Source organism: Pseudarthrobacter sp. AB1 (assembly GCF_014926485.1).
Taxonomy (GTDB): domain Bacteria; phylum Actinomycetota; class Actinomycetes; order Actinomycetales; family Micrococcaceae; genus Arthrobacter.
The window spans coordinates 56,206-112,380 of the sequence record NZ_PZKO01000005.1; the positions used below are offsets into that span (position 1 = coordinate 56,206).

General features: G+C 65.2%; 45 protein-coding genes and 6 pseudogenes (1 of these 51 only partly in view). 32 read left to right on the plus strand and 19 right to left on the minus strand.

From position 1 onward, the window contains the following. Both DAD99_RS00655 and DAD99_RS00660 read left to right on the plus strand, forming a co-directional pair. Positions 1-1,728 carry the 3' portion of a DNA topoisomerase (ATP-hydrolyzing) subunit A gene (locus DAD99_RS00655; protein ID WP_193339963.1) on the plus strand. Its footprint begins 783 nt before the window's first position, so only the last 1,728 of its 2,511 coding nucleotides appear in the window; its start codon lies beyond the left edge, outside the window; it ends in the stop codon at positions 1,726-1,728. 9 nt (positions 1,729-1,737) lie between these two features. Further along, the gene (locus tag DAD99_RS00660) at positions 1,738-2,256 is read left to right on the plus strand and encodes a DinB family protein (RefSeq protein WP_193339919.1); all 519 of its coding nucleotides are present in this window, start codon (positions 1,738-1,740) and stop codon (positions 2,254-2,256) included. Between the two features lie 6 nt (positions 2,257-2,262). On the opposite strand, the gene cydD is transcribed toward DAD99_RS00660, so the two are convergent. From cydD to DAD99_RS00675, 3 genes are read right to left on the minus strand one after another with little or no spacing between them, the layout of a single operon-like run. Continuing rightward, positions 2,263-5,796, minus strand: a complete 3,534-nt coding sequence (gene cydD, locus DAD99_RS00665; RefSeq protein WP_193339920.1) for a thiol reductant ABC exporter subunit CydD — start codon at positions 5,794-5,796, stop codon at positions 2,263-2,265. Positions 5,797-5,802: 6 nt separating this feature from the next. Further along, a complete protein-coding gene (gene cydB / locus DAD99_RS00670; RefSeq protein ID WP_193339921.1) occupies positions 5,803-6,852 on the minus strand; it encodes a cytochrome d ubiquinol oxidase subunit II in 1,050 nt (349 codons plus the stop codon). 22 nt (positions 6,853-6,874) lie between these two features. Beyond that, positions 6,875-8,467 carry a cytochrome ubiquinol oxidase subunit I gene (locus DAD99_RS00675; protein WP_193339922.1) on the minus strand — a complete coding sequence of 531 codons (1,593 nt, stop codon included), beginning with the start codon at positions 8,465-8,467 and terminating at the stop codon, positions 6,875-6,877. A gap of 263 nt (positions 8,468-8,730) precedes the next feature. Here DAD99_RS00675 and DAD99_RS00680 point away from each other — a divergent pair, with 263 nt between their 5' ends. After that, a complete protein-coding gene (locus tag DAD99_RS00680; protein WP_193339923.1) occupies positions 8,731-9,117 on the plus strand; it encodes a BlaI/MecI/CopY family transcriptional regulator in 387 nt (128 codons plus the stop codon). A gap of 6 nt (positions 9,118-9,123) precedes the next feature. After that, positions 9,124-10,137 carry a M56 family metallopeptidase gene (locus DAD99_RS00685; protein ID WP_193339924.1) on the plus strand — a complete coding sequence of 338 codons (1,014 nt, stop codon included), beginning with the start codon at positions 9,124-9,126 and terminating at the stop codon, positions 10,135-10,137. 265 nt (positions 10,138-10,402) lie between these two features. On the opposite strand, the gene DAD99_RS00690 is transcribed toward DAD99_RS00685, so the two are convergent. Both DAD99_RS00690 and DAD99_RS00695 read right to left on the minus strand, forming a co-directional pair. After that, complete coding sequence (locus tag DAD99_RS00690; protein WP_193339925.1) at positions 10,403-12,961, minus strand: glycoside hydrolase family 65 protein; 2,559 nt, start codon at positions 12,959-12,961, stop codon at positions 10,403-10,405. After that, on the minus strand, positions 12,958-15,588 hold the full coding sequence (locus DAD99_RS00695) for an HAD-IC family P-type ATPase (protein ID WP_255527410.1): 2,631 nt from the start codon (positions 15,586-15,588) through the stop codon (positions 12,958-12,960). The genes DAD99_RS00690 and DAD99_RS00695 overlap by 4 nt, the downstream gene beginning before the upstream one ends. Before the next feature lie 345 nt (positions 15,589-15,933). Between DAD99_RS00695 and DAD99_RS00700 the strand changes: the two genes are divergently transcribed. Next, positions 15,934-16,221, plus strand: coding sequence for a DUF3040 domain-containing protein (locus DAD99_RS00700; RefSeq protein ID WP_193339927.1), 288 nt, complete (start codon positions 15,934-15,936; stop codon positions 16,219-16,221). 50 nt (positions 16,222-16,271) lie between these two features. Here DAD99_RS00700 and DAD99_RS00705 read toward each other — a convergent pair whose 3' ends face one another. The 4 genes from DAD99_RS00705 to DAD99_RS00720 all read right to left on the minus strand — a co-directional run bounded on the left by DAD99_RS00705 (position 16,272) and on the right by DAD99_RS00720 (position 20,103). After that, complete coding sequence (locus tag DAD99_RS00705) at positions 16,272-17,789, minus strand: L-lactate permease (RefSeq protein WP_193339928.1); 1,518 nt, start codon at positions 17,787-17,789, stop codon at positions 16,272-16,274. Positions 17,790-17,800: 11 nt separating this feature from the next. After that, the gene (locus DAD99_RS00710) at positions 17,801-18,805 is read right to left on the minus strand and encodes a 2-hydroxyacid dehydrogenase (RefSeq protein WP_193339929.1); all 1,005 of its coding nucleotides are present in this window, start codon (positions 18,803-18,805) and stop codon (positions 17,801-17,803) included. A gap of 112 nt (positions 18,806-18,917) precedes the next feature. Continuing rightward, positions 18,918-19,973, minus strand: a complete 1,056-nt coding sequence (locus tag DAD99_RS00715) for a 1-phosphofructokinase family hexose kinase (protein ID WP_309233165.1) — start codon at positions 19,971-19,973, stop codon at positions 18,918-18,920. Next, positions 19,963-20,103 (minus strand): hypothetical protein, encoded by a 141-nt coding sequence (locus DAD99_RS00720; protein WP_193339930.1) that lies wholly within the window; start codon positions 20,101-20,103, stop codon positions 19,963-19,965. The genes DAD99_RS00715 and DAD99_RS00720 overlap by 11 nt, the downstream gene beginning before the upstream one ends. Positions 20,104-20,390: 287 nt before the next feature. Between DAD99_RS00720 and DAD99_RS00725 the strand changes: the two genes are divergently transcribed. The 9 genes and pseudogenes from DAD99_RS00725 (at position 20,391) to DAD99_RS00760 (ending at position 25,836) form a co-directional block, all read left to right on the plus strand. Continuing rightward, on the plus strand, positions 20,391-20,861 hold the full coding sequence (locus DAD99_RS00725; RefSeq protein ID WP_193339931.1) for a pyridoxamine 5'-phosphate oxidase family protein: 471 nt from the start codon (positions 20,391-20,393) through the stop codon (positions 20,859-20,861). A gap of 524 nt (positions 20,862-21,385) precedes the next feature. Next, positions 21,386-21,646 (plus strand): SHOCT domain-containing protein, encoded by a 261-nt coding sequence (locus DAD99_RS00730; RefSeq protein ID WP_193339932.1) that lies wholly within the window; start codon positions 21,386-21,388, stop codon positions 21,644-21,646. Beyond that, positions 21,643-22,209: a sulfocyanin-like copper-binding protein gene (locus tag DAD99_RS00735; protein ID WP_193339933.1), complete on the plus strand. Its 567-nt coding sequence runs from the start codon at positions 21,643-21,645 to the stop codon at positions 22,207-22,209. Before DAD99_RS00730 ends, DAD99_RS00735 begins: the two co-directional genes overlap by 4 nt. Positions 22,210-22,449: 240 nt before the next feature. After that, positions 22,450-22,608: a hypothetical protein gene (locus DAD99_RS00740; protein WP_193339934.1), complete on the plus strand. Its 159-nt coding sequence runs from the start codon at positions 22,450-22,452 to the stop codon at positions 22,606-22,608. 192 nt (positions 22,609-22,800) lie between these two features. Beyond that, positions 22,801-23,215 (plus strand): annotated as a pseudogene (locus tag DAD99_RS21440) (DUF5129 domain-containing protein); the annotation flags it as partial. A 57-nt stretch (positions 23,216-23,272) separates the two neighbouring features. Then, positions 23,273-23,920: a DUF5129 domain-containing protein gene (locus DAD99_RS21445; protein WP_309233166.1), complete on the plus strand. Its 648-nt coding sequence runs from the start codon at positions 23,273-23,275 to the stop codon at positions 23,918-23,920. A gap of 79 nt (positions 23,921-23,999) precedes the next feature. Next, positions 24,000-24,473 (plus strand): universal stress protein, encoded by a 474-nt coding sequence (locus DAD99_RS00750; RefSeq protein ID WP_193339935.1) that lies wholly within the window; start codon positions 24,000-24,002, stop codon positions 24,471-24,473. Continuing rightward, entirely contained in the window at positions 24,460-25,326 is an 867-nt protein-coding gene (locus DAD99_RS00755) for a universal stress protein (protein WP_193339936.1), read from the plus strand. The genes DAD99_RS00750 and DAD99_RS00755 overlap by 14 nt, the downstream gene beginning before the upstream one ends. A gap of 12 nt (positions 25,327-25,338) precedes the next feature. Next, positions 25,339-25,836 carry a pyridoxamine 5'-phosphate oxidase family protein gene (locus tag DAD99_RS00760; RefSeq protein ID WP_193339937.1) on the plus strand — a complete coding sequence of 166 codons (498 nt, stop codon included), beginning with the start codon at positions 25,339-25,341 and terminating at the stop codon, positions 25,834-25,836. Here DAD99_RS00760 and DAD99_RS00765 read toward each other — a convergent pair. Continuing rightward, positions 25,748-26,128: pseudogene (locus DAD99_RS00765) on the minus strand (heavy metal translocating P-type ATPase); the annotation flags it as partial. The gene DAD99_RS00760 and the pseudogene DAD99_RS00765 overlap by 89 nt on opposite strands. A gap of 286 nt (positions 26,129-26,414) precedes the next feature. On the opposite strand from DAD99_RS00765, the gene DAD99_RS00770 reads away from it, so the two are divergent. Continuing rightward, positions 26,415-27,098 (plus strand): response regulator transcription factor, encoded by a 684-nt coding sequence (locus tag DAD99_RS00770; protein WP_193339938.1) that lies wholly within the window; start codon positions 26,415-26,417, stop codon positions 27,096-27,098. Between the two features lie 3 nt (positions 27,099-27,101). Here the strand turns inward: DAD99_RS00770 and DAD99_RS00775 are convergent, their stop codons facing one another. Further along, positions 27,102-28,763: a GAF domain-containing sensor histidine kinase gene (locus DAD99_RS00775; RefSeq protein ID WP_193339939.1), complete on the minus strand. Its 1,662-nt coding sequence runs from the start codon at positions 28,761-28,763 to the stop codon at positions 27,102-27,104. Positions 28,764-29,080: 317 nt separating this feature from the next. On the opposite strand from DAD99_RS00775, the gene DAD99_RS00780 reads away from it, so the two are divergent. The 7 genes and pseudogenes from DAD99_RS00780 to DAD99_RS21450 form a co-directional block, all read left to right on the plus strand. Continuing rightward, on the plus strand, positions 29,081-29,449 hold the full coding sequence (locus tag DAD99_RS00780) for a pyridoxamine 5'-phosphate oxidase family protein (RefSeq protein WP_309233167.1): 369 nt from the start codon (positions 29,081-29,083) through the stop codon (positions 29,447-29,449). Positions 29,450-29,498: 49 nt separating this feature from the next. Then, on the plus strand, positions 29,499-29,966 hold the full coding sequence (locus DAD99_RS00785) for a universal stress protein (RefSeq protein ID WP_193339941.1): 468 nt from the start codon (positions 29,499-29,501) through the stop codon (positions 29,964-29,966). A 59-nt stretch (positions 29,967-30,025) separates the two neighbouring features. Next, positions 30,026-30,889 carry a universal stress protein gene (locus DAD99_RS00790; protein WP_193339942.1) on the plus strand — a complete coding sequence of 288 codons (864 nt, stop codon included), beginning with the start codon at positions 30,026-30,028 and terminating at the stop codon, positions 30,887-30,889. 138 nt (positions 30,890-31,027) lie between these two features. Continuing rightward, a complete protein-coding gene (locus DAD99_RS00795) occupies positions 31,028-32,083 on the plus strand; it encodes a zinc-dependent alcohol dehydrogenase family protein (protein WP_193339943.1) in 1,056 nt (351 codons plus the stop codon). A gap of 112 nt (positions 32,084-32,195) precedes the next feature. Next, positions 32,196-32,729, plus strand: a complete 534-nt coding sequence (locus tag DAD99_RS00800) for a flavodoxin domain-containing protein (RefSeq protein WP_193339944.1) — start codon at positions 32,196-32,198, stop codon at positions 32,727-32,729. A 279-nt stretch (positions 32,730-33,008) separates the two neighbouring features. Next, positions 33,009-33,560 (plus strand): annotated as a pseudogene (locus DAD99_RS00805) (cation-translocating P-type ATPase); the annotation flags it as partial. A 289-nt stretch (positions 33,561-33,849) separates the two neighbouring features. Beyond that, positions 33,850-33,930, plus strand: a pseudogene (locus DAD99_RS21450) (recombinase family protein); the annotation flags it as partial. A gap of 153 nt (positions 33,931-34,083) precedes the next feature. On the opposite strand, the gene DAD99_RS00810 reads toward DAD99_RS21450, so the two are convergent. After that, entirely contained in the window at positions 34,084-36,192 is a 2,109-nt protein-coding gene (locus DAD99_RS00810; RefSeq protein WP_193339945.1) for a type IIA DNA topoisomerase subunit B, read from the minus strand. 256 nt (positions 36,193-36,448) lie between these two features. On the opposite strand from DAD99_RS00810, the gene DAD99_RS00815 reads away from it, so the two are divergent. Further along, positions 36,449-36,670 carry a hypothetical protein gene (locus DAD99_RS00815; RefSeq protein ID WP_160670061.1) on the plus strand — a complete coding sequence of 74 codons (222 nt, stop codon included), beginning with the start codon at positions 36,449-36,451 and terminating at the stop codon, positions 36,668-36,670. Positions 36,671-36,868: 198 nt separating this feature from the next. Here the strand turns inward: DAD99_RS00815 and DAD99_RS00820 are convergent, their stop codons facing one another. The 5 genes and pseudogenes from DAD99_RS00820 to DAD99_RS00835 form a co-directional block, all read right to left on the minus strand. Further along, complete coding sequence (locus DAD99_RS00820; protein WP_193339946.1) at positions 36,869-38,170, minus strand: RNA polymerase sigma factor; 1,302 nt, start codon at positions 38,168-38,170, stop codon at positions 36,869-36,871. Between the two features lie 270 nt (positions 38,171-38,440). Next, the gene (locus DAD99_RS21455; protein ID WP_309233168.1) at positions 38,441-39,109 is read right to left on the minus strand and encodes a DUF4192 family protein; all 669 of its coding nucleotides are present in this window, start codon (positions 39,107-39,109) and stop codon (positions 38,441-38,443) included. Continuing rightward, positions 39,055-39,675 (minus strand): DUF4192 domain-containing protein, encoded by a 621-nt coding sequence (locus tag DAD99_RS21460; RefSeq protein ID WP_227007457.1) that lies wholly within the window; start codon positions 39,673-39,675, stop codon positions 39,055-39,057. The genes DAD99_RS21455 and DAD99_RS21460 overlap by 55 nt, the downstream gene beginning before the upstream one ends. Before the next feature lie 84 nt (positions 39,676-39,759). After that, positions 39,760-41,109, minus strand: a pseudogene (locus DAD99_RS00830) (nitrate/nitrite transporter). 69 nt (positions 41,110-41,178) lie between these two features. Further along, on the minus strand, positions 41,179-42,117 hold the full coding sequence (locus DAD99_RS00835; RefSeq protein ID WP_193339947.1) for a proteasome assembly chaperone family protein: 939 nt from the start codon (positions 42,115-42,117) through the stop codon (positions 41,179-41,181). A 24-nt stretch (positions 42,118-42,141) separates the two neighbouring features. On the opposite strand from DAD99_RS00835, the gene DAD99_RS00840 reads away from it, so the two are divergent. The 6 genes from DAD99_RS00840 (at position 42,142) to DAD99_RS00865 (ending at position 48,551) form a co-directional block, all read left to right on the plus strand. Next, a complete protein-coding gene (locus DAD99_RS00840; protein WP_193339948.1) occupies positions 42,142-42,366 on the plus strand; it encodes a hypothetical protein in 225 nt (74 codons plus the stop codon). 11 nt (positions 42,367-42,377) lie between these two features. Then, positions 42,378-43,904 carry a leucyl aminopeptidase gene (locus DAD99_RS00845; RefSeq protein WP_193339949.1) on the plus strand — a complete coding sequence of 509 codons (1,527 nt, stop codon included), beginning with the start codon at positions 42,378-42,380 and terminating at the stop codon, positions 43,902-43,904. 249 nt (positions 43,905-44,153) lie between these two features. Next, entirely contained in the window at positions 44,154-45,539 is a 1,386-nt protein-coding gene (gene lpdA / locus DAD99_RS00850) for a dihydrolipoyl dehydrogenase (protein WP_185263258.1), read from the plus strand. Positions 45,540-45,665: 126 nt separating this feature from the next. Then, on the plus strand, positions 45,666-47,384 hold the full coding sequence (gene sucB, locus DAD99_RS00855) for a 2-oxoglutarate dehydrogenase, E2 component, dihydrolipoamide succinyltransferase (RefSeq protein WP_193339950.1): 1,719 nt from the start codon (positions 45,666-45,668) through the stop codon (positions 47,382-47,384). A gap of 148 nt (positions 47,385-47,532) precedes the next feature. After that, entirely contained in the window at positions 47,533-47,889 is a 357-nt protein-coding gene (locus tag DAD99_RS00860) for a hypothetical protein (protein ID WP_193339951.1), read from the plus strand. Between the two features lie 233 nt (positions 47,890-48,122). Beyond that, positions 48,123-48,551 (plus strand): OsmC family protein, encoded by a 429-nt coding sequence (locus DAD99_RS00865; protein WP_193339952.1) that lies wholly within the window; start codon positions 48,123-48,125, stop codon positions 48,549-48,551. Between the two features lie 123 nt (positions 48,552-48,674). On the opposite strand, the gene DAD99_RS00870 is transcribed toward DAD99_RS00865, so the two are convergent. Next, positions 48,675-52,184, minus strand: coding sequence for a S41 family peptidase (locus DAD99_RS00870; protein ID WP_193339953.1), 3,510 nt, complete (start codon positions 52,182-52,184; stop codon positions 48,675-48,677). Positions 52,185-52,258: 74 nt separating this feature from the next. Here DAD99_RS00870 and DAD99_RS00875 point away from each other — a divergent pair, with 74 nt between their 5' ends. Continuing rightward, a complete protein-coding gene (locus DAD99_RS00875) occupies positions 52,259-53,152 on the plus strand; it encodes a TIGR01777 family oxidoreductase (protein WP_193339954.1) in 894 nt (297 codons plus the stop codon). Between the two features lie 40 nt (positions 53,153-53,192). Here DAD99_RS00875 and DAD99_RS00880 read toward each other — a convergent pair whose 3' ends face one another. Continuing rightward, on the minus strand, positions 53,193-55,073 hold the full coding sequence (locus DAD99_RS00880; protein WP_193339955.1) for a protein kinase: 1,881 nt from the start codon (positions 55,071-55,073) through the stop codon (positions 53,193-53,195). Positions 55,074-55,210: 137 nt separating this feature from the next. Here DAD99_RS00880 and lipB point away from each other — a divergent pair, with 137 nt between their 5' ends. After that, complete coding sequence (gene lipB, locus DAD99_RS00885) at positions 55,211-55,879, plus strand: lipoyl(octanoyl) transferase LipB (RefSeq protein ID WP_193339956.1); 669 nt, start codon at positions 55,211-55,213, stop codon at positions 55,877-55,879. Next, positions 55,876-56,175, plus strand: a pseudogene (locus tag DAD99_RS00890) (lipoyl synthase); the annotation flags it as partial. The gene lipB and the pseudogene DAD99_RS00890, both read left to right, overlap by 4 nt.

Below are 56,175 nucleotides of genomic sequence, written 5' to 3' on the forward strand. Positions count from 1 at the left end.
CAGCTCTCGGCCCGGCGCACCGGCCTGGTGGTCACCGAGCTGCCGTACATGGTAGGCCCCGAAAAGGTGATCGAGAAGATCAAGGACGCGGTCAACAGCAAAAAGCTGACCGGGATAAGTGACATCGTCGACCTGACGGACCGCCAGCATGGCCTGCGCCTGGTCATCGAGCTGAAGAACGGGTTCAACCCGAACGCCGTCCTCCAACAGCTCTACCGCTACTCGCCGATGGAGGATTCCTTCGGCATCAACAACGTGACCCTGGTGGATGGCCAGCCGCAGACCCTCGGCCTGGTGAAGCTGCTCTCCGTCTACGTGGAGCACCGGATCGATGTGGTGCGCCGGCGGACGGCCTTCCGGCTGGGCAAGAAGAAGGACCGCCTCCACCTGGTGGAGGGCCTGCTGATCGCCATCGTGGACATCGACGAGGTCATCCAGATCATCCGTTCTTCGGATGAGGTGGCGGCCGCCAGGGTCCGCCTGATGTCCATCTACGATCTTTCCGAAATCCAGGCCAACTACATCCTGGAACTGCGGCTGCGGCAGCTGACCAAGTACTCCCGGATCGAGCTTGAAAAGGAACAGGAGGAGCTGCGCCGCGAGATCGCGGAGCTCGAAGCCATCCTCGGCTCCGAGGAGCGGTTGCGCGGACTTGTGTCCTCCGAGCTCGGCGAAATCGCCGAAAAATACGGTACGCCGCGGCGCACCGTCCTGCTCGAATCCGAGGCCGTCCCGCCCACCGTGGCCGCAGCCCTGGCGGCCACCCCCAACGCCAAGGGCAAGGCCGCGCCGCTGGCCCTGGAGATCTCGGACGATCCCTGCTGGGCCATCCTGACGGCGTCGGGACAGATCGCGCGGACGTCCAACCAGGAGCCCCTCGCCGAGTCCGGACCGCGTGCCAGGCACGACGTTTTCCGTTCCGTGGTCAAGACCTCGGCCCGTGGGGAAATAGCCGCGGTCACCTCACAAGGCAGGATGCTTCGGCTTCAGATCATGGACATGCCGGTACTGCCACCCATGTCCGGGCTGCCCAACCTCGCCGGCGGTGTCCCGGCCAAGGACTTCATCACACTGCTGAAGGGTGAAACGCTGGTGGCGTTCGCCCCGCTGGATGAAGTGCTGGCCATCGGCACGGCCCAAGGCGTGGTCAAGCGGGTCCAGCCCGATTACCCCCTGAACCGCGAGGACTGGGAAGTCATTGCGCTCAAGGACAAGGATGAAGTGGTGGGTGTGGCGCCGGCCGGGTCTGAGGAGACCGATCTGGTGTTCCTGACCCGTGAGGCGCAATTGCTCCGTTTCAGCGCCGCCAACGTCCGGGCCCAGGGCAGGACGGCCGGCGGCATGGTGGGCATCAAGCTGGCCGCCGGGGACCAGGTCTTGTTCTTCGGGGCTGTCACCGCCGCCGACGACGCCGCCGTGGTGGTCACCATTGCCGGCACCAACGGCGCCCTGCCGGGCACCGCACCGGGGGCGGCGAAGGTCACGTCCTTCGCCGAATACCCTGCCAAGGGCCGTGCCACAGCAGGCGTCCGCGCGCACAGATTCCTCAAAGGCGAAGACACGCTGCTGCTGGCGTGGGCCGGGCACGGACCTGCGAAGGCCTCATCGCTGGCCGGCATAGCCAGGTCGCTGCCGCAGGAGCACGGCCGCCGTGACGGTTCCGGGATTCCGCTGTCCCAGGCAGTGGACGCAGTGGGTCCGGCCATGGCGTGGAGCGATCCGTCCTAGACTGCTGCCATGCCTATCATTCCTGATGAAAAGGACTGGACCTGGGTCCTGTCCCGGCCATGCCCCGAGTGCTCCTTCGACGCTTCCACCGTCACGCCGGCCACGGTGCCGGGCAGCGTGGAGAACATGCTGCCACGCTGGCGGGCTGTCCTCCGCAGGCCTGAGGTGGCCGAACGCCCGGATGACAGGACGTGGTCGGCCCTCGAATACGCCTGCCACGTCCGTGACGTCTTTTCGCTGTTCGACCAGCGGCTGAACCTCATGCTTGACGCCGACGGCGCCCAATTTGAGAACTGGGACCAGGACCTCACCGCCGTCGAAGCGGACTACGCCAACGCCGATCCCGCCGTGGTCAGTGCAGAACTGACGGCGGAGGGTGAACAGATCGCGGAGTCCTTCGCCGGCGTCCGGGAGGCGGAGTGGGGGCGGCGCGGCCTGCGCAGCAACGGTTCCGAATTTACCGTCCTGACGCTGGCCCAGTATTTCCTGCACGACGCCGTCCATCACCTCCACGATGTGGACGGCTGAGGGGACTCAACCCACCAGCGAAGCAGCCATGCCCGCCCGGGACGCTGCCGGGAGCTCCAGCCGGGCGTCAGCCGGCTGGACGTCGGCCGGATTATGGGTGACCATGACCACCGTGCGGTCCTTCAGGCCGACGCGGAGATCTGCCAGCATTTCCTGTCCCGCCTGCGCGTCCAGATGAGCCGTGGGCTCGTCGAGCAGGATGACCTCTGCCCCCGTCAGCAGGGTCCGCGCCACAGCCAGGCGTTGCCGCTCGCCGCCGCTGAGGAAGGAGCCGCCCGGCCCGATCCGGGTGTCAAGCCCGGCCGGCAGCCGCGAGATCATTGCGCTGAGGCCGACGGCGCTCAGTGCCGCCTCCAGCTTGGCGTCACCGGCCGCAGGCGCACCATCGGTAGGCGTACCATCGCCGTGAGCAGCGGAAGCGCCCGTCACTGCGTCCGCGGCTGGGACGCCCAGCATGAGGTTGCCCCGCAGCGTCGAATCGAACAGATGTGCCTCCTGCGGGCACCAGGCCGCCGTCCCGGTCACCGCTGCGCGGCCGGTAGCGGCCGGCAGGAATCCCAGCAGGACAGCGAGCAACGTGGATTTCCCCGCGCCGGACGGTCCGGTGACCGCCAGCCAGGTGCCGGGTCCGGCCGTTGCGGAAACCCTGGAGAACACCAGATCTCCGCCGGGCCACGCTGCCCCGACGTTTTCCAGTTCAACGCCGGCGGCGGCGCCGGAACGGGCGGGGACAGGATGCAGCCCGTCGCCGGCCCCGGTTTCGGTGGCGCCGCCGTCCAGTACGCCGGACTCACCGATCCGGCGCATCACGCTGCGGAGCGCCGGGTACTGGCGCACTGCCGTCGTCACCGCTGCGTACGGTTCAACCAGCGCCAGCTGCAGCAGCACAACAACCGCGGCAGTGGCTGGCTCCAAGGTACCGGCCAGCACCTGGGGTGCGGCCAGCACGGCAGCGGCCAAGGCGGCGCTTCCGCAGGCAGCGACGGTGATGGCCTGGCCGAGGCCTTCGGCCCACGCGGAACGCTGCGATGCCCGGGTGGCCTGGCGGTCCTCGCAGCGCAGCGCGTCCAGGACGGTGCCCGCGATGCCGTTCGCGTGCAGCTCGGCCCGGGCATCCAGCGCAGCCGACGTGCGCCGCAGGACGCGTGTCCGTAGGCTCTGCTCCGCTGTGGCTGAGCGGCGGTCCCCCCACAGGGCCGCGGCCGGCGCCAGGAACAGGCTGAGCGCCGCCGCCAAGGCAACGGCCGGCAGCGCGGCCGGCGCCACCAGGGCGGTTGCCACCAGCGCCGAACCGGCCACGGCAAGCGCCGTCACGGGCGGCAGGACAACCCGCGGCAGCAGGTCCCGGACGGTGTCGACGTCGTCAATCACCGTACCCAGGACGTTGCCGCCCTGCAGGAGCCGCCGGAGCGAGAGAGCCTTCCGGCTCAGTGATTCCCAGAGCCGGCCGCGCAGCCGGGTGAGGGCGCCGAAGACGGCGTCGTGGAGCAGGAGCCGTTCCCAGTAGCGGAGGACTGCGCGTCCGATACCGAAGAACCGCACGCCGACGATGGCGGTGAGCAGGTACAGGATGGGTGGCTGTTCGCTCGCCCTGATGATGAGCCAGCCGGACAGGCCGGACAGGGCAACCGCGAAAATGGCGGCAAAGGTGCCCACCACGGCGGCACCGGCGAACCGGCCGGACACCGGGGACAGCAGGCCGGACAGGAGGCGGGCAGTCCGGCTTGGCCGGAGATCACCGGCCGCAGGCGTCTGCGCCTCCGTAGGACGACTCCCGGCAATTTCCGTGGCGTGCTCATCCTCCACGGTGGCCACGGTTCCGCCACCGCGCCCAGCTCTGGACTTCGCTGTTCCCTCGGACGGCAATGTCCCTTCTAAAAGCACAGCTCCGTCGGAGGGAGCTGTGATGCCGTGGGCCGATACGGGCACCAGGTGATCGGCCAGCTCGCGGGTCTGCTGGTCGTGGGCCACCAGGATGACGGTGACCTCCCCCCGGAGCGCACGGATCGAGTCCTGCACCAGCGCCGCCGATACCGCGTCAAGGTGTGCGGTGGGCTCGTCGAGAAGCAGAACGGTGGCACCGGACCTGATACGGGCCAGGCCGCGCGCCAACGCAACGCGCCGCAGCTCGCCCGGGCTCAGTTCGGCCGGATGGTGGCCGGCGAGGTGCCCGGCAGCCGCAGCGACCAGGCAATCCTTTGCCGCCGCCTCCGCTGCCGGAGTGCCTGAGCCCATTCCGCCGCTGAGGTACAGCATGACCTCGTCGAGCACGGAGTCCGCCACCATGACCGGGTGCTGCGGAACCCAGGCGACGGCGTCGCGCTCCAGCCCGGAGAGGCGGCCGGACACCGTGGTTCCGCCGCCGTCCCCGACGGTCCCTGCCAGCACGCCAAGGACAGTGCTTTTGCCGGCGCCGCTGGGGCCGTCCAGGGCGGTGATCAGCCCGTGCGGGGCAGTGAATGTTAAGGGCCCGACGGCGGGAGCGGACCGTCCGGAGTACGTGACGCTGAGGTCGGTGACGATCACTCCCCCGGACCCGGGCACGGAACCCCGGCTACCGCCGTCGTACGCGGAAGCTTCGCTTCCCTGTGCGGGCAGCAGCCGCGGCTCGGGTGCTTCAGTGACCTTCCTGGTCTCGGCCAGGGCCGCCCGGCCGTCATCACTGGCATGGTGGGCGGTGCCCAGCTCCCGCAGCGGCAGGTAGCAGTCCGGCGCGAGGATCAGCGCCAGGAGGCCGGCTTCGAGTGGCATGTCGCCGTGCACCAGGCGGACGCCGATGAACACGGCAACCACCGCCACGGAAATCGTGGCGATCAGTTCCAGCGCCAGTGCGGACAGGAACGCGGTGCGCAGTGTCCCCATGGTCCTGGCGCGGTAATCCTCCGAGATCTCCTCCAGGGCCTTCCGCTGCGCCGTGGCACGGCCCAGCCCCACCAGGACTGGCAGGCCCTTGGCCAGCTCCAGCATGTGCGCCGAAAGCCGGGCCAGGGTTTCCTGGGCCTCGCGGACATGGTCCTCGGTATACCGGCCAATCAGCACCATAAATAAGGGGACCAGCGGAACTGTCAGGACAATCACCACCGCGCTGACCCAGTCGGCGAACAGGATGCGCGCCCCGAGCAGCAGTGGAATCGCCGCACAGTTCACCAGCGCGGGCAGGAACTGCGTGTAGTAGCTGTCCAGCGCATCCAGCCCGCGCGTAGCCAGCACGGCTAGCCCGCCGTCGGCCGGGCCGGTGCTGCGCGCACCGTTCCGCAGGGCCCGGGCCAGCAGTTCGGAGCGGAGTTCCTCTTTGATGCCCAGCGCGGCGCGGCGCGCGGCGATGCCCTGGGCCCACACCGCGGCGGACCTCAGGACAACGCCCGCCAGGCCCCAGGGCAACTGCTCGGGCCAGGACCCGTTTCCGGTGGCCAGCCCGGCCAGCATGGCAGCCACGGCCTGGCCCATCAGAACCAGTGACAGCGCCTTCAGCGCTGCCAGCAGGCCAAGCCAGTAGATGGCGGAACGGGTGGCCGGTCCGGCCGGAAAATCTGGGCGCACTGCCGGTCAGCCCTTCGTGGTGAATGCCCTGACGGCAATGGCCGGCAGGAAGCTGTGGGCCGTGGGAATCTGGGACGCGCTGACACGCCGCCGGAACACCCAGTACGTCCACGCCTGGTAGGTGATCACGAGGGGCAGCCCAACGGCTGCCACGACGCTCATGAGCCCGAGCGTGTAATCGGACGACGACGCGTTGGCAATAGTGAGGTCAAACGCAGGGTCCAGGGTGGAGGGCAGCACCACCGGGAACACCGCACCGAAAATGGACGCGCTGCCGAGGAGGAGGAAGACCCCCATGGCCATAAACGCCCTGCCTTCGGATCCACGCCGTGCGAGGAACCACGCGGCTACCGCGGCCACCACGGCCACGATCACGGCCGCCCAGGTCCACGGCTTGCCCTCCAGGAATTGGAGGATCAGTGCCCAGCCGGCCAGGGGCAGCAGCAGGACCGGAAGCAGCCGGACGAACCACCGGCGCGCGCGGTGGCGCACGTCGCCGTCGGTCTTCAACGCGAGGAACGCCAGCGCGTGCAGCAGGGAGAAGCCCACCACGGCCAGCCCGCCCAGCACGGCGTAACCGCTGAACCACGCGAACGCACCGCCTTCGCGGTCACCGTTCGCGTTCAGCGGCAGGCCCGTGGTGGTCAAAGCCAGGGCAGCGCCGACGCCGAAGGCGGCAAAGAAGGAACCCAGGGTGATGGCCCAGTCCCAGCGCGCGCGCCATTTGTCGGTGTCACCCTTGCCGCGGTATTCGAACGCCACGGCACGGAAGATGAGGGCAACCAGCACCACCAGGAGCGGGAGGTAGAGGGCGGAAAACAGCGAGGCGTACCACAACGGGAACGCCGCAAACGTTGCGGCACCGGCCGTGATGAGCCAGACCTCGTTGCCGTCCCATACCGGGCCGACGGTGTTCAGCAGTACCCGGCGCTCGGTGTTGTTCCGCGCGAACAGCTTCATCAGCATTCCCACGCCGAGGTCAAAGCCTTCAAGGAAGAGGTAGCCGGTCCAAAGCACCGCGATGACGATGAACCAGATGGTGGGCAGCAGTTCCATGCTCGAGTATCCTCTGCTCTTCTTAGTAGGCGAATGCCAGGACGTCGTCGGCGGGTTTGCCAGTGCCCGGACCCTTGTTGGCGTCCCCGTTTTCGTCGGCCGGGGTGTGTGCAAGTTCCGGCATCGCGGACACCACACCGCCCCGGATGAACTTGACCAGGAGTTTGACCTCAACCACAAGCAGCGCCGCATAGACCGCGGTCAGAACGATCAGTGACGTCAGCAGTTCACCGGCCGACACTCCGGGCGAGACGGCCGCCGCGGTGAACATAAACACCTGGTCGATGCCGTTCAGGTCCGGGTTGGGGGCCACCACAAACGGCTGCCGGCCCATCTCGGTGAAGATCCACCCGGCCGCGTTGGCGCCGAACGGGGCCAGGATGCCGAACACCGCGAGGCGCATCAACCAGCGCGATGCCGGGACCGTGCCCTTTCTTGTCACCCAGAGCGCCAGGAGCGCGGCAAACGCCGCAATACCGCCGAAGCCAATCATCATCCGGAAGCCCCAGTAGGTGACTTCCATGACCGGGACGTACTGGATCTCCTGGCCTGCCCGCTCTCCGTAGATCGGGTTGTTGGGCAGGTGGGTTCCGTAGTCGGCCTTGTACTGGTCCAGGAGGCTGTTGACACCCTTGACCTCGGTGGTGAAGTCGCCCTTGGCGAGGAAGGACAGGATGCCGGGTACTTCGATCACGGCCTTGATGTCATCGCAGTTCTTGGAGCCCAGGTTCCCGATGCTCAGCACGGAGAAGCCCGTACCGTCGTGGCAGGCGGCCTCGGCCGCGGCCATCTTCATGGGTTGCTGCTCAAACATCAGCTTTCCCTGGAGGTCTCCGGTCAGTGCGGTGCCCGCGAACGAGATCATGGCGACGACGGCGCCGATCCGCAGGGAGCGGATCCAGACTTTGTAATCGGTCCGGTCACGGCCGGGGATGGCTGCTTCGCCGGGAATCACCTTCCCGTCGGCGCCGACGGTGTCGATCCCGTCGGTGCGCCTGCGCCAGAGGTGGTACCAGGCAATGCCGAGGAGGAAGCCGCCGGCAACGGCCAGTGCGCCCATCAGGGTGTGCGGGAAGGCCACGAGTGCGGTGTTGTTGGTGAAGACTGCCCAGGCGTCCGTCATGACCGGCCGGCCGTCGATAATCTTCGAGCCCACGGGATGCTGCATCCAGCTGTTGGCTACGATGATGAAGTACGCGGAGAACACCGATCCCACCACGGCCACCCAGAGGCAGGCCAGGTGGATGGCCGGCTTCAGCTGCTTCCAGCCGAAGATCCACAGGCCCAGGAACGTGGACTCGACGAAGAAGGCCAGCAGCGACTCCAGCGCCAGCGGCGCCCCGAAGACGTCTCCAACGAAGCGGCTGTACTCGCTCCAGGCCATGCCGAACTGGAACTCCTGCACAATGCCGGTGGCCACGCCCATGATGAAGTTGATCAGGAAGAGCTTGCCCCAGAATTTGGTCATCCGGAGGTATTCCTCATTGCCGGTGCGGTGCCAGAGCGTCTGCATCACGGCGACCACCAGGCCCAGCCCGATGGTGAGGGGCACCATCATGAAGTGGTAGACGGTGGTGATGCCGAATTGCCAGCGTGCGATTTCCAGAGCTTCCACAGCAGTCCCTCGGGTTGGCGGTGCGACTTTTCTACGGTTCGTAGAACTTTGACTTCTACAGAGTGTAGAACAATGCGGCGAGCACTGTAAACCAACAGTTCCATGTGGAAGTGGCGCCCACAAGGCCGCGGCGCGCCGACTGTTCTACCGTACGTAGAAACTCAGCCGAAAAACAGGTAAATTTGTTCTTGTATATGTAGCGCTGGTGCAGTCACCGCGGCCGCCAACGGCCCGGTGCGGGGAAAATCGAAGGATGTATGGCAATGGCAAGTCTTGGCGAACTGGAACGGGCAGTGATGGATCTGCTCTGGGCGGGCCACGAAGCAGCCACAGCGAATACCCTGCGCGACAGACTGGCAACAACCACTGAAGCAAACGGGGATGCCGCAGGGCATGAAGGCAAGGAGCTTGCCGTCACAACAGTCCTGACCGTCCTCTCGCGGCTCGAAAAGAAGGGCCTGGTGGAGCGGGAACGCGGTACGCGGCCGCACCGCTACCAGGCCGTTTCGAGCAGGGAAGACCACACGGCGGAACTGATGCATGAAGTCCTGGGCTCAGCGCCCGACCGCGAAGCCGTCCTGGCACGGTTCATCGGCTCCGTCACGGACAGTGAAGCGGAAACCCTGCGCAAACTGCTTGGCCACATCTAGGGGACCATGTTCTGGACCTCGTACCTGCTGGCGGTCCTCGCGATAGTCCTGGCGTGGCCAGTGCCTATCCTGCTTTCCCGTGCCTCGTGGCCTGCACGGTCACCGTTCACGGCCATGCTGCTGTGGCAGGCAATAGCACTCGCGGGTGGACTGTCCATGATCGGCGCCATGCTGGTCTACGGGCTCGAACCGATCGGAGACAACCTCATTTCCGGGCTGCGCGGACTGGCGGCCATGGTCCTCTTCAACGCGCCCACCACGGCACTGGGCTTCTGGCATCTCTTCGCCCTGTCCGCCGCGGCGCTGCTCACCGCCCACCTGGTCTTCACCCTCTTGCTGACGTATTACAGGATCGAGCGGCAGCGGCGTCGGCACCGGGAGCTCCTGGCCCTGTTGGCCGCCCCGTCCGTCGACGCAGACCGAACAGTGGTCATCAGCCACGATTCACCTGTTGCCTATTGCCTGCCGGGCGGGGCCCGCTCCGTCACGGTGCTCTCGGACGGCCTGATGGCGGCCCTGGAACCGGCTGAATTAAGGGCGGTCCTGAGCCACGAGAATGCCCACCTCAACCAGCGCCACCATCTCCTGCTCTGGGCGTTTGCCGCATGGCGCCAAGCGCTCCCCTGGCTGCCCACCACCCGCCTCGCGCAGGAGGCGGTGAACTCGCTGATCGAAATGCTGGCTGACGACGTAGCGCTCAAGACAGAAAGCAACGCCACGCTCATCAAGGCGATCGCCATAGTCGCCAGCGGCCCCACAGGAGGTATGGGCGCTGGTATGGCAACGGGAATGGCGGCCGCCGCCGTGCCGTCCGCGCACCCCGGCCTTGCCCTGGATGGGCTTGAGGCACCCGCCGGCGCCGTCTCAGGTTCTGCGCGGACCACGATGTCCCGGGTCAGCCGGCTGCTGTCCCCTCAGCCGCAACTGCCTGCCGCCGCCCGCGGGCTAGTGCTTGCCGGCTGCGCCCTGCTCCTGGCCCTGCCCACCGCCCTGCTGATCGTGCCTGGCCTGCTGGGTTGAAGCGTGGCGACGGAAGCCCCGCATCGGCTGAATCCGGTCGAGGACTGAATCGCCGCTGTGGGCCCGGTCCTCCTGAACGTGTCGTGAGCCGCCAAGTTTGTCGCGGTGCGGCGCCTGTTTGTGTGACGTGGTCGAGTGAATCCTGGACTTATTGAGGGCTGGACATTGGTCGGGCGCGATTTCTTCGAGACGAGGGCGGCATGGTCGGCCGCATGCCCGGCCCCGGCCGAAAAATCGATGCCGGCCAATATCCGGTGTAACTGGTTCATTCCCCAACTCCCTTGGTACTCTCGGCCCAGCCCCCGGGTAACTGGGGTGGTACGGATTGGCGCCTCCCGATCGGAAAGTCGCGTGTTTGTCCGGGTGAAAGTGTTGCCGGGTGTCCCTCGATGATGACGTTGATGGGTTTGGCGCCGCCGGCGCGCAGCGCCAGACGCAGCCTGGTCTTATTGATTTCGATCCGGATCGGCTGCTCACGGTAGTTGATGGAGAACGCGACGTCGGTGAGCTGGTCCGGGAGCGCCGGATGTAATCGCAGGATGTCGTCACGGATTTCGAGTCCGGTGTAGCAGCGGATGACCATGTCGATGGAGCCGGCCATGGCTCCCAGATGGACCCCTTCCCGGGTGGTGCCGCCCTGGATATCGGCGAGGTCGCTTTCAAGTGCCTGGGTGAGGAATGTCCAGGACCGTTCCCGATCACGCCGGGCCTCCACCCAGGAGTGCACCACGTTGCTTAGTGTCGAACCGTGCGTTGAGCGTGCCCCGTAGAAATCCACTGTGCGTACGATGGCTTCGGGTGGGAACTGGTAGCCCATGTCGTCCAGCAGGTCCCGGAGCTCCTCGGCCGAGAAGAGGTACAGGAGCATGAGTACGTCGGCCTGCTTCGAGAGCCTGTAGTTGTTGGTGCTGTCGCCTTCAGCTGCCAGGATCAGGTCCAGCCTGCCTAGGGCGCCGTACCTGGCCCGGTAGCCGCGCCAGTCAAATTCCGGCAGGTCCTCGTACCCTTCGAACTGGCTGGGGACGCCGTCCGGGTGAAACGGAACGCGCAGCCGGCGGCTGATGTGTTTCCACCGGTGTATCTCGTCGGGCCGTATATCGAGCCGGTTCCGGAGCGGTTCGCAGTAACGGCCTTCGAGCAGGCCGGCTGTCTCAACTGCCCGACGCAGGACCCAGGCGGTCATCACGTTGGTGTAGGTATTGTTCCGCAGCCCCAGCCCGGGTAAGCCGGGGTACCCGTCGTGGAATTCATCCGGCCCCATGATGCCCCCGATGTCGTAACGGTCTTCTTGTGCGTCGTAGCTGCAAAGGCTGGCGAAGAACCGCGCAACCTCGAGGATGAGCTCGGCGCCCTGTTGGATGAGGAACGCGGTGTCACCGGTGGACTGGTAGTGGTGCCACACGCTGTAGGCGAGGGCGAGGCCCACGTGCCGCTGGCGCTGCGAGTTGTCCGGCATCCACTGATTGTTGTAGGGATTGTAAAGTTCCGTGGGCGTCTCCTCACGCCCGTCAATGGCGCTTTGCCACGGGAACATCGCGCCTTCGAAACCGGCAGCCAGTGCGGCCGCGCGCGCCTCGTTCAGCCGCCTGTAACGGTATCCGAGCAACGCGCGGCTTAGGTCGGGGCGGCGGAGGGTGAGAACGGGATACACGAACAGCTCGTCCCAGAAGATGTGCCCGCGATACCCCTCCCCGTGCAGGCCGCGGGCCGGCACGCCTGCATCCAGGTCCACGTCAGCGGCAGCCACCGTTTGCAGGACGTGGAAGGTATTAAGGTTCAGCGCGGGCGATTGCCTCCTGCCGGAGTCCAGGGATACCGCGAACACCTCCCACAGAATCTGCCATTCCCGCTCGTGGGCGGCCAACAGCCTGTCTGCATCGCCGAGTCGGTGTAATGCGGTGGCCACCGCCAGGGCTGGGGAGGCAATAGCACGGTCGCGGGAAGTGTAGACGGCAGCGGCTTTTTCAACCCGCACCGGGTGCGCCTGCTCCAGCTGCAGATTGAACTCGTGGGCGACCCATCCGGCGTCTTCCCGGAGAAAGTGTCGGGCGGGCGTCAGGAGGCTGCCTCCGTCGAAAACCCGGGTGCGGACGCCCGTCGCTACGTGGATGCCGGATTGGTTGGTTTCCATGTCCAGCAGCACCGTCTCACTATCGAGCTCGACCACTTGACGTGGCAGGAGGTGGTGACCCGCCAGCAACCGGTCCGTGGCAACGTTCCGGTTTGCAACCCGTCCGTTGATCGCGGAACGCACGGTCATGGGACCCGACCAGTCCTCGGCCTCGAAAGTCGTACTGAGCACGGCGATGTGCGGGGCGGAATGGGAAATGAACCGCAGCGAGGAAACCTTGGTGGTCCTCCCTGCGTGATCGCTGAACCGGATGACGCGGGTCAGCACCCCTCTCCGCAAATCCAGCTCCTGCAAATAGCTCAGAATCCGGGCGGTTCCCGGATGGAACCAGGCGCCGTCCACCACTTTGAACCACAGCGGCAGCCAGTTGGGAGCGTTGACCATATGCTCGTCCTCGACGGAATGCCCGCCCCGGTCAGTCCGCACCCGGTTGTACACCCCGGCCAGGTAGGTCCCCGGGTAGTGAACATCGTCCGCGTCGGCTTCCGGCGCGGCCCCCCGGGTGGCCCAGTAGCCGTTGCCGACCGTGCAAAGTGCCTCGCGCAGGCCTTCGACCTCCGGATCGTAGCCATCGTAACTCAGCAGCCACTCGCTGCTGCCGGACTCGGCGCCGGCCCACCCCGGAAACCGGGAGCCGGTCTCTAGGCCCGGGTCATCGGGAACTGTTCCGCCGCGGTTCGGAACGCCAGTCATGTCGCTGACGCATCATTTCGGTGGGACCAGCGCCGGACGGCTTTCTCGGCTTCCACGATGATCAGCACCGTTGAGCCGACGGCCGCGCAGAGGAGCCATTCCCACGCGTTCAGCGGTGTGAGCTCCAGCAGCCCGGCGGTGACGGGCCAGGTCATGACGGCCCAGTGCAGCGCGAGGGCGGCCAGGGAGGTGTAGAGGAGCGGTTTGTTCGCCAGCAGCCGGAGCTGGAAGAGGGACTTGTTCTCGGCCCGGGAGCTGAAGACCTGGAAGAAACTGAGCATCACGAACATGGTCAGCGCGAGGGTCCGGGCATGGATTTCGGGGTAGCCGTTGTGCAGTTCCACGATGAAGCTCAGGATCACGGCCAGGGCCATCCAGGCGCCGGTGATTCCGGCCCGGAACCAGAGGGTTCGGGAGAGGATCCCATCGGACGGGGGCCGGGGAGGTCGGCTGAGTTCATCGCCCTCGGCCGGTTCGAAGGCCAGAGCGATGTCCTGGACGCCGTTGGTCACCACGTTCATCCAGAGCATCTGCACGGGCAGGAACAGCAGAGGTGTGCCGGCGAAGACGCTCAAGGTCACGGCCACCAGGGCGGCTGCCCCGGTGGAGAGCAGGAAGTACGTGGTTTTGCGGATGGCAGCGAAGGTGACTCTGCCTTCTTCCACGGCGTGCACGATGGTGACGAAGTTGTCATCGGTCAGTACGACGTCGGCGGCTTCGCGGGCCACGTCTGTGCCGGATTTGCCCATGGCGACGCCGATCGCGGCTGCTTTGAGGGCCGGGGCGTCATTGACGCCGTCACCGGTGACGGCGACGACCTTCCCGGCGGCCTGCAGGGCGTGCACGATCCTGAGCTTCTCTACCGGGGAGACCCGTGCCGCGACGGAAGTCTGCTCGAGGCGGGCGGTGAGCATGTGGTCATCCAGGTCCGCCATTTCGGTGCCGGTCAGTGCGGGTTTGTCCGTCGGGAGGCCGAGCCGGCCGGCGATGGCCGTCGCGGTCACCGGATGGTCTCCGGTGATCATCATGACTTTGATCCCGGCCCGCCGGCACTTCGCGATGGCCTCGGCCACCCCGGATCGCGGCGGGTCGGTCATTCCTTCCATGCCCAGGAACTTGAGGCCGGCCGGCACCGGCAGCACTGCGGGTAGTTCCTCGTTGTCGTCCAGCATCCGGGATCCGGTGGCGATGACCCGCAGACCGTCCCGGCCCATTGCCTCGTTGGCCGCATGGATCAGCGCCTGGTCCAGCGGGCCCTCGCCGTCATCATTGGCCATGGTGCCGGCGGCGTCTATCACCGCTTCCGGGGACCCTTTGACATACAGGGTCCGCCGTCCGTGGGGATCGGTATGAACTGTCTGTGAGTACCTCAGGTGCGGTTCATAGGGTTGGTGGGCCAGGGGTTCGGCTGTGCGGTCCTGTTCATTGATGGCGCCCCGGGCCACGGCGGTCTTGGCCATGGCCGCGTCGACGGCGTCCCCGGAGTACTCCAGGTCCTCGTCCTCGGAGGTGAGCGTCGCCTCGTTGGTCAGGGCACCGGTGCGCAGAACGGCCCGGACCAGCGGCGGGTCCGCTACCCCGTCGTCGTCGTCCCCACCTGAGATGTCCAGCAGGCCGGCTGTGGTCCAGATTTTTTCCACGGTCAGCCGGTTCTCGGTCAGGGTCCCTGTTTTGTCGGATCCGATGACGTTGGTGGAGCCCAGTGTTTCGACGGCGGGCAGGGTGCGGATGATCGCGTTTCGTTTCGCCATCCGTGAGACGCCGAGGCTGAGCGCGACGGTAAGGACGATCGGTAGGGATTCGGGGATAGTCGCCACCGCGAGGCCGACGGAGGTGCGGAACATGGTGGAAACGTCGTTGCCGAGCACCAGCCCGGCGATGAAGATGAAGACGAGTGCGGCGAGGACGATCAGGCCGATACGGCGTTCCAGGCTGTGGGTGAGCAGCTGCAGCGGTGACTTGCCGGGCGGGCCCTGGACGAGGGCGTTGATTTCACCGAGCGCGGTTCCGGCGCCGGTCGCAATCACAACGCCCCTGCCCCGGCCGCTGCCAACGAACGTGCCGCTGAAGGCAATATTTGCCCGGTCCGCTGCACCGGTATCGGCCGGAAGCTGTTCTGTGTGTTTGGTGGCCGCGAAAGGCTCGCCGGTGAGCATGGACTCATCCAGTTGAAGGCCGTTGGTTTCGACAAGCCGGAGATCGGCGGGGACCCGTTCCCCGCTTTCGAGCAGCACCACATCGCCAGGGACGACGTCGCGTCCCGGGACCACCTGTTCGCTACCGTCACGGACCACCCGGCAGGACGGTGTGGAGAGCGACTGGAGCGCCCTGACGTCCGCCTCCGCCTTGCGCTCCTGGACGAATCCCAGGGCGGCGTTGATACACAGAATGAGGAAGATCGCGCCGGAGTCCACCCAGTGCTGCTGGATCAGGGTCACCACGGCGGCCACCAGCAGGATCCCGATCAGCGGGCTGATGAACTGGCGAAGGAGCACCCGCCACCACGGAGTCGCGCCGGCGATACTCAGCTCATTCGGACCGGCGTCCGCCAGCCGCCGGGCAGCTTCGGCGCCGCTGAGTCCCTCCGGACCCGACGACAGCCCAGCGAAAACGTCATCGGAACTCAAAGCGTGCCAAGGCGCAGGCTTCACTGGGCTTGGAGCGGATGCCGCGAACCGGGCTGCCATTGCCTCAGTCTTCCCGGGCACATTCAATTCGGCAAGCGTTTCCCGGGAAACGGCACCGCAACCCATTCGCCACGCAACCTGGGACCGTCAGCCGGGCAGCCCCGTCTTCCCGGCCACTCGTGGCGACCTTCACCCGCGAGATAGGAGGCCTATGGATAGTGTCCGGGAACAGGCAGATAATGAAGCCAAGCACCGTACCGTGCCCGGCCGGCGCCCATGGCAGAGTAATCGGCGCCCGTTCCCGGCGCTGGGTTCCTTGCCGCAGTTCTGGGGAGGAAGGTTCCCGTGCCACTGTCGGATGAAGAGCGCAGACGCCTGGGGAAGCTCGAACAGGACCTGGCCGCGACCGATCCGGAGCTGAACCTCGAAATGCAGTCAGGACAACCCCGCGGCATGGCTGCCCGCTCAGTATGGGGCCTTCTGGCCGCTTTGGCTGGCTTCGCATTGGTCATCACAGGGATCTCTACGCAGATCACGATCATCGGTGTCATCGGCTTCCTGCTGATGGGCACGGGTGCTCACTGGTTCCTCAGCGGCGTCCGCCCGCACGGTAGGTCTGGCTACCCGCTTTGACCCGCGATGGGCCCGAGGAAACATCTCCGCCTGCTTCTGTGGGACGCATCTCATCGAGTGAAGGCAAGCGCCAGAAGGCCCCCGAGTGCCACGTAGAGGGCGGCTAACGGGAACGTGGCCCGCAGTACCTTGCCCTCCTGACCGGTGAGGCCCACCGTGGCCACCGCAGCCACAATGTTGTGTGGGCAGACGATATTGCCCACCGCGGCGCCGAATCCCTGCGCCCCAAGGAGGGGCAGCGCGGGAAGCCCGGCAGCGTTGGCGGTAGTGGCCTGCAGTTCAGTGAAGAGCACGTTGGAGGCAGTGGCAGAGCCCGTGACGAAAGTTCCGAACGCCCCCACAGCGGGTGAGAGCAGTGGCCATGCCGCGCCGATCCCGGCGGCAGCGAAGGCCAGCTCATCGGTCATCCCGGCATGGGACATCGTGCGGGCTATCGTGACCATCGCAACCAACGCCACCATCACCGGTCCGAGTTGCCTCGTTGCGGTCAGGAAAGCCTCCCGGACCTCGCGCCCGGAGGCCCTTTGCCCCACCGCCCCGGCCACGAAGGCCACCGTGAGCAACATGGCCGGGTGGAACAGCGGCCGGACGCTGCCGGAAAAGCCCGTGCCGGTCTCCCACGCCACGGTCACGGCCTCCAGGGCCCCGCGCAGCGGGGGAATGAGGCGGGTGGTAAGAACCAGTGCAACCAGGACCAGGTACGGGGTGGCTGCGCGCAACAGCGCCAAGCGCTCTCCCGGCCCCGCGGATTCGGCGCCGGATACGCATGCCTCCTGCCGCCGTCGTCGGACAAGCACGACGGCGAAAACGGCGACGCCGGCAAGGGCCCCGCCGAGGGTGGGCAGTTCGGGGCCCACGAACGTGGCAATCAGCGCGTAGGGCACAAAAAACGAAACAGCGGCCAGGACGCCCCAGGTCCAGAGCCTGCGGTCACCTTTCACAGCACGTCCGATGGTCAGCACCACTGCGGCCGTCAGGACTCCTCCGAGAATAACGTGGTACGGAGCAGTGGCCCTGGCCAGGTCCGCCCCGGAAAATTCAACGAGTGCGGTCTGGGCCAACACGGGTGTGCCGATGGCTCCGAAGGAAACACCTGCGGCGTGGCCCATCAAGGCCGCCGCTACCGCCGCAACAGGCGGCATGCCCGCGGCCACCAGGAACGGTGCAGCCAACGCCACAGGGGTGCCGAACCCGGCGGCACCCTCGAGGAACAGGGCAAAGAACCAAGCCACCACCAAGGCGCCCAGCCGTGGATCGGGGTGAAGCCGGGCCAGGCCTGCCCGCAGCCGCTCCGCAGCCCCGGTCCGTTGCTGCAGGTAATGGATGCCTAGCGCCGGGCCGATAATCCCTGCCACCGTGAGGGCGATGAACGCAGCTTCTGCCACCACGCCGGCCGTTCCGGAGATCACGGTGAATTGATCCGCCGGGCCGCCGAAGCCGAACGCTGAAGCGGCCAGTACGAGGGTGACCGTCGCTGTCACCGCCCCTGCCCGGGCGGCCGACCATCCGGCAACGGTCATCAGCACGAGCACCAGCAGTACCGGTGTGACGGCTAAGAGGGCCAGCACGTCAGCCTTGGTTACCGTGCGACATCGTCAACGGTGACCTTGTTCAGGGCCGCGCCGTGCTCCGCTGCTGTGAGGTTGTCTATCGTTGTTGCCGCGATGTTGGTCATGGCCTCGCGCGTGAAAAATGCCTGGTGGCCGGTAATCAGCACGTTCGGGAAGGTGAGCAGCCGCGAAAAGATGTCATCGTGCAGGACCTGGTCGGAGAGGTCCTCGAAGAACAAGTCAGCCTCCTCCTCGTATACGTCCAAACCCAGATAGCCCAGCTTCCCTTGCTTGAGTGCGTTGATTGCAGCGGCAGTGTCGATCAGCATGCCCCGGCTTGTGTTGATGAGCATGACGCCGTCGCGCATGCTGCCCAGCCGTTCAGCTTCGATGAAGTGATAGGTCTGCGGTGTGAGGGGCAGGTGCAGTGACACGATGTCGCTCTGTGCCAGGAGCGGTTCCAGTGGCACGTACTCCACCCCCATAGCCCGGCACTCCTCGTTAGGATATGGATCATTTGCTACCACGCGACAACCGAAGCCGATCATGATGCGCGCGAAGCAGCTCCCGATCCGGCCGGTCCCTACGATGCCCACGGTTTTGCCGAAGAGATCGAAGCCCAGTAACCCGGTCAACGCAAAGTTACCTTCCCTGACCCGGTTGTACGCCCGATGGGTCCTGCGGTTCAATGCCAGCACCAGTGCCGCGCAGTGCTCGGCCACCGCGTGCGGCGAGTAGCCGGGAACACGGGTCACCGAGATCCCGAGCCGCGCCGCCGCCTGCAGGTCCACATGATTGAAGCCCGCGGAACGTAACGCCACCCGGCGGACGCCCAGTCCGGCGAGGCCGTCGAGCACCCCGGCGCTGAGATCGTCATTGACAAAGGCGCAGACCGCTTCGGCACCCGCCGCCAGCGGGACCGTGTCAAGGGACAAGCGGGGCTCCAGGAATGAGAGATGGTGCCTGTGGGCGAGATTTGCCGCAGTTAGGAACTCCTCGTCATAGGGCTTCGTACTGTAAACGGCCACCCGCATGTTCTACCTCCGCTTGCGTCAGTAATGCCAAAAACTCTAGAGACGGGCCCGCGTGCGGTCCACCGTGCGCCCGTCCGGCTGCGGCAAACAGCATCCGTGCACGCCACGGCAGTCAGGGTGTTGCCGCAGACAGTTCAGCCTCCAGGCGATCCGTGTCGCCCCGGTGGCACAGTTCCGTGGCCGGCGTCATCACGGCCGCGCTCCCGGCAGCGACGGCAGCCCTGAACGCATCTTCAACAGAACGGTCCTGCGCGAGCCGAAGCACAAATGCCGCGAGAAAACTGTCGCCGGCACCGACCGTGCTGACCACCTGCACTGCTGGAACCGGCAAGCGGACAACGCCGGACTTCGAGGCGAGCACGGCGCCCGCCTCGCCGAGTGTCAGAGCGACGTACTCCGCGGACCCGTCGGCGACCAGCGCGGCGGCTGCTTCGACCTGGCTCCCTTCACTTTCCAGCGCTGCTCCGACATACACTCCCAGCTCGCGCTTACTGGGTTTGACCAGAAAAACCCCCTCGGCAAGCGCCTCGGTGAGGGCAGGTCCTGAGGTATCCACAATGCACCGCGCACCTCCCTCCCGCGCCAGGCGCACCACTCGCGCATAAAAATCCTCCGGAACCCCCGGGGGCAGGCTGCCGCTGGCCACCATATACCCACCGGCCGGGATGGCCTGGGCAACGAGATCCAGGCAGGCGCGCCACTCTGCATCGCTAAGCTCAGGACCCTCGAGGACAAACCGGTACTGTTTCCCGCTTGACGTCTCATCGACAGTGAAGTTCTGGCGGGTACTGCCTTGGATCGGCACCACCATGCTGGGAATGTGTTCGGCTTCGATAAGCCGGCGGTAGGCTTCTCCCACGGGACCGCCTGCGGTATAAACCGCCAAGCTCCGCCCTCCAAGCCGCTGAATTACCCTCGACACGTTCACGCCCCCGCCGCCGGGGTCCACTCGGCTCGTGCCACACCGCAGCTTATGAACGCTAACCACCTGCTCAGTTGAGGTACTGATATCCAGCGCCGGGTTTACCGTCAGGGTGAGGACCAGCTTGGCGCCCGTGGGCTGTGAGGCTTCCATGCGCCCCAGCATAGGGGATTCAGCCATTGCCCCGGCCGGTGGGATGCGTGCAGCAATGCCGTCATCACCAAGATGGGATGCCTCAAAGGCCATCAACTGTTCGCTTGATTTGGGGACTCGATGCCAGCAGCGTTGGTTCCACTACGGTGACGGTCTGCTGCCCGAGCGCATTGGTAATCGCCTCGGTGAGGCGTTCAGCGTCGAGGGTGCGTGTTTTAGTCAAGGGACGAGCCAAGGTCCTTGAGCAGAGTTTGGACATCGCCGCCGCCGAGGCACTGAAAAGCTCCAGACATGGATTCCAACGCTCAAGGACTTTTACGTGGAATTCGAACCGTCGCGAATCAGCGGGGGGCACGTCAACTTGGGTGAGCAGCCAGAGCGCTTCTGACCCGGCACAAGTCCCTGCTCCTGTTGGAGGTTCTGACCGGCGGTACGAGGACGATTTTCAGCCTCACCGATATTCCGGCTTTAGGCCCTGCCACGTCGAGCAACACCGCATAGGATCGCTACATGACCGAAAAGAACATAGTGCCCGAGGCAGAGATTCTCGATCTGGATGATTGTTGGAGGCTACTTGGTGAAACGACCCTGGGACGGCTCGCGGTTATCGTAGACGGCCATCCAGACGTCTTTCCGGTGAACTTCACAGTAGATAACCAGACCCTCGTCTTTCGCACCGGCAGCGGAACCAAGCAGCAGGCGATTGAAGCCGACGACATTGTTGCCTTGGAGGCGGATGCTGTGAGCGCCGAATTCGGCTTTGCCTGGAGTGTTGTGGTCAAGGGCCGGGCCGAGGAGACTACGCCCACCGGTCCAGCCATGGACGAAATCCGTCGCGCACTTTTTCCTTGGCAGGGAGTTGGACAAGACCTTCTGATCCGGATCACTCCCCAGGCGGTAACTGGCAGGCGTTTCAGCGTCACCACCCCCATGATGTGGCACAGATCCGTGGACGACGCCAGCCGCCCGGGACTGGAGTAGGGCAGCGGGACTTGAACTAAGCAGCCGAGCCCGAACGGTACGGGCGGTTCGACCCAAGGTCGATTTATTCATCGGATGGACTTGGTCCAGTGAGCTCCGACCTCAACAGGGGGTATCGGGGCGCCCTCCGGCGTTTTGTCGTCCTTGAGACAAGTACCGAAACGTGTGAGCGGGCTGCAAGCCATGCTCACGGTCCCAATGAAGTCGCACCGAACGAAGCTATGCGGGCGGCCACTTCAATCCGGGCGAGCAGGCCGATCTGTTCTGACTCGGCACCCGCTGCCCTGCCTTCATAGATTCAACACGCTGAACTTGACAGGGAACGTCAAGGGCATTACCGGCCACTACAAGATGGACAAGATGCTGCCCGACGAGGAACCGCGCCTGAAGTTCGACCAGGGCCGCGCACCTGACAACAGGGCAGGAGGACATCTTATGGGACCAAGGACCCTATTTTCCCGACCCGGCACAGGCAATGATGTAAGCGCGTCAGCAGTCACCAACGAGGAGAACGAGGTCCGGACATGATGTATGGATGGTATGGCGACGGGGGCATCGTCGGCTGGGTGGTCATGGCCATGATGATGCTGCTGTTCTGGGGAGCGGTGGCGGCGGTGGTGATTCTTCTGATCCGCGGCGGACGGCCCGGGGCCGGTGGTTCATACGGGCCTCCGCACTCTCCGAACAGTGACCCGGAACGGATCCTCAACGAACGCTTCGCCCGCGGCGAAATCGACGCGAACGAGCTCAGTGAGCGCCGCGCCGTCCTTCGAAATAAGCAATGAAAACCCTATCCGGCAAGGCGCAGGTTTTCCTCGGTGCCATCGCAGCGCTTGTCCTGACTGCCGTGTCCATGCTGGTCGTGGTTTTCGTGAGCGGCGGCACGAACCCGGGCTCCGCGTTTCCCGAATCAGTCCGATGCACCGCGCCCGATCTCGCCGGAACGGTCATCAGCGTCACGGCCTCCGACATGGGAGGTGCCATGATGGGTGGTTCCGGGATGATGCGCGGGAGCATGCTTCTGAGCGCAGACAGGGCCACCGCGGCCGGCGGCGAGGTGTCCTTTCTCGTCACCAACACCGGCAACATCCCCCACGAAATGATGATCGTCCCGTTGGCAGATACCCAAATTGTAGGAACCCGCCCGGTCGGACGGGACGGAAAAATCGATGAGCGTGGCAGTTTGGCTGAGGCCGCCGCCACCTGCGCCGAAGGCGAAGGAAACGGCATCCTCCCGACGGCGGCCGGTTGGATCAGCCTGGATCTTGCACCAGGGCGGTATGAACTGTTCTGCAATCTCCCGGGCCACTATTGGGCCGGGATGTACACCCACCTCACGGTCACCTAACCATCCGGACCCGCTCAAGCCTGGACGCCGGAGCGCGGACGAGCCCGGCGATACGCACGGTATCCTCCATGCCCGCCAGGTTGATTCAAGGCTCCTGGTTCCTGACTTGAGAAGAATGCTTAGACACATCCATCCCAACAGGGCGTCGGGCCCCTATCTTGCAACGACATGAACCCCGGATTCACCACCGACCGCGAAGCCACAAAACCGGGAACACTCCAATGTCAGCAAAGAAGAATCATGAGCGTCACAGCATTCCCTGTCCCTGTCGGTGCCGTCGTCGACCCCGCGGAGATCGCGCTGCCGCCAACCCGGCCGACAAAGAACCCCGCCGCCCACGCCCTGCCAGTGGCGGTCATCGGGGCGGCCGCCATCCTCGCGACGAGCTACTGGCGTTAGGTGCGGCCCTGGCAACTCACCTGGGGCGCCACCGGCGACGAAGTCGCAGCGATCATGCCCGGCGATGACGTGGGAGTTCTACCTGAGAGGACCTTCCACGGAGCCCGATCCCTTGAAATGGCAGACAAAAATCGTTCGGCCGGTTGCCTGATGCTCAAGACGTTCAGGCTTCTGCTGCTGCTGGTGGTTGCGATGTTGCTGGGAAGCGGCCCTGCAGCCTTCGCAGTCACGCCCATCGACGTCGTTGTGGAGGACCGGGCGGGAGTTCTCGACCGCGACACCCTCGTCCCGGCGACCACTGCGATCGAGTTCCACAAGCACACCAAGGTGGCTGTGTACACGTACAACGGGAATGTCGCGGACAACCAGAATGAGGGGGTTCTCAGGTTCGCCCGGGCCGAACACCCTGACTGGATCAGCCCCGACGGCCAGAAATGGGCCGACGGTCGCTTTATCTTCGCCCTCGATCCTGTAGGCCGGCATGTGGGCACCTACATGGGAGAGGACCGCAAGGTTTCCCTGGAACGACGCGATGACATTCAGAATGCTGCCAAGGATCTCCTGCGGGACGCCCAATGGACGAGGGGACCGTCGCCGGTGTCCGGCGCTGGGCCGAACTGATCAACCAGCCCTGGTACCAGTCAGCTGCTTTCTTGGTCACCGCGTGGGTGACCGGCGCGGCCGGGAGTATGCAGACGCGGCGGCCGATCTGGATGCCCTGGACGACGTTATCGCTGACAGCAATGCGTTGCTCAACAGGTTCACTATATGGCCCACTGCCTGGGACCGGCAGTTGGCGCCCTTCCGAAGTGATCTGGCGAGGTTGGAGCAACTCCTCAGCAAACGTAACGGGCAAGGGGACTCCGCTACCGCCGCGGCGCTCAGGTCCTTCCGAGATGAGAGCCTCCGCGAGATGGAGCGCTGGACCGCCGAGCTCGCGGACGGGACGATCGCACCGGAAAGGGCACTCGACAACCTTCGTGACAGGCGGAGCCACCTTTCCGCTCTTTTGAAGAACCATGCCGAAACCGTGATCGAAGGCTTTGCCAAAACCGAACGGGAAGCCAAGCTCATGCGCAAGGAGATGAAGAATGCGCAGGATGGCCCGGACCACCGCCACCCACGGAGTTACGAACCCAGCATCCTCGGCACCGTCTACCCGTCCTACTATTTCTTCTCAATTCCTGCCTTCAACTCCGGCCTGAACACCGGCGTCGGTAGCGTCAGCACTGCCAGGGGCGGCAGCGGAACCACCGCTTACGGAAGCAGCGGTGGAAGCTTCTCCGGCTCAGGCAGTTCCTCGAGTTTCTAGGTGACTTTCGGCCCTACAGGTCCGATGTTCCAGGCCGCAGGCTGGAGAGGCAGCAAACGCGCAGTGAAGGGAATTGGACATGGAAGACTCAGCGTCGGAGGCTGCCACGTTTGTGGTGGGGGTGGACGGATCGGAGGCCTCCGTGGAAGCGCTTCGGCAGGCCCAGCGGTTGGCTGTCCCCCTGGGGGCCAAGATTTTGGCCACCGCCTACTGGGATGATCCGCAGGTTTACGCCGGATACGTGGCGATGGGCATAGACCGTTTCGAGGAACGCGTCATGATCATCCTCAACGACGCCATGGAACAGGCCTTCGGGCACGAGATTCCGCCGAATGTCACTCCACGCGTCGTACGGGGCCACCCCAGAGACTCACTCATAGATGCTAGCCGCCACGCCGACATGATTATTGTTGGCAGGCGTGGCCATGGAGGATTCGGTGGCCTGCTCCTGGGATCCGTCAGCTCAGCCTGTGTCGCCCGTGCGCACTGCCCCGTACTAGTTGTTCATAGCCCCGACAAAGATAAGAGGACAAGCCTCCGTGAGAACGTCTGAACCGATCGCCGTCGCCACCAACGACTCTCCGCAAAGCCAGGCAGCCGTACGGTGGGCTGCCCGGCGGGCTGCCAGTGCTGGCCTGCCGCTGATCATTCTGTACGTTGTTGACGACCGTTGGGTGGCAGAACCCATCCCCTGGACCGGAGTGCTGCTGGAGAAGGCTGAAGAACTGGTGGAAACCGCTGCCGGGCGGGTGAGGGGCACCGTCCCGGTAGAGGTCACGACCAAAGTCCTGGAAGGAGGCATTGGCGACTCCCTGCGTAAGTACTCCAGCAAGGTGTCGATGCTGGTGGTCGGGTCCGGGGCCGCCCACTTGGGTGGTTCGCTGACCGACCGGGCGTTGCACGTCGCCGCCGCAGCCAAGTGCCCCGTTGCCGTCGTCGAAATGGACGACCTTGAGGGCCGCAGCGGAATCCTGGTGGGCGTTGACGGTTCGGAAGAATCCACCCAGGCCGTTGCCTTTGCAGCTGCCGAGGCGGACCGGGAGGGCCAGGAGGTTACGGTGCTGTACGCCTTCACCGGCCCCAACCGTTGGGTCAAGGCGGGCCTTCCTTCCAGCAGCCTCGCCGAACTGGTTGTCGAAGAGGAGCAGATCGTCCTGTCCGAGACAGTGGCCGGGCTCCGCGAGGACTACCCGGACCTTGTGGTGCACAAAATCATGGAAACCAGGAAGGAACCGGCCGCGGCGCTGGTAGGGGCCGCAGCCGCCGCCCAATTGCTGGTGCTCGGCAGCCGCGGCCGGGGCGGCTTCAAACGGCTGCTCCTGGGTTCCACGGCCCACGGGGTTCTGACCCATCTGCCATGCCCCACAGTGATAACCCCCATCCAACGCATGAAGCACAAGAAGTAGCGGCCCGGCAGCATGCACGGCAACGACGCAGACCCGGAAACGGAAACCTTGGACATTCATGACTGCTGGAAGTACCTCCGATCGGCGTCGGTCTGCCGGGTCGCTCTGACCGTTGACGGAGGGCCGGAAATTTTCCCCGTGAACTACGTCCCCGACCACGGGACCGTGGTCTTCCGCACCGGCCCGGGTACCAAACTGGACGCTGTGTTCAGTGGCAATCCAGTCGCGCTGGAGGCTGACGGCTTGAACACCTACGGCACCATCGCTTGGAGTGTCATCATCAAGGGAACTGCTGAGGTTGTGGACTCGCAGAAGGACTTCCAGGAGGCAGCAGACGCCGGGCTCTCACCCTGGCAGGCGGGCAGCAAGGAGCATCTTGTCCGCGTAACACCGACGGAAATCACCGGCCGGCGCTTTGTTATCAATCCCCCGTCCCGCTGGTGGCCGCCGCTGGACTCCCCGGGACCTGGGTGTCACCAGCCAGGGCACGAAGGGCGTTCAGGATCGTAGCCAAGTTCACCAACTCCTGAAGGAGGGCGCCGGCTACGGCGGGAATGTAGCCGAATGCCGCTGCAATCATCAGCCCGATGCTGAAGAGGACGCCGGTCCAGATGCTCGCCAGCGCAATCTTGACTGTGCGCTGTCCGATTTCGACGGCCAGCGCCGCCTTGGACAGGTCGTCAAGCATGATGACGACGTCGGCGGACTCGCTCGCCGCCGTTGACCCCTTGGCGTCCATGGTAATCCCGATGTCTGCTGCGGCCAGCACCAGGGCATCGTTCCAGGCGTCGCCGGTAAGGAGAAGCGTTTCCTGGATACCCAGCCGGCGCAGTGCCGACAGTGTGGTCATTCGTGCAGGTCCGAGTAGCGCGCTTCGTCCTCCTGGAGGTTTCCGCTGTCGAAACGGCCGGTGGCACAACGACCTCCCGGTTCCAGCGGCAGGGGTAGGGCCATGGGTCACAGCGTCCGGGCGCCAGCCGTTCGGGTCATTCGGCCCTTGTGGCATCTTGGCTGTTCCTAAAGAATGAGTCAGGCACAGGAAGGGGCACCTTCGGTGCCCTTGGAACGGCAGCGCGGAAGGGATTGGAATGAACGCCACTGCAGCATCGGAGAACGAGGTTGCCTCGCCCAACACCGGCATCAGGGTGTTCATCCTTGACGATCATGAACTGGTCCGCCGAGGACTCCAGGACCTCCTGGAGAGCGAGGGATTCGTCGTCGTCGGTATGTCCGGCTCCGCCGCCGAAGCGACACGCCGAATTCCCGCACTGCAGCCGGACGTGGCAATCCTTGATGCGCGGTTGCCGGATGGGACAGGCATCGAGGTCTGCCGCGATGTCCATTCAGTTGACGAAACGATCAATTGCCTGATTCTTACAAGCTACGACGACGAGCGGGCGCTCCGCGGTGCGGTCCTGGCCGGGGCCTCAGGGTACGTTCTCAAGGAAATAGGGGGTTCGGACCTGATCGGTGCCCTGCGTCGCGCTGCCAGGGGTGAATCCCTGTTTGATGCCGACCTGAAAGCCAGGATCGTTCAGGGACTGGCAGAACCTCAGCGCGTGGACCCAAGGGTCGCGTCGCTCACCCGGCAGGAGCGAAGGGTGCTGGAGCTTGTCGGGGAGGGTCTGACAAACCGTCAGATTGGCGAACGTATGCTTCTCGCGGAAAAGACAGTGAAGAACTACGTCTCGTCCCTGCTTGCGAAGCTGGGTTTCGAGCGGCGGACGCAGGCCGCGGTCCACATGGCACAGCATTCCTCCCCTGACCAGTAGCAGTCAAAAAACCGGAGCCCTCCAGATGAATTCCGTTCCCGTCCCGTGGGAGCTGGACACCTCGAAAGTGCCACCCAGCGTCCGGGCTCTGTGTTCCATGTTCAACAGTCCGTTGCCAGGCGAAGGGACCGTGAATCCTGTGCCGTTGTCCTGGATCACGACGCTGGCGAATCCGTCCTCCACGGAAACTGAAACGCGGATCGTTTCCGCTCCCGAGTGGCGAACTGCGTTGCTCAGCCCTTCGGTGATGACAGCCAAAATGTTCGGGACAGTTTCCCCGTCCCGGATCGCGTCGATTGGCCCCGTCAGCGTCAGGAGCGGAACGAAAGGCAATGACTGCGTGCCGGTGCGGACCACTTGAAGGATACGGCTGCTGAGAAGTTCCTTCTCGGTCTCGGTCTCGGAGTCGCTCAGTGAATAGATGGTGTTGCGAAGCTCCCGGATGGTCTCGTCAAGTTCCCCAGTCACAGTCCGGATGGTACTGGCTGCCGAGTCACCGGTCAGGTGACGCCGGAGGCTTTGGATGCTGAGTCCCGCTGCGAACAGTCGCTGGATGACGAGGTCGTGGAGGTCGCGGGCGATCCGGTCTCTGTCGCTGAATACGGCAATCTGTTCCCGCATCCGGTGCGCCCGGGCCAGTTCGAGCGCAAGTGCAACGTGCGACCCGAACACCGGACCCATTTCCATGTCCGTCCTGCTGAATGTCCCGGAAGCCCAATCACGCTGGAGGACGAGGAGCCCGTGGTGGGTGCCGCGGGCGCTGAGGTCGATAACCAGCAGCCGACCCGCAACCACCCCCTCGCCGTCGCCAAAGGCGGACGATGCGTCTTCAATCAAAGCTGCCTTGCCCGAAGCCAGGACGGTGTCGATTTGGACAGAGTCAAACGGCAAGAGCCGTCCAACCCACTCCGAAGCGGCCTTTCCTGCAGCGCCCTCGATGCGGAATAAGTTGGATTTGTCCTCCGGGACCAGAATGAGGGCAAGTGAAGAGCTGGACTCTCGGAGTGCTCGGGCGGCGATTATGTCAAGACCCCCATTCTGGCCCTCCGGTGCCTGCTCGTCGCCCATCATCTTGCCCGTCACATCCATGCACGCCTGCAGCCATGCGGTTCTGCGCCGGGCATCGTCATAGAGCCTGGCGTTTTCAATGGCGACGCCGGCGGCTGCAGCAAGTGCCTCGGCCAGCTCCTCGTCTTCATCCGTGAAGTCGCCGCCACCCCTTTTTTGGGTCAGGTAAAGGTTGCCGAACACAACATCCCTCACCCTGACAGGCACCCCGAGGAAAGATTTCATCGGCGGATGATTCTTGGGAAACCCGTAAGCGGCCGGATGTTGGCTAAGATCGTGCAGCCGCAACGGCTTCGGATCGCGGGTCAGTAGGCCTAGAACGCCATGTCCTGTGGGGAGTGGGCCAATATTATGGGCGAGGTCAGTATCGATCCCCACAGTGATGAAATGGCTCAGGGCACGGTCGCTTCCGATGACGCCCAACGCACCGTACTCAGCCTGGAGGAGGTCACAGGCCGAACTGACCACCCTTTGCAGCAAGGCCTCCAGACTCAGGTCCTCAGCCAAGGCGACGACGGCATTCAGGAGCCCCTGCATCCGTTGTTGGTCGCTCACCAGTTCCCCGGAACGGTCAAAGTCGGTATGAACTTCGTCCATTCGAGGGCCGGCAGTAGATTGCCAGTGCTCTCCGGTTGGCCTGGTGGGTTCGCTCACGGAAATCGCCTTTCCTCGGAATTCGGCCGCGAGTGCAGGGGCAACCGGCTGTTGCAGTCGCACACAGACTACGCCCCCTCGGCGGCTTTCATCCATGTCCAGGTTGGCCCAGGGGTCTTTGTGCCCTACATTGCGGGGCGTACCCGCTCCCATGCTCATGGCATGACGACTGACGCAACGCTACCGGAGACCGCCGAGTCCCAACGGAGCAGAGCTGGAAGTTGCTGCGGGGTGATTCCGTGGGCCGCCTTGCTGTGTGGGTGAGCGACCACCCCGAGATCTTTCCCATCAATTACAAGGTTGATCATGAATCACTGGTCTTCCGAACGGGTGCCGGCACCAAGCTTGCGGCCGCATTGGGCAAGACGGTGGCTTTTGAAGTCGATGGCACAGCCCCGAATGGCGGCATCGCCTGGAGTGTTGTCTTGAAAGGGTCTGCCGCGACGCTCCCCCGGACTCCTGAACTGCTGGCCCACATCGAACAGTTGCTATTTCCGTGGGAGACGGGCCGCAAGGACCATTCCCTCCGTATTTCCCCGGAGAGCGTCACTGGAAGGCGGTTCAAGGTTGCCGGCCCACTGACCTGGGGTGGTCCCTTGGACGAGGCCACCCGCGCTGGATTGGAGTGACCCTTCATGAGGGCGGTGGGTAAGTGCGCCCTTAGAGAAAGGAACTGCCATGAGTGATAGCGAACGCATTCTTGTCGGAATCGACGGTTCCGAATGCTCCCCCGCGACGCTGTGCCTTGCAGGGCGGCTGGCACCCGCATTGACCGCCCCGCTGCACGTCATCACGTGCCTGGGCTTCTCCGACTTCTACCTACCCGCGCACCTGCATCCCGGGTACATCGATAATACGGCAGAGCTCGAGGCGATCGCCAAAGGCCTCACGGAACAAGCCATCGACACAGACTATGGCCCGGAGCGCCCGGAACATCTCACGACAGCTGTGAAAGTGGGATCGCCGGCGAAAGTTCTGGTGGAAGAAAGCCTGAACGCACAACTGCTGGTTGTCGGGCGGCGCGGCCACGGCGGCCTCTTCGGCCAGCTCATGGGCTCCGTGAGCGCAGCGTGTGCAGCCCATGCGCATCGCCCTGTGCTGGTGGTCAGCCAGGATGCCGAGGAAGACCGTGAAACAAACCCCTGAACCGCCGGCAGACCCGCGGCAGTCTTCCGCTGACGAGGGCGCCCAAGCCGGGTCCAGCCATGCTCACCCCTGACCGCGTGGTGGTTGGCTACGACGGGTCGGCTGAATCAGCCCTCGCTGCGCGATGGGCCGCACGGCACGCAGCGCTTTTGGATTGTGAACTACAGGTGGTTCATTGCTCCCTGTGGCCGCTGCTGACCAACGACCTCGGACCCGTCAAGGGCATAGCCGGCAGCGGCCTGCACCATAAGGCGCAGGCCATCCTTGATGAGGGGCAAGCTGAGGCGCTTTCCGTGGCGCCCCGGGTCAGGATCCGGAGCACCCTCCTGTACGGACTCCCTGCAGGCCATCTCCGCCGGACCGCCGACGGAGCGCGGATGCTGGTTCTTGGCAGCCGCGGAATCGGTGGCTTCATGGGACTTCTGGTGGGATCCGTAAGTCTGGAACTCACGGCGACGGCCTCCTGTCCCGTTGCGGTCACCCGGTTCGACAAGAACCCGGAAGGGCGCATTGTGGTGGGAATTGACTCTTCCGGGTCGGCGGGCGCTCTTAATATTGCAGGTGCCCTGGCAAGCGCTACGGGAGCGGACCTGACGATCTTCCACGTCATCCGGCCCCATGACGGCACCTCCAACGAGGGCGGAGGCGGCCAAATGGCGGCACGTCGTCTCCTACAGACGGCGGCTCACGACGCCCAGGCTCTGGCTCCGCAGGCGACTATCAGCCAGAACGTCGCCCAGGATACTTCAGTCCCGCGGGCGCTCCTCAATGCCTCCCGCGGCGCCGCCCTCATCGTTGTCGGCAGCAAAGGCCGGGGGCTCCTCAGAGGAACCATCGGGTCAAATGCCCATGCAATCCTTCACCACGCCACGGGCCCCGTCATAATCTCCCGGCAACTGGAGCCCGGAGGGACCGCGGACTAATCAACGATCTGAGCCACCGCCGTCGAACTTCCGGGACCTTGGTCCCTTACCGCCAAGGCAACCGGGCGTCATCGTTGAGGTGGAGCAGCATTCCGCGCGCGCCCTGGACTCCATCATCAGCAACAGGCAGGAACAGTTATGAAAGCTATCGTTTACGGCGGGCCCGGAATGAAGTCCTGGACAGATGTTCCTGATCCGGTGATAAGAAATCCCAGCGATGCCATTGTCAAAGTGGACACCACCACCATTTGCGGGACCGATCTGCACATCCTCAAAGGCGACGTCCCCGCGGTGACGGAAGGAAGAATCCTCGGCCACGAAGGAGTGGGCACCATCACCGAGGTCGGTTCATCCGTTACCAGCCTGAAACCGGGCGACCGCGTCATCATCTCCTGCATCAAGTCCTGTGGCCACTGCGCCAACTGCAAAAGCGGGCTCTATTCGCACTGCATGGGTGACGAGGGTGCCCCGGGCATCGGCTGGGTCTTCGGCCACCTGATCGACGGCACACAGGCCGAATACGTCCGCGTCCCCTACGCCGAAAACTCCCTGCACCTTCTGCCGGCCGGAGTGAGTGACGAGCAAGCCGTCATGCTCTCCGATATCCTCCCGACGGGCTTCGAGATCGGAGTGCAGTACGGCCGGGTGAAGCCCGGCGACACGGTGGCGGTGGTCGGGGCAGGTCCGGTGGGGCTGGCAGCAATCGCCACCGCCGGGCTCTACGGCGCGGCCACCATCATCGCCATCGACCTTGACGGGAACCGCCTGGAAAAGTCCCGCGAGTTTGGCGCTACCGACGTCGTGCACTCAGGGGACTCCGGCTGGAAGGAACAGGTGCTGGGCCTGACCGACGGCCAAGGTGTGGACGTGGCCATCGAGGCAGTGGGCATTCCCGCGACCTTCAGCATGTGTACCGACATCGTCCGGCCGGGCGGGAACGTCGCCAACGTCGGGGTACACGGGAAATCCGTGGAACTTCATGTGGAGAACCTGTGGATTCAGAACATCAACATCAGCATGGGACTCGTGAACGCCAACACCACCCCGATGCTGCTGAAACTCGTGGCCCAGGGAAAGCTCCCGGCGGAGAAGTTCGCGACGCACCACTTCCGTTTTGACCAGTTCATGGATGCCTACGACACTTTCAGCAGGGCCGCGGAAACAAGCGCCCTGAAAGTTGTGATCACCGCATGATGAGCTCGTTCTGCGTCCGGGGCACAGACGGGCCCTGCGCGGCGGAGTTATTGGAAAATACGGCCAGTTGGGCCCAGGGCCCGGCCTCGGAACTCGAGCGGAAGGCAACACTATGCAAGCAGCCATCGTTTACGAATCCCTCTACGGCAACACACACGCCATCGCCGATGCGATAGCGCAAGGGCTGGAAGAGGTGGCCGAACCCCACGTGATGTCCGTCGACGAGGCGGGCCAGACGCAGCCCACCGCCACCGATCTTCTGGTCGTGGGAGGGCCGACCCACATCCACGGCATGAGCAGGAAGCCGATGTGGGAACTGGCAGTCAAAGACGCCCTTGAACACCCGGAGAAGGGACTGGTCCCGGACGCCGCGGCGGGAGGACCGGGGTTGCGCGCATGGTTCGATTCCCTGGACGAGGCAACCGGGAAGGCGGCCGCCTTCGATACCCGGATGGAGGGCAACAAGTTGCTGACCGGGCACGCGTCCAAAGGCATCGCGAAGCGACTCAAGCAACATGGCCTTGAGCTCATAGCCGAGCCTGCAAGCTTCCTCGTCGATGACACCAACCAGCTTTTGCCCGGTGAAATCGACCGGGCACGGGAGTGGGGAAAGACGCTCGGCACAGCCCTCTCTACAACACCCTAAGGACGCCGCGTGAGCACGGCAGCGGCACCATATCCGCCCGGGGCTGACGCTCCCGTCGGATCCGGCCTCTCCGCCGCGGACGTCAGGGAAAGAACGCTGGCGGGCCTGGCCAACGGAGTACCTGACACTTCGAGCAGGAGCCTGTGGCAGATTATCCGGGCCAACGTGCTGACTCTGTTCAACGGCATTGTTGGCGGCTGCTTCCTGCTGTTGTTCTTCCTGGGGCAGTGGCAAGACGCGCTCTTCGGATTCGCCGCACTCAGTAACGCCGCCATCGGGGTGGTCCAGGAGTACAGGGCCAAGAGGCTGCTGGACCGGCTGGCTGTCGTTGATGCCGCTCGCGTACGGGTACTCCGTGGCGGCCTCGTGCAGGAAATTGCCGTTGCGGACGTGGTCCTGGGCGACATCACCGTGCTGCAGGCCGGTGACCAGGTCGTGGCGGACGCTGTCATCATCGACGACACTGGCCTGGAGGTTGACGAGTCCCTCCTCCCTGGGGAATCAGAGGCCGTGGACAAGGACCGGGGCTCGAGAGTGCTGTCCGGCTCTGCGGTCACGGCGGGGCAGGGCAGGGCGCGGGTGGTCGCCGTGGGGACCGGTTCGTATGCCAGCAGGCTCACCGCCGAGGCCAAACGGTATTCACTGGTCAATTCGGAGATACGCAACGGGATCGCCCGTGTCCTTCGTTGGATCAGCTGGGCCCTCCTGCCCGTCGTTGTGATCGTCACCAACGGCCAGATGCAGGCGAAGAGCGGCTGGGATGTGGCTTTCAACACCGGGACCTGGGTCGAGGCGCTTGTCGGAGCAGTGGCGGGAGCCATAGCCATGATTCCCTTGGGCTTTGTGCGTGGAGCTATTTCGCGACCAGAGGGTATTCTCTGGCCGCTTCAACAGCGATGTCGAAGGAATCCCTTGCCCGTTTCGATAGCTCGGGCAGAGTCGGATCGCTCCGGTCATCCGTGTGTAGGCCAGGCTCCCATGGATACTGCCGTGATAGGGAAACCAGAGCCAGGGCCAGTCAACGCTCCAGCTCACTCAACGCCAATGCGGCAGTCTGATCCGAATCATAGGTACGACGTTCTACGGGGTGGGGAACGTCGTCCCCGGGAGCTCGTGGACCCGCATCGAGTTTGTGAAGGAAAACCTCGTCTTCACCGGCGAAGACTCGCCCCTGGCGAACCCCATGCTCTCCGTCATGGGCCGGCTCTGCCCAGCGAATTCGGCATCAGCCGGGAAACCGTCTACCAATACATCCGAAACCCCGTCCACTAACCCAAACTTGGCGGCTCACGACACCCTCAGGAGGACCGGGCCCTGTGGGCTGTGCCTTCCTGGGCCGGGCCGTCACCGGTTGTCAGGCGTCGATCCGCTCCCGGTCCAGGCTGGAGGCGCCGGCGATGATGAAGTCTTTACGGGGGGCGACATCGGATCCCATCAGCAGGTCGAACGTGTCCTCCGCGTGCTTGGCATTCTCGATGCCCACTTTGCGCAGTGTCCGGTGCCGCGGATCCATGGTGGTTTCGGCCAGCTGCCCGGCGTCCATCTCGCCCAGGCCCTTGTACCGCTGGATCGGCTCCTTGTAGCGTTTGCCTTCCTCGGCCAGCCGGGCCAGGAGCACGTGCAGTTCGGTCTCCGAGTAGGTGTAGATCATGTCGTTGGCCTTCTGCCCGGCGTTGATGACCTCCACCCGGTGCAGCGGCGGCACGGCAGCATAGACCCGTCCGGCATCGATCATGGGGCGCATGTACCGGAAGAAGAGCGTCAACAGCAGCGTCCGGATGTGGGCGCCGTCCACGTCGGCGTCGGTCATCAGGATGACCTTGCCGTACCGGGCCGCGTTGATGTCGAAGCTGCGGCCCGAACCGGCTCCCACCACCTGGATCAGCGCAGCGCATTCCGCGTTGGACAGCATGTCTCCCACGGACGCCTTCTGCACGTTCAGGATCTTGCCGCGGATGGGCAACAGCGCCTGGAAGTCCGAGGACCGTGCCAGCTTGGCAGTTCCCAGCGCCGAGTCGCCTTCCACGATGAACAGTTCGGAACGGTCGACGTCGTCCGTCCGGCAGTCGGCGAGCTTGGTGGGCATGGACGAGGTTTCCAGGGCGTTCTTGCGCCGCTGGGTCTCCTTGTGCACCCGCGCGGAAATCCGGGACTTCATCTCGCTGACGATTTTTTCCAGGAGCAGCGCTGAGTGGGCCTTGTCGTTCCGGTTGGCTGAGTTCAGCTTCGCGGAGATCTCCTGCTCCACCACCTTCGCGACGATGGCGCGGACCGCGGAGGTGCCCAGGATCTCTTTGGTCTGGCCCTCGAACTGCGGCTCGGCCAACCGGACCGTCAGCACAGCCGTCAGCCCGGCAAAGATGTCGTCCTTCTCAATTTTGTCGTTCCCGGCCTTCAGCTTGCGGGCGTTGGCCTCCACTGCTTTCCGGAACGTCTTGACCAGCGCCTGCTCGAAACCTGACTGGTGGGTTCCGCCCTTGGGCGTCGCGATGATGTTGACGAAGCTGCGGACGGTGCTGTCATAGCCGATGCCCCAGCGGAGCGCCACGTCCACTTCACAGTCACGTTCAACCTCGGCAAGCTGGCTGTGCCCGCGCTCGTCAAGTACCGGGACGGTTTCCTTGAACTTACCCGAACCGTGCAGCCGCCAGACGTCGGTGACGGCGGGATCGGCGGCGAGGAACTCGACGAACTCGGACAGGCCGCCGTCGTGGTGGAACACCTCTTCGTGGCCCGCCGCTTCACCGGGGGTCCCTGCCAGCCTCCGCTCATCGCGGACGGTGAGCTTGAGCCCCGGCACCAGGAAGGAGGTCTGCCGGGCCCGCGCGGCCAGTTCGTCATAGGAGAACTTGGCGTCCGGCGTGAAAATCTGGCGGTCTGCCCAGTAGCGGATCCGGGTCCCGGTCACACCACGCTTCGCCTTGCCCACCACGTCCAGCACGGAACCGTCCACAAACGGGGCGAAGACTGCCGACGGGTCCAGCCTGGATCCCTGGTCCTTGAAGCGCCCCGGCTCGCCGCGCCGGAATGACATTTTGTAGGTTTTGCTGCCGCGGTCCACTTCAACGTCCAGGCGGGCAGACAGGGCGTTCACCACGGAGGCGCCCACGCCGTGCAGGCCGCCGGAGGCCGTGTAGGACCCGCCGCCGAACTTGCCGCCCGCATGGAGTTTGGTGAAGACCACCTCGACGCCGGTGAGTCCCGTCTTCGGTTCCACGTCCACGGGGATGCCGCGGCCGTCGTCGTGAATTTCCACCGAGTTGTCCGCGTGCAGGATGATCTTGATGTCGTGGCCAAAACCGGCAAGCGCTTCGTCCACCGAGTTGTCGATGATCTCCCACAGGCAGTGCATCAGCCCGCGCGAATCGGTGGAACCGATATACATGCCGGGGCGCTTGCGGACGGCTTCGAGGCCCTCCAGGACAGAAAGGTGCCGGGCGGTGTAATCGGAACTTGGTGCCACGGGCTGTGAACTCCTTCAGTGACGGAACAGCTGGCGCTGCGGGCGCTGCATCAAGCCTAGTCGGCGCGGCAGCAGACGGGTGACTGCCACACGGGGCCAAGGCTGTGGGCCGGGCCACTCGTTATCCTTCCGTGATGGAAACGTGCGCCTTGATCAATTCTTGTGGCTACGCGGACAGCGAACTTGACCCGTCCTTGCGATGGGATTGGTACGAATACTGGTTATATAGACATACAGATCTACTAAGGAGGCCGACATGACAACAGCAGTGGCAGACCGCACACTCAACGCACTGGACCGGTGCGATCGCTGCGGAGCTCAGGCATATGTCCGCGTTGTACTCGAGTCCTCCGGCGGTGAGCTGCTGTTCTGCGGCCACCATGCCCGTGCAATCGAGGCTACGCTGAGGCCGCTGAGCTCCGACTGGCACGACGAGACGGGCAGGCTTCACGAGAAGGCTCCCGTAGCCGTCGACTGACCGGACGCACCCAAACCTGACACACCAAAGAAGAGGACTCCTCCAGCCGGAGGGGTCCTCTTCTTTGTTATGGAGACCACGCATTCTTTGTTGTGGAGACCACGCGTTGAATCCCAAAGAGGAAAACGCGGGTCCCCTTCTCACCCCTCAATCCGAAGATGATGGGCGGAAGGTGACCGGCGCTGCCTGAGTCCCGATCTAGTCCAGGTAGTCCCGCAGGACCTGCGACCGTGACGGGTGGCGGAGCTTGGACATGGTCTTGGATTCGATCTGGCGGATACGCTCACGCGTAACGCCGTAGACCTTGCCGATTTCGTCTAAAGTCTTCGGCTGGCCGTCCGTCAGGCCGAAACGCATAGCCACCACGCCGGCTTCGCGCTCGGACAGGGTGTCCAGAACGGAATGCAGCTGTTCCTGCAAGAGCGTAAAGCTCACGGCATCAGCGGGAACCACGGCCTCGGAGTCCTCGATGAGGTCGCCGAACTCGGAGTCACCGTCTTCACCGAGCGGGGTGTGCAGGGAGATCGGTTCGCGGCCGTACTTCTGGACCTCGACGACCTTTTCAGGAGTCATGTCCAGTTCGAGGGCCAGTTCTTCGGGCGTGGGTTCGCGGCCCAGGTCCTGGAGCATTTGGCGCTGCACGCGGGCCAGCTTGTTGATGACTTCGACCATGTGCACCGGGATGCGGATGGTGCGGGCCTGATCTGCCATGGCGCGGGTGATGGCCTGGCGGATCCACCACGTGGCGTACGTGGAGAACTTGAAGCCCTTCGTGTAGTCGAACTTCTCGACAGCACGGATCAGACCCAGGTTGCCTTCCTGGATGAGGTCCAGAAACAGCATGCCTCGACCGGTGTAGCGCTTAGCCAGTGAAACCACCAGGCGTAGGTTGGCTTCGAGCAGGTGGTTCTTGGCACGCTTGCCGTCGTGGATGACGAATTCAAGTTCACGCTTGAACTTGGGTTCCATCGAGCCGTCGTCGGCGTTGATCTTCTCTTCGGCGAAGAGTCCGGCTTCGATCCGGAGCGCGAGGTCGACTTCCTGCTCGGCGTTGAGCAGCGCAACCTTACCGATCTGCTTGAGGTAATCCTTGACGGGGTCAGCCGTGGCACCGGCCGACATTACCTGCTGGACAGGGGCATCGTCGTCATCGGCATCCGAGTAGACAAAGCCCTTACCCGTTGCTGCTGAGGCGGCCTTGGCTGCGGTGATCTCGCTGTCATCGGCGATGTTGATGTCGTCGAGGTCCTCCTCAACGTCCTCGTCGTCGTCGCCGCGCGCGGATTTTCCGGCTGCTTCGGCAGCGGCTTTGGCGCCGGGCTTGGGCCCGCGCTTCTTGGGCTCAGGCTTGCCGTCCAAACCGGTGTCACCGGAGGCATCCTTGATGGCTTTGTTGGCTGCCCGCGTCGCTGCTCGCTTGGCGTTCGTTGCAGCCTGCTTCGCCTCAGGGGACAAATCGTCCTGGGCGGCGGGTTCCTTCTTCGCGGAAGACGGGGTCACAGAAAACCTTTCTAGCGGCGGTCTGTGGAATCACCATACGGGCAACACCACTATGACCCTGTCAAGTCCGTGATGAATATCAGGTGCAACCACGGCCGGCAGAGTCTACAAGTAGAACTGCCGGGGCGGCCATAATGTTCCCTGCTGGGCTTCATCACATGCACTTGATTCACGGACCCAACCGGGTCTCGGCAACCATTGTCTCATGGTTTTCCCAAACCCGACCTCAAGGCTGGCGCATCCCGGTCCCACTGGTGAGGCTACAGCGGCTCAGGCTGCATCCGGTTCGAATTTCCGCCAGGCGGCTTCCTTCCGTGCAGCCCAGCCGCAGAGGTTGCCGCGCCGCACCAGCTCAAGCATGAGTTCAGCGAGCCGGTAGCCTGGTTCCTCCTCAAGGGCACGGCCGAGGTACGCGGCAGCGTACGACCCCCGTCCCCTGCACCATGCGATCCACCCTCGTCCTGTCAGCGCGGCCGCACCGGCCTGACCGCCGCACGCCGTCAGCTGTTCCAGCACTGCGTCAAGGCTGTTAAGGGTGTGCCAGGCAGGAACCACAGGGTCCAGCCCCAACAGGACTTCGCCATACCCCGGAATGCCTGGGATACCTGGTCCGGCTGGCTCCCATCCTGCCCCTCCGGCTCCGGGCGCTGGTCCGGAAGGTGCGAAGCCCAGGAGCGCAGGCCCCACCGGAGCCAGGATGCAGCCGGCATCGAAGATACCGAATTTCGCGGCACCCGCCAGGGCAGCCGCCTGACCGGCCGCGGCCATCACCAGGACGGCGTCACGCCAGGCCGGGACACGGAGCGACGCGCGAAGGTAGGCAACCTCGTTGACCGGCAGCACCTGACAAGGCACGTTGGCCAGCAGTGCCTCCCACTGGACCATCAGCTGGCCAAACTGGTCCCTGCTCCCCGGCGCCGGTCCAGCTGCTCCGCCCACGTTTCCTCGTAGGCAAGGATGGCTGTCCGGTCCTCGCCGGAAAGCGTGGGCGGAGGATGGGCACCGTCCTCCGGCGCGGGCCCGACGCTGCTGCCGCGGAAAACCATCTCGGCGTTCAGCATGCTGTCCCGGATCGCTTGAACGGACCGGCCCGGCGAGGGGCAGCAGGACGGTTCGGTGCAATAGGCATCACGCCAGAAGGCGTCACCGACGTACCAGGCGTCCCGTACCGGCATCCCCGCGGCCCCTAAGACCGACTGCAGCGCGTCCAGTAGCCCGCGGTAGGTTCCCGGAGGTTCCATCCAGCCGTCGTTGGTGAAGCAGGCCAGCAGGGCACCGTCGGCATCCCCGTCAGCCTGGAGATAGCCGAGCACCGTGTCGGCGTAGTCTTTCGGGTCCGAGAGGGTTTCCGGGCCTGGAAGATCCAGCCTCAGGGTTGCTCCCAGCCGGTTACCGTGCAGGGTCATCGCAACCAGGCTGTCTGCCGGCCAGTAGCCCAGGGAATGCGGGATGAAGCCGAGGATGTCTTCAGGGCCTCGGACGGTCAGGTGTTCTGAAGGTTTCATAGTTCAAGTCTTGGCTCAGCCGGTGGCGCGCGCCCGAAAAAACCTGGGCCATGTGGACAAGCGACCAGGTGTGGAGGAAGAGTCTCAGCGGTCCTTGGACTCGGACGGCTGGCGCCGCCGGGCCAGGTTCGCCCGCCGCTGCTGCGCCATGGCCCGGAGGAGCGGCGGCACCACAACACCCTGCGCGGCCATCTGACGCCGTACTTTGCGCCGGCAGACCAGCGTCATGGCGGCGCCGAAGCCCAGCAAAAGGAACTGAACGCTAAGTGCGATCCGGAACGGCTCGAGCCCGTACAGGACGCCGTCGGAATAGCCGCTGGCCAGCAGGACGTCCAGCACGAGGCCGACCAGGAAGATCGCCACGAGGGCCGCGATGAAACCGCCCACATTCACGATGCCCGTTGCGGTTCAGATCCTGTGCGCCGGATTGAACGTCCGCGCGAAGTCAAACCCGATCATCGATCCTGGCCCCCCGACGGCCAGGACCACCACCAGGCACGCCAGCAACCACAGCGGGGAGCGGCCAGGCGTCACCAGCACCGCGGCCCAGGCAGCGGCCGTGGCCCCGGCGATGAGCAGCACCATGGTTGACCGGCGAAGTGGGTGGCGGGAAACGAACTGCCCGATGAAAGGGCCCACGGCCATCGCCGCCGCAACGTACAGGGTCATCAGGCCGGCCACGGTTGCGGCATCCAGGCCCTGTCCCGAGATCAGGAACGGATATCCCCAGGTCATGGCGAACACCGTGCCGCTGAACTGTATGGTGAAGTGGCTCCACATCCCCAGCCGGGTACCCGGCTGGCGCCAGGCCCGCGCGAGCGAGGCGCCCGTGGCCTTCAACCCTTGCTGCGCTTGGGGGGCGGGCACACCGGGCGGGTGGTCCTTCAACAGGACCAGCACCAGCACCACCGCCAGGCCCGCCATGCCGGCGAGCATCAGGAAGCCGGGGGTCCAGCCAAAGGAATGCAGGACAAAGGCGAACGGCAGCACACTGAACAGCTGCCCCAACTGGCCCGACATGCCCGTCAGCTGCGTGACCAGGGGAACCCGGGCAGGCGCGAACCACAGGGGAATGAGCCGGATCACGGAAATAAAGGTCATGGCGTCGCCGGCGCCCACAAGAACCCGCCCCGCCACACCGCCGGGGATGGTGTCGGCGAAGGCCAGCTGGAGCTGCCCAAGTCCCATGAGGACGGCTCCACCGGCGATCATGATGCGCGAGCCGAACCTGTCCACCAGGAGGCCGACGGGGATCTGCAGTCCGGCGTAGACCAGCAGCTGCAGCACCGTGAAGAAGGAGATGGCGGACGCGCCGGCATGGAACCGCTCGGTGGCTTCCAGCCCCACCACACCGAATGAGGTGCGCTGGGAGACGGCCACAAGGTAGGCGAAGATGCCGATGGTCCAGATCAGCCAGGCTCGGGGTGCAGTCACCCCCTCATTATGCCCGGGCTGCTGCCCCGCCCCGGGCAGGCGTCTGCAAGGCGGACGCCGTGGGGCCGGCTACGGGTGCGGGTTCTCGCGGGCCAGGTAGGCCTCCACTGCCGCGCCCAGCTCGTCACCGTTCGGAAGTTCGTCATTTTCATCGGCCAGAAGCGAGCGTCGGACGGTACCCTCAGCCTTCTCGTCGTACCGCTCTTCCAGCCGGGAGACAACCTGCTGCACATCTTCCGAGGCTGCAACCTGTTCAGCGATCTGGCGGCCCACTTCCCGGCCCGCCTCGCGCAGCCGGTCCGCCGGCAACATCAGGGACGTCGCGGCACCGAGGAATTCAAGTCCGGCTACTGCGGCCGGCGGGTATTCCGCGTCGGCAAGGTAGTGCGGAACGTGGATCACGTAGCCGGCAACATTGCGCTCAGCCTCCATGAGGCGCAGCTCCAGAATGTGCCCTACGGCAGCCGGAACGTCAACGGTGGGCTTCCAGGCGGAAATGCCTTCGATCAGTTCCGGACGGTTGCCGTGGACGGTCACGCCAACAGGGCGCGTGTGCGGCACAGGCATGGGAATGGAGTGAATCCAGGTCACCAGGTTCACGTCGAGCTTTTCCACAATGCCAACGACGGCGCGCGCGAACCGCTCCCATTGAAGGTCGGGTTCAAAACCGGCCAGAAGCAGGAAGGGGCTGCCGAGCCCGTCCGTCAGCTTGTACAGCGCCAGCTTCGGCTGCTGATAGTCCTGCAGATGATCCTCCACGAAGGAGATGTGGGGCCGCCGCGAACGGTAGTCGATGAGCTGGTCAGCGTCGAACACTGCCACCGGCTCGGCGTCGAGGGTGTCCAGGAGCTCCGCATTGATCTGCCTCACCACGTGGCCGGCATCGGCAAAGCCGGTGAAGCCCATCACCAGGTTCAGCCCGCTGAGCGCCGGGCTGTGGAACAGCTCGATGTTGCTCGCATAGAGCGCATCGGGGTCCAGCAGGGAACCGGAAATCCGTTCAAGCACGGCGTCGTCCTTTCAAGGAGTCAGGTGAATATCTTGTACAACGCGGCCAGGCACTCGGGAATTCCGCCAGCCGGTGTGGCGCAGGTCTCAGGGGATTCCGCTGCCGCGGCCCGCAGCGGCTACGATCGTGAATGGCCCGCCGGACGGGATTACCGGCACCCCGGCGTCGCCCCGATCGGACGGCCCCCGGATTTCCATGGCCGAGCGCCTGACATCCATACCAGCGCGAACAGCCTTTTCGAGAATTGAGGACTTACCCCGTGGTCAAGAATACTGAAATCAACCTTAGTACCCTCGCCAAGGACCTGAACAGGACCCCCAGTGACGCCGTCGTCATCGGCGTGGGACAGGGATCGGACGGCCCTATCCTGCTGGCGAATCCGTTGACCGCAAAATCGGCGGAAGCACTGACCGACTCCCTCAAGGTTCTGGGTGTCACCGGTGCCGCTGACCAGATCGTCCGGCTGCCCGGCCTCCCGGAAACGGGTGCGGGTGTTCTGGTTCTCGCCGGTGTTGGCAAGGTGGCCGCTGGCCGTCCCCTCACCGAAGAGGCCCTGCGGCGTGCCGCGGGTTCCGCCGTCCGCCAGCTCGGCGGTCTGCCCACTGTTGTCCTCGCGCTCCCGACGGCGGGTGTCGCCGACGTCGCGGCGGTCGCCGAGGGTGCGGCCCTGGGCGCCTATTCCTTCACCGAGTACCGGTCGTCCAACGACGGGCTGAAGGAACCGGTCCGCAACGCGTTGATCTACACGGACCTTGCCCCCAACGATGCGCTTCGCGCCGCGCTGACGCGTGCTGGCCTGATCGGTAAAGCCGTCAACGCCACGCGCTCCCTGGTCAACCAGCCGCCCAGCCACCTGTACCCCGAATCCTTCGCCGAGGCCGCCAGGGAACTGGCCAAGGGCCTGCCGGTCAAGGTGACGGTCTGGGACGAAAAACGCCTCGAAAAGGAAGGCTTCGGCGGCATCATGGGGGTGGGCAAGGGCTCCACCCGCCAGCCCCGCCTGGTGAAGGTCGAATACGCACCCGCAAAGGCCACCGCAAAAATCGCCCTCGTCGGCAAGGGCATCACGTTCGACACCGGCGGCATTTCCATTAAGCCGGCCCTTGGCATGGGTGACATGAAGAGCGACATGGCGGGCGCCGCCGTCGTCCTTAACACCGTGCTGGCGATCGCAGGACTGGGTCTTCCGGTGAAGGCGACCGCCTGGCTCTGCATCGCTGAAAACATGCCCTCCGGTGCAGCTTCACGGCCTGCTGATGTGCTCACCATGTTCGGCGGCAAGACCGTGGAAGTGCTGAACACCGACGCCGAGGGCCGCCTGGTGATGGCAGACGGCATCGTCGCGGCGAGCCGTGAATACCCTGACGCCATCATCGACGTCGCCACCCTCACGGGCGCGCAACTCATCGCCCTCGGCAACAGGACTGCGGGCGTCATGGGCTCTGACAGCGTCACCGGACCGATCAAGGCCGCCGCAGATCGTGCGGGCGAACTGGTGTGGCCCATGCCGCTGCCGGAGGAACTGCGCCCGAGCATCGACTCCCAGGTGGCCGACCTCGCCAACATCGGCGAACGCCACGGCGGCATGATGACCGCAGCTGTTTTCCTGCGCGAGTTTGTGGGCAAGGGCAAGGACGGGGAGCAGATCCCCTGGGCGCACATCGACATCGCCGGCCCGTCCTTCAACAACGGAAGCCCTTACGGCTACACGCACAAGCAGGGCACAGGCTGCACCGTCCGCACACTGGTGGCTTACGTCGAGGACATCCTGGCCGCTGCCGCCTGACCAGCTTTTGAACTGTCACGCGGCTTTGTGACACCACCGTGAATCCTTGGACACAAAGCCGCGTGACACTCACCACAAGCGCCCCACAAACGCCACGGCAAGGTGGAGCATGTATTAGTGGTTCGCTAAGGTGAACTCCGGTAGTCACAAATGAAAGGGAACTGTTCTGCTGGCATAATCACGGCAGGGAAGTTCCAAGACCAGATGATGCGTACTCTCGTGTCATCGTTCACGCGAGGGAGCGTTTTAGTGGCCGATCAGGCAACTGCGCAAGAATTCGACATCCTGGTACTCGGCGGCGGCAGCGGCGGCTACGCAACTGCCCTGCGTGCCGTTCAGCTTGGCCTCACCGTTGGCCTGATCGAAAAGGGCAAGCTAGGCGGCACCTGCCTGCACAACGGCTGTATCCCCACCAAGGCCTTGCTGCACTCCGCTGAACTGGCCGACCACGCCCGCGACTCGGCAAAGTACGGCGTCAACGTCACCCTTGACAGCATTGACATCACCGCTGTCAACGCCTACAAAGACGGGATCATCGCTGGCAAGTTCAAAGGCCTGCAGGGTCTCATCAAGGGCAAAAAAGGCATCACCGTCATCGAAGGCGAAGGCAAGCTCCAGGGCACCGACACCGTAGTCGTGAACGGCACCGCGTACAAGGGCAAGAACATTGTCCTCGCGACCGGCTCCTACTCCCGGTCGCTGCCGGGCCTGGAAATCGGCGGCAAGGTCATCACCTCCGACGAAGCCCTCACCATGGATTTCATCCCCAAGAGCGCGATCATCCTGGGCGGCGGCGTGATCGGCGTCGAGTTCGCTTCGGTTTGGAAGTCCTTCGGCGTCGACGTCACCATCATCGAGGGCCTGCCTTCGCTGGTCCCGAACGAGGACGCGACAATCGTCAAGGCCTTTGAGCGCGCCTTCAAGAAGCGCGGCATCAAGTTCTCCACCGGCACCTTCTTCCAGGGCGTTGAGCAGAACGCCGACGGCGTGAAGGTCACCCTCGTGGACGGCAAGACCTTCGAAGCAGACCTGATGCTTGTGGCCGTCGGCCGCGGCCCGGTCACGGCCAACCTCGGCTACGAAGAGGCCGGTCTGACCATCGACCGCGGCTTCGTCATCACCAACGAGCGTCTGCACACCGGTGTCGGCAACGTCTATGCCGTTGGCGACATCGTCCCCGGCGTCCAGTTGGCACACCGCGGCTACCAGCAGGGCATCTTCGTCGCCGAGGAAATCGCCGGCCTGAAGCCCGTCGTCGTCGAAGACGTCAACATCCCCAAGGTCACCTACTCCGAGCCCGAAATCGCCACGGTGGGCTACACGGAAAAGGCCGCCAAGGCCAAGTTCGGTGACGACCAGATCCAGATCCAGGAATACAACCTCGCCGGCAACGGCAAAAGCTCCATCCTGGGCACCGGCGGCCTTGTCAAGCTGGTCCGCCAGAAAGACGGCCCCGTGGTCGGCGTCCACATGATCGGCGCCCGCATGGGCGAGCAGATCGGCGAGGCCCAGCTGATCGTGAACTGGGAAGCCTACCCGGAGGACGTGGCCCAGCTGGTCCACGCACACCCGACCCAGAACGAGTCCCTGGGCGAGGCCCACCTGGCCCTGGCCGGCAAGCCTCTGCACGGCTAGCAGTTCCGCCCGCACCACCGCAAGACAACAGGGCTTAGTGCACCCGGCGTGATCCGCCGGGTGCACTAAGCTCGAACAAGCCAGCCATCATCCGCACAAAAGATCAATAAGGAGAACGGGGACGACATGTCTGAATCCGTTAACTTGCCCGCCCTCGGTGAGAGCGTCACCGAAGGAACCGTCACCCGCTGGCTCAAGCAGGTAGGTGACCGGGTAGAGGTGGACGAACCGCTGCTCGAGGTTTCCACCGACAAAGTAGACACCGAAATCCCCTCTCCGATTGCCGGCATCATCGAGGAAATCCTCGTTGCCGAAGACGAGACCGCCGAAGTAGGCGCTCCCTTGGTCCGCATCGGCGACGGCTCCGGCGGCGGCGCAGCCCCCGAAGCAGCAGCGCCGGCCGAAGAAGCACCCGCCGAAGAGGCTCCGGCCGCCGAAGCACCCGCTGAAGAAGCTCCCGCAGCGGCAGCACCCGCCGCATCGGACGGCGAAACCCACGACGTCACCCTCCCGGCACTGGGCGAAAGCGTCACTGAAGGAACCGTCACCCGCTGGCTGAAGGCCGTGGGCGACACCGTTGCAGTGGATGAGCCGCTGCTCGAGGTTTCCACGGACAAGGTTGACACCGAAATCCCGTCCCCCGTCGCGGGAACGCTGCAGGAAATCCGGGTCAACGAAGACGAAACCGCCGAAGTAGGCGCAGTCCTCGCCGTCATCGGCTCCGGCGCGGCTGCCCCCGCAGCCTCCGCTCCGGCACCGGCAGCAGCTCCGGCGCCCGCCGCCGAGCCTGCGGCACCAGCGCCCGCCGCGGCACCTGCTCCCGTTGCACCCAAGGCAGAGGCCGCTCCGGCGGCACCGGCCGCGGCAGCAGCACCTGCTCCCGTTTCGGCCCCGGCACCCGCAGCCGAGCCTGCTGCCGGCGGCGACTCCGGCTACGTGACGCCCCTGGTCCGGAAGCTGGCCAACCAGCACGGCGTGGACGTCGCATCACTGTCCGGCACCGGCGTTGGTGGACGCATCCGCAAGCAGGACGTCCTCGCTGCGGCAGAAGCCAAGGCTGCTCCCCCCGCCGCTGCACCGGCCAAGCCGTCCGCCGCTCCGGCCGGCCCGGCAGCCTCCTCCCTGCGCGGCACCACGCAGAAGGCACCACGCATCCGCCAGGTCATCGCCCGCCGCATGCGCGAATCCCTCGAAATCTCCACGCAGCTCACGCAGGTGCACGAAGTGGACATGACCAAGGTGGCCAAGCTCCGTCTGAAGGCCAAGAACTCGTTCCTGGCCCAGAACGGCGTCAAGCTCACCTTCCTGCCGTTCATCGCCAAGGCCGTGGCCGAGGCCCTCAAGCAGCACCCCAAGCTCAACGCTGCGTACGACGAGGACAAGCAGGAGATCACCTACCACAACGCCGAGCACCTGGCGATCGCAGTGGACACGGACAAGGGCCTGCTGGTTCCGGTCGTCACCGATGCCGGCAACCTGAACCTGGCCGGGCTGGCCGCCAAGATCGCCGACGTTGCCGGCCGCACCCGCGACGGCAAGATCGGCCCGGACGAACTGTCCGGCGGAACGTTCAGCATCACCAACATCGGTTCGGTCGGCGCCCTGTTCGACACCCCGATCATCAACCAGCCGCAGGTTGGCATCCTGGGCACCGGCGCGATCGTCAAGCGCCCCGTGGTGGTGGCCGATGAGAACGGTGACGACTCGATCGCCATCCGCTCCATGATGTACCTGTCACTCACGTACGACCACCGCCTGGTGGACGGCGCGGACGCAGGACGCTTCCTCCAGACCCTGAAGGCCCGCCTTGAAGAAGGCGCCTTCGAGGCCGACCTGGGACTCTAATCCCCCAGCAGAACCGAACGACGGCGGTGCACGCACCGGTGGGAAACCACTGGAACGCGAGCACGGCCGTCGTGGTTTAAGGCGCGGTGCATTCAGGCCCCGCGTGGCTTTGCTACGCGACGTAGAATCTACTGGCTAAGCTGGTGCCATGACTATCGTGTTCAGCATCCTGGTGTTCTTGCATATCGTCGGCGCAGCAATGATCGTGGGCTACTGGATCGCCACGATCAAAGAGCCGACCGTCCACCCACGCCAGCGTGACGGCGCCTTCCTGCAACTGCTGACCGGCGTCGCCATGATGGGCATGATAACGATTCCGGAACTGAACATGCATGCCAACTATTTTAAGCTTGGCATCAAGTTCGCAATCGGTGTCGCTGTTGCCGTGCTGGCCGTGATCGGCTCCCGGAAGGTCAAGAAGGGTGAACCGGTTTCCACTGGCCTGTCCCACGGAGTCGGCGGACTTGCGCTGCTCAACGTGGCCATCGCCACACTCTGGAACTGATCGCGAACAGAACCACGCACGACGGCGCCGCTCCCCTCATCGGGGAGCGGCGCCGTCGCTGTTTAACGGCCAAGCCGTGACCGCCCTGCGTCAGTCGCCAGGCGGCCGGGCGCACAGTCACAATCCACTGAGAGCGGACACCCTGTGCACGGCCGCCGCTCAATCCCTAGGATTGGAACCGGCGGGGCCGGGCAACGGCCGGTCCCGGTTCGAACCGACTTTGAGGAGTGGACATGGCAGCAATACGCACCGCGCACACAGTATGGAACGGCGACCTGATGACAGGGTCGGGTCAGACCACGCTGGACAGCTCCGGCCTGGGCACATTTGAGGTTACCTGGAAGGCACGCACCGAAGCGGCCGGGGGCAAGACCAGCCCGGAAGAACTCATCGCCGCAGCGCACGCGAGCTGCTTCTCGATGGCATTCAGCAACATGCTCGCCCAGGCCGGACATGCTCCGGAAGAAGTCAACACCAAAGCCGACGTGACGTTCGTTCCCGGCACCGGCATCACGGGGAGCCACCTGACGATGTCCGCCAAGATCCCCGGCATCTCCGAAGAAGAGTTCCAGCGGATCGCCGGCGAGGCCAAGACCGGCTGCCCGGTATCCGGCGCGCTGGCCAGCATCGAGATCACCTTGGACGCTACCCTGCAGTCCTGATCCACCCAGGCGGCAGCTGCGGTCGCTAGTGACGCTGGCTGCTCCTGAAACGGAGAAGGCCCCGCCCCGCCCGGACTACCGGGAGGGGCAGGGCCTTCTTTGGTCTATTGTCGCAGTACGGTGTTAGCCGCCATGCCGGCGGGCAGGAAGCGGCGCAGGCTTCAGGCGGCGGTAGCCTTCGCGGACCGGGGGCTTGTCCGTGGGCAGCTCCTGGATCATTTCCCTAAGCGCACCGATCCCGTATTCCAGCTGGGGGTCCCTGCCAGCGGCATAAGCGTGCGGCGGGTAGAGCACTTCGATGTCGGGGTCCACGCCGTAGTTTTCCACGGACCAGCCCACACCGCCACCGAACCAGGTGGCGTACCGCGGCTGGGTCACGCCGGTGCCGTCGGCCAGGGCGAACCTGTTGTCGATCCCCACCACACCGCCCCACGTGCGCGTGCCGATCACCGGGCCGATCCCCCGCAGCTTGGAGACCTGGGTGATGATGTCGCCGTCGGAGCCGGCAAATTCATCGGCGAGGATGATCACCGGACCACGCGGCGCGTGGTGCGGGTAGGTCCGCGGACGTTCGCCGCGGGGCATGCTCCAGCCGGTGACCTTCCGGCCAATCAGCTCCGCCACCAGCTGGGACGTGTGGCCGCCACGGTTCCGGCGGACATCCACGATGAGTCCGTCCAGGGCAGTCTCGGTGTCGAGGTCGCGGTGCAGCTGCGCCCAGCCGTTGGCCATCATGTCCGGGATGTGCAGGTACCCGTAGCGGCCGCCGGAGGCCTCCCGGACGATCCCGCGGTTAGCGGCCACCCACTCCTGATAGCGCAGCCGTTCCTCGTCCTTGACCGGGATCACGGCGATCCGCCGCTGCTCCCCTGCCTCGACGCCATGCCCCGTTCCGTTGCGCAGTGTCAGCTCCACCGCCCGTCCGGCAGCGCCCACCAGCTGCATCGCGGGGCTCACAGTGGCGGACAGCGGCACACCGTCGATGGCCAGTATTACGTCCCCGGCCATCGCGGCAGCACCGGGCCGGGTCAGCGGCGAGGTGGCCAGCGGGTCCGAGGACTCCCCGGCAAGAATCCGGGTGATCTCCCAGCCGGCCGCTGTCAAGGCAAAGTCTGCGCCGAGCCGTCCCTGGCTACTGCTGCCGTTTTCCGTGACTGCTGCGGGCCGGACGTAGGCGTGCGAGGTGCCCAGTTCCCCGTGCAGCTCCCAGAGCAGGTCCACCAGGTCGTCGTGGGACCCCAGCCGGTCAACGATCGGACGGTACCGTTTGTGGATGGATTCCCAATCCTGTCCTGCCATGTCTTCGGCCCAGAAGAAGTCGCGCTGCAGGCGCCAGGCTTCGTCGAACGCCTGGCCCCAGACGCTGAGGGGATCCATCATCACGCGGATACGGCCCAGATCCACCTTGACCAGCTGGCCGGATTCCTCATCGGCTTTGGCGGCAGAGGGAACCACGCTGACCTGTTTGTCGTTGACCAGCACCACTTTCGTGCCGTCGCCGGAGAGTCGGTAGCTGTCCAGGGCTTCCACCAGGGTGGCGGACTTCCGGCGGGCCAGGTCGAAGCGGACCAGCCTGGGGCGTGCGTCCTTGTCTTCCTGGCTGGCTTTGCCGTCGCCGGTGACGCCTGCCAGGGCCCAGTCCAGCCACAGCAGTGCGCCCTCCGTTGACGTCAGTGAGGTGTAGTTGCCCTGGGGCACGGGAACCCCGATGACACGGTGCGCCAACCCGGCCGGATCCACACGGACCGCCGGACCTGCCGCGGCGTCTGCATCCGGGCCGTCCGAGCTGTCCGCGCTTGCGGCAGGGGCCAGGTCAACAGCAGGGCCAAACGGCGACGGCGTCGTGGCCGCCAGTGCCACCAGATACGGCTTGATGGGGCTTGGGAAGGACAGGTCGAACGAGTGCCCGTCGTAGACCGGATCAAAGCTCCGGTTGGACAGGAAGGCCAGGAACTTTCCGTCCGGCGTGAAATTTGGGGACATATCGCAGAAACGGCCGTCCGTGACCTCGACGATGCCGCCCGCCAGGTCCGTGGCGTTGGCCAGCCGGAGCCGGCTCCGGGAGCCGAACGAGGTGACGGGTTCCGACCAGGCCAGCCACTGCGAGTCTGGCGACCACGCGAGTTCCGCGATGGTCCCCTCGCCGATGCTGGCGACCAGGGACAGGGCCCCGGTGGCTGTGTCCGCCACATAAATGTCGCCGAAAGAGGTTCCCACGGCAATCCACCGGCCATCGGGGCTCGCTTCCAGGGCGCTGGCGCGTGACGGCTTGGGGAAGGCGATGCGGGTCGGGAGGCCGGCCGGTCCGGCGTTGACGCCGGACTCCGCCGGGCTGTGGGCCGCATCGGCCCGTGATTCCCCGGCCGGGGATTCGTCGGCCGGGGAATCATCCGGCACAGGGACCACGACGTCGGCAGCAACCGCTGCGGACGATGCCGCCGCCGGAACCGGCCGGGGCAGTGGCGCTTCCTGTTGGTTCGAATCGGCGGCGGGAGTCACGGCGACCGGGGTTGCCGTGACGGCAGGAACCACAGTGTCGGGGACCGGCGCGGCAATCTCCTTGATGTAGATCGCTTCCACGCCGTCGTGATCTGCGACGTAAGCGAGGCGGCCGCCGTCGAGCGGTCTCGGGAGCCGTGCCCGGACACCCGGGGTGGCCTCGACGATCCGGGACGGGCCGTCCTTGTGGCGGAGCCAGTGAAGGGTGCCATGCGCCTCCACCACGCTGGCGGAGCCGCTGTCATCCGGCACCACCGTGCCCAGGTGTTTGGAGGTTTTCAGCAGACCCGGGCGGCGCGATTGCGACGCGGAGCCCAGCGAGATGTCGAGCCGTACCGCGGCAGAGGACAGATCGTGCAGGATCCAGAGCTCACCGGCAGATTCGAAGATGACCCGCTCACCGTCAGTGGACGCGTGCCGGACGTAGAAGTCCTCGTGGTCGGTGTGGCGTCGCAGATCGCCGCCGCCGGGCAGCACCGAGTACAGGTTTCCGTAACCCTCATGGTCCGACAGGAACGCAATGCGCCCGTCCACCCACAGCGGATCCGCGAGGTTTCCGTCGAGGCCGGGAACCAGGCGCTCGAACTCCCCGTTTCCGTCGGTGTCAATCCAGAGCTTGCCCGCGGTGCCGCCGCGGTACCGCTTCCACCAGGCCGGTTCACGGGAGAGCACGCTGGCCAGGACAACCGGCCGCTCGTCCCCCACTTCCGGGCCGAAGGCCACGGATTCGACCGGCCCGAAGGGGAGTTCCTCAGCCGACCCGCCGTCGACCGGGACGCTGTAAGCATAGGTATGCCGGCTTTCAGCCTGGCGGAACGCGCTGGTCACCACTACGTCGCCGGCTGCGGTGAAGCCTTTGACCCTGGTTGTGGCGTGGCCGAAATACGTCAGCTGCCGGTAGCCCCCGCCGTCCGCCTCTGCCGAAACCACTTCCGGGGCGGTTCCCTGGATAACAGTCCAGACCAGGCGCTTGCCGTCAGGCGTAAACCGCGGATTGCGGGCAGGCAGCTGCAGCGACGACACCCGCCATGCACGGCCGCCGCTGAGCGGTGCGATCCACACGTCGTCCTCTGCCACAAACGTGACCAGCTCGCCGTGGACATGCGGAAACCGGAAGTAGCTCGAAGAAGTCATCGTTCGATCATAGTCAACTCCCGGTACCGTCCGGGGGAGGTACCGGGAGCGAGCGGACCGTGGTGTGATGGATCATGCGCATCGTCATCGCCGGGGCCTCAGGGCTGATCGGGACCCACTTGTCCGCCACGCTGCGAGAGGCCGGCCACGATGTGACCACGCTCGTCCGACGCGAGCCTGCGTCCGCGGCCGAAATCCGCTGGGACCCGGCGGCGCAACGGCTGGACCCCCAGGCATTGGCGGGCGCGGACGCCGTGATCAACCTCTCGGGTGCCGGGATCGGGGACAGACCCTGGACCAGGGGCCGAATCGACGAGCTGTTGACGTCGCGGTTGGCTGCCACCAGCACGCTGACCGCCGCCATGGCCAAGCTTGACCACCCGCCGCGCACGTTTATCAGCCAGTCGGGATCCAACTACTATGGCGACTCGGGGTCCGCCCTGCTGCGGGAGAGCGCGTCGCCGGGCTCGGGTATTCTGGCCCGTCTGTGCGTCGAGTGGGAGGCCGCCGCGCATCAGGCGCCGGCCGGTGTCCGCGTGGTCACCCCACGCACCGGAGTCGTCCTCAGCCCCGCAGGTGGCGCTCTGGGCCGGCTGCTGCCGCTGCTTCGTCTCGGGGTGGGCGGTCCGCTAGGCAATGGCCGGCAGTACTGGCCGTGGATCACTCTGCCGGACGTCGCGGCCGCATTCATGTTCCTCGCTGGCGCCGGAATCCGCGGACCGGTCAATGTGTGCGCCCCCGAAAGCGCGGACGTGAACGCCTTGATCGGCGCGTTGGCATCCGCGCTCCACCGGCCGGCATTTTTCCGGGTACCTTCGCCGGCCCTGCGCCTTGTTATGTGGAAGTTGGCCGACGAACTCATCCTGGCCAGCCAGCGGATGGAACCGGCGGTACTTGAAGCCGCCGGCTTCCAGTGGCAGCACCCGTCGCTGGCCGAGGCCGCAGCCTGGGTGGCCGGCAAGCACTGAGCCTAGTCAATGGCCGGATCCAACGTGCTGAGGCAACCAGTCAGGAACCCGGCAGGACGTCCGTAATCCGCCAGCGGCCGTTAACGGAGACCAGCACCAGCCGGAGGTTCCGTGCCGCGACCGGCGCACCAGTTGCCACGGCTGTTCCGGACGCGTCCCTTTCCTCATAGGGCGCCGTAGCTGAAATGACGCCAACAACAACCCTGCCGGATGTGCTGCCGGGCTCGACCTGCAGGTTCGATACGGAACTGGTGAATCCTGCCAGGACGTGGCCGGACTCCAGGAGCTTAGCCTTGAGGCCAGCATCCGCGGCAGAGGCAGCCGATCCCGGGGCATTAACCAGATCCAGCAGCTCCAGCCGCCCGGAACTGAAGGCCAGGGACCTGACGGCAGCCAGTCCCTGGACTGCGTCGAGCGGGTCCGCCGAGTCCAGCTGCGCCGCGGCGGCGGCCGGGACTCCTGCCTCGGCGATCAGGGTGTCCGCCTCGCCGGGATCCGCATTCTCCGCCTCCGCCTGTCCACGGGTCCTGTCACCGGCAGCTACCGCCCCTGGTGCAACGGGTACAGCCCACGGTCCGCCCGGCCCAAAGGCGCCAGCGGCCCAGATCGCGCCTGCCAGCGTGGCACAGGCTCCCGACGCCAGCAGCACGGTGCCCCGGTTGCGGCCGGCCGTCCCTGCACGCCCGGCGCGCCGGTTCGGGCCGGGGTCCACCGGCTTCCGGGACACCACAGTCCGACGTTTCGCCCCGAGGATTGGTTCGTGATCCCTGGGCCCGGCTTCCACGGCATGCCTGCCACGCGGAGCCGGCTTTTCACTGTTTACCGGTTGGAGCGGTGCTCTGGCCTCCGGTTCGCGGAGCCTTGGCCCGGGAACCGCTGGCATCTCCCTTTCGTCCGCGGCCGGGAACGGAAGGATCTGCCGCGCCCCCACCAGCCCGGACCAGCGCGACGTCGAGATCCGGCGCCGCCAGGCCTGGAGACTACGACGGAGCGCGCCGCCGGGACGTTCCGGGACGCGGCGCCGTGTCAGCAGCTGCGGAATGACCGTGGCGTGGACCGAGGACGCGAGGTCCACCGGCAGCGGCGGGGCGCTGCGGTAGACCGCCGTCGCCAGCTCAACAGCTGTGGGTCGCAGCCGCCTGTCCTCATTGAGTCCCGCCTCCAGGGCAGCGGCCAGCTCGGCTGGAACGTCAGGGAGCAGGAGCGAGAGGGGCGGGCGATCGGCAGTCCGGCGTGGCGGCTGGCCCGTGAGGCAGTACCACCCCAGTGCCGCCACCGAGTAGACGTCACGTTCCGGCTGCAGCCCGACCCTTACGGCGTCCACGGGTGCCGGATCCATAAACCCAGCGGTTCCGTGGTCAGGCACCGCTGAAACATCACCCACCATCCGTGCAATTCCGACGTCGGCGAGCATTGGCTTGCCGTGCCCTGTAAACAGCACGTTCCCGGCCGATACGTCACCGTGGGTGAACCCCTGGGCGTGCAGGTAGCCAAGTGCCTGGGCAATCGGGGTGAGCACGGTGACCGTCTCTCCGATGGTGAGCTTGGCCCTGCTGCCGACCAGGTCTCCGAGGGAACCGCCGGGCGCGTAATCCAGCAGCAGCCCCATTGTCCCTCCTCCCGTCGCTGCTGAACCCGCCGGACGGTGAAGACGGAGGGCGTCGTGTGCCTTGATAAGGTGCTGGTGGTCGAGGACAGAAAGAATACGGATTTCACGGCGGATGGCCGCATCGGCCTCGCCCCCGCGCTCCGTGCCTTCGCCGGAACCAGCCACCTCGGGGTGCCCTTCACCGAGGCATTTCAGGGCGAACTCGCGGCCGGACCTTTCTTCGGTTACCAGCCATACTGTTGAACTACCGCCGCGGCCCAACATGCGGCCCACAAGGAAACCTGGAACCACCGGGGCAGTGAAATCATCCATGACTCATGTCTAGCGGAATCCGGGAATGCCTGCAGAAGTTATCCACAGCCGACGGGCCTGCACTGGATCCGCCGGTGGCATGAGAGGTCCGACACTATAGCCGGATTGCTCGCGGATCGGGGTCTAAGCTGGACGGCATGACTCTTGAGTTTTCACAGGTGGGTCTCGCCCCGGATTTCGTTGACTACACACACGGCTGGGATCTTCAGCGCGTGATCCACGGCAAGGTCGTAGCAGCCGAGGCGCCCAGCACTGTCCTCATCCTTGAACATGCCGCCGTTTATACGGCTGGGAAGCTCACAGAAGAGCACGAGCGTCCGTTGGACGGTACACCTGTTGTGGCGGTGGACCGCGGCGGCAAGCTGACCTGGCACGGCCCCGGCCAGCTGATCGTGTATCCGATTCTCAGGCTGAAGAACCGGTCAGGCATCCGAGACTATGTTGAGCGGCTTGAAGCGGTCATGATCGCCGTAATGGCCGACTATGGCATCCACGCTGAGCGCATCAAGGGACGGGCCGGCGTGTGGATCACCGCTGACAGCAAAGGCCCGGACCGGAAGATTGCAGCGATCGGCATCCGCGTCCTGGACGGGGTCACAATGCACGGCGTTGCCATTAACTGCAACAATGATCTGGCGCCTTATGCCCAGATCATCGCCTGTGGCATCACCGACGCCAGCGTCACCACAATGTCCATCGAAACCGGCAGGAACATCGCCCCCGGCGATATCGCGGACCGGTTCGTGGAAGAATTTCGCAAGCACGAAGAAGCACTCGTTTCAATCCCTGAGGGAGCACACCTGTGACACTGGCACCAGAAGGCCGGAAGCTGCTGCGCGTTGAGCAGCGTAACTCTGCAGTACCTGTGGAGCGGAAGCCGGAGTGGATCAAGGCGAAGGTCCAGATGGGTCCGGAGTATGTCCAGCTCAAGAACCTGGTTAAGAAGGAAGGCCTGCACACGGTGTGTGAGGAGGCCGGCTGCCCGAACATTTTTGAGTGCTGGGAAGACAAGGAAGCGACGTTCCTGATCGGTGGCTCCGAATGCACCCGGCGCTGTGATTTCTGCCAGATCGATACGGGTAAGCCGTCCCCGGTTGACGTG

Coding starts and splice junctions, on each gene's coding strand:
- DAD99_RS00730 (WP_193339932.1), top strand. CDS start 21,386: ATGATGTATGGATGGTATGGCGACGGGGGCATCGTCGGCTGGGTGGTC.
- DAD99_RS00785 (WP_193339941.1), top strand. CDS start 29,499: ATGAGTGATAGCGAACGCATTCTTGTCGGAATCGACGGTTCCGAATGC.
- DAD99_RS00775 (WP_193339939.1), bottom strand. CDS start 28,763: ATGGACGAAGTTCATACCGACTTTGACCGTTCCGGGGAACTGGTGAGC.
- DAD99_RS00715 (WP_309233165.1), bottom strand. CDS start 19,973: ATGGCCTTTGAGGCATCCCATCTTGGTGATGACGGCATTGCTGCACGC.
- DAD99_RS00870 (WP_193339953.1), bottom strand. CDS start 52,184: ATGACTTCTTCGAGCTACTTCCGGTTTCCGCATGTCCACGGCGAGCTG.
- DAD99_RS00680 (WP_193339923.1), top strand. CDS start 8,731: ATGGCAAGTCTTGGCGAACTGGAACGGGCAGTGATGGATCTGCTCTGG.
- DAD99_RS21460 (WP_227007457.1), bottom strand. CDS start 39,675: ATGAAACCTTCAGAACACCTGACCGTCCGAGGCCCTGAAGACATCCTC.
- DAD99_RS00815 (WP_160670061.1), top strand. CDS start 36,449: ATGACAACAGCAGTGGCAGACCGCACACTCAACGCACTGGACCGGTGC.
- DAD99_RS00685 (WP_193339924.1), top strand. CDS start 9,124: ATGTTCTGGACCTCGTACCTGCTGGCGGTCCTCGCGATAGTCCTGGCG.
- DAD99_RS00770 (WP_193339938.1), top strand. CDS start 26,415: ATGAACGCCACTGCAGCATCGGAGAACGAGGTTGCCTCGCCCAACACC.
- lipB (WP_193339956.1), top strand. CDS start 55,211: ATGACTCTTGAGTTTTCACAGGTGGGTCTCGCCCCGGATTTCGTTGAC.
- DAD99_RS00735 (WP_193339933.1), top strand. CDS start 21,643: ATGAAAACCCTATCCGGCAAGGCGCAGGTTTTCCTCGGTGCCATCGCA.
- DAD99_RS00750 (WP_193339935.1), top strand. CDS start 24,000: ATGGAAGACTCAGCGTCGGAGGCTGCCACGTTTGTGGTGGGGGTGGAC.
- DAD99_RS00690 (WP_193339925.1), bottom strand. CDS start 12,961: ATGACTGGCGTTCCGAACCGCGGCGGAACAGTTCCCGATGACCCGGGC.
- DAD99_RS00865 (WP_193339952.1), top strand. CDS start 48,123: ATGGCAGCAATACGCACCGCGCACACAGTATGGAACGGCGACCTGATG.
- DAD99_RS00710 (WP_193339929.1), bottom strand. CDS start 18,805: ATGCGGGTGGCCGTTTACAGTACGAAGCCCTATGACGAGGAGTTCCTA.
- DAD99_RS00660 (WP_193339919.1), top strand. CDS start 1,738: ATGCCTATCATTCCTGATGAAAAGGACTGGACCTGGGTCCTGTCCCGG.
- sucB (WP_193339950.1), top strand. CDS start 45,666: ATGTCTGAATCCGTTAACTTGCCCGCCCTCGGTGAGAGCGTCACCGAA.
- DAD99_RS00875 (WP_193339954.1), top strand. CDS start 52,259: ATGCGCATCGTCATCGCCGGGGCCTCAGGGCTGATCGGGACCCACTTG.
- DAD99_RS00795 (WP_193339943.1), top strand. CDS start 31,028: ATGAAAGCTATCGTTTACGGCGGGCCCGGAATGAAGTCCTGGACAGAT.
- DAD99_RS00800 (WP_193339944.1), top strand. CDS start 32,196: ATGCAAGCAGCCATCGTTTACGAATCCCTCTACGGCAACACACACGCC.
- DAD99_RS00860 (WP_193339951.1), top strand. CDS start 47,533: ATGACTATCGTGTTCAGCATCCTGGTGTTCTTGCATATCGTCGGCGCA.
- cydB (WP_193339921.1), bottom strand. CDS start 6,852: ATGGAACTGCTGCCCACCATCTGGTTCATCGTCATCGCGGTGCTTTGG.
- DAD99_RS00790 (WP_193339942.1), top strand. CDS start 30,026: ATGCTCACCCCTGACCGCGTGGTGGTTGGCTACGACGGGTCGGCTGAA.
- DAD99_RS00740 (WP_193339934.1), top strand. CDS start 22,450: ATGAGCGTCACAGCATTCCCTGTCCCTGTCGGTGCCGTCGTCGACCCC.
- DAD99_RS00880 (WP_193339955.1), bottom strand. CDS start 55,073: ATGGATGATTTCACTGCCCCGGTGGTTCCAGGTTTCCTTGTGGGCCGC.
- DAD99_RS00760 (WP_193339937.1), top strand. CDS start 25,339: ATGCACGGCAACGACGCAGACCCGGAAACGGAAACCTTGGACATTCAT.
- DAD99_RS00725 (WP_193339931.1), top strand. CDS start 20,391: ATGACCGAAAAGAACATAGTGCCCGAGGCAGAGATTCTCGATCTGGAT.